We start from the raw sequence: 57671 nt of genomic DNA on the forward strand, positions 1-57671 counted from the left end.
GGGGTCTTTGGCGACCTTCCAGGCCCGGTGGATCCAGAGCAGGCCGGGGACGTAGGTGACGCGCTCGGCGACCGCGTCGGCGATCTCGACGCCGGTGCCCTCGGGGAGGAAGAGCGCGATGACCCCGTGGCGCTGCCGCACGTCGACCTTGACGCCGATGTCCTTCAGGGCGGCCTTGAGGTTGGCCTGCAGTCTCTGCTCGAAGAGCTCTCGATTGTTTCCCTTGAGGACGACCTCGCCCAGTTTGAGCAGAACGCAGGGCTCGCCCAGGGCGGACATGGTCATGGTGCAACCTCCGGTGGAACTTCGAGGGGAAAGCGGAACCATCGTCAAGTGTCTCGTGGGACCACCTAAAGACAACGTCTCGACCTCGTTACTTTAGTAGGCCCCGTGACCACCGGAGCCCTGCTCGACGACGGACCGGAGGGATTCCGGGCGCCCGTGCCCCCCGGGACGCGCCCGGACCCGGCGTCGTGCGACCCCCTCGAACGCCGTCCGCGGCCGGGCCCCGTGACCCGGCGGACGCGGGTCCGCGCGGTCATCGGGCCCGGTGGACGCGAGTTCCCGGACAGGTCACGCGGACCGGTGAACGGGGTCGCGCGACGGCCTCGCGTCCGGCTCGGCGGACCCGCGAAAAACGCGATCCGGTGACGCACAGCGAAGCTCCGCCGACGAACGGTCGTTCGTCGGCGGAGCTGAAGATCATGCACTTTCCGGGGTCGCGGTACGCGTGGCGAGCCCGCGTTCACCCCGGGGTCGGCCGGGTTCGCGCGGCCCGTCCTCCGCCGGGCCCACGAGGTCGATCTGCTTCGACGGCCGCGTGCGGCACCGGGTTCGATTCCGCCGCCTCTCGCGGGCGGCTCCCGTTCGGCGGAGACGACGGCGGAGGTCTCAGCCCGGTCGATTCCGTCGGGCATCCCGGCGACGGCGACGCGATCGACCACACGTGAGGATCATCGATGTCCTCGCGGGCCGATCTCACAACCGTTTTCCCGCGAGCGCTCCGGCGGCATCGCCGTGAACGGCGCCGGTCCTCTGCCCGATTTCCGGTCCGGCCCTTCCCGGGCCGGCCGGAAAGATGTTCGAATTAACTGGCGAATTTCTAGTTGTTATTGTTGTTGTTATTGTTGTTCCCGCCACCGCCATTGTTGTTATTGTTATTGTTGTTGTTCCCCCCTCCATTGTTGTTATTGTTGTTGTTATTATTGTTCCCGCGTCCACCGTTGTTGTTATTGTTGTTATTGTTGTTGTTTGCACGTCCTCCGTTGTTGTTATTGTTGTTGTTATTGTTGTTGTTCCTTCTTTCCCTGCACCTGTCGGGGTTCCTGGCGTTACGGCAGGGTCTCTGGACGAGAGCGGTGCTCGTGCTGCTGGAAGCCTGCGCCGGGGTGCCGGCGACGGCGGCCTGAGCCGGCATCGTCACCGGAACGACGAGGGCCGAAGCCACCATCGCACCGGCCGCGAGAGCGTTTCTGATCTTGGACATGCGAATCACTCCACGTCATGTCGATTGGAGCATGGGCGACGACCGACGACACGACGTCGAATCGGTATCGCAAGAACGCCCGGCATAAAGCCGGACATGAATTCCACGCTAGTTGCAGAGCACCTGGGGAGTCGTATCACGGAGGCAAAGCTCCCCGTTCGGGGGGATTACTCTTCACTTCCAGCCAAAAACGGAGAGCTATCACATAATTACCCTGGGTTATACATATTCCCGTGTACCCTCTTTTTCAGAGGCTCCTCGACCCCAACGTTGAATATCCCGCAAGTCACCACCGCGTGACCGGTATCCCGCCGGGAGCGGCGTCCGATGAACGTTTGGACTTCTCCATGTGTTTTCTTGCACTCCGGCGGGACGAAAAGCCGCCGCGCGGCTCACTCCGTCCGGAACACATGACGGTCAGCAGAAGGTGGCCATCGGTGGCGCGGTCCCGCCGGGCGACCTGACGACGGTCCCGCCGTCCCTGTCGCGACGACCACCGCGACCCGGGACGGCGACGCCGGTTCAGGCGGGATCCCGGCGCCGGCGCGCCCCGGTGGGGCCGGCGAACGGCAGCGACCGCCTCGGTGGGGCCTACGGTTCGTCGAGGCCCTGCTCGATGGCGTAACGGACGAGTTCCACCCGGTTGTGAAGCTGCAGTTTGTTCAGCGTGTTCTGGACGTGGTTCTGCACGGTCCGATGGGACAGGACGAGCCGTTCGGCGATCTGCTTGTAGGACAGGCCCTTGGCGACCAGGCGGAGCACCTCGGTCTCCCTGTCGGTCAGGCGGGGCGCCACCTCGGGAGCGGGCTGGGCGGCCAGTCTCCGGTACTCCCCCAGGACGAGCCCCGCCAGCCCGGGGGTGAACACCGCGTCGCCCTCGGCGGTGCGCCTGACCGCCTCAAGAAACTCCTCCTTGCTCGCGGATTTCAGCAGATACCCTGACGCGCCCGCCTTGACCGCCGCCAGCACGTCGTCCTGCTCGCCGCTGGCCGACAGCACGAGCACCCGGGGCGGCGCCTCCGACGCCGCCAGCCCTCTGGCCACCTCCACCCCTGACAGGTCCGGCAGCTGCAGGTCCAGCACGACCAGCTCGGGCCGGACCGCCGCCGCCACCCGGACCGCCTGCCGTCCCTCCCCGACCGCGGCCACGACCTCGTAGCCGGCCTCGGTCAGATCCCTGGCCAGCCCGTCCCGCCACATCGGATGGTCGTCCACCACCATCACTCGCATCCGAACTCCCTGATCAAAAGTCAGCCGGCACCGACATCTCGACCTCGGTGCCCCCACCGGGGCCGGATACCACGGTGACCGTACCGCCGATATCGGCGATACGTCCCCTGATGGACTGGGCGACGCCGAGCCGGCCGTCAGCCTCGGCGGCCTCCAGACGGCCCGGGGAGATGCCCGGCCCCTCGTCCCTGACGGTCACGGTGATCACGCCGCCGTCACTCTCGGCGAAGATCCAGGCCGGGGCCTGCGCCCCGCAGTGCCGGACGACGTTGTCCAGAGCCGCGCCGACGGCCGCGGCCATCTCCCCCGCGACGGCCGCGGGCAGGGTCAGCGGGGTCGCCGGAGCCGAGACGGTGACGGAGGCCGAGCCGTACCTCTGGAGCAGGGCGCGCAGGTCGGCGGTGCCGGCGACGGGCGCCTCGGGGCGGATCCTGACCAGCTCGCGCAGCGCGGCCTCCTGCTCACCCGCGAGCCTGCCCAGCTCGGCCGCCTCTCCGCCCAGCTCCTGGCCGCGCCGCTGGACCAGGGCGAGCACCTGGAGCACCGAGTCGTGGATGCCCCGGGCGAGCCGCTCCCGCTCGCGCCCCGCGACCTCCAGCTCGATCGCCTGCTGCATGCGCTCCTCCGCCTGCTTGGTCAGCCGGGCGGCGTGCCCGACCACCACGCCGGCGAGGAAGAGCAGCACGGTCCCGTTGACCGGCAGCTTCTCGAAGTCCAGCCCACCGGCTCCGCGCAGCCACAGGTCGGCCAGTGAGACGATCAGGGCCGCCGCGGCTCCCGCCCGCCGACCGCCGTACACGCCCCACGCCAGCACCGCACCGCCCATCCAGGTCGCGGTGATCGGCAGGCTGTCCTGCTGGTAGGCGCCCTGCACGAGCGGGGTGGTGAGCAGGCAGCCCAGGGTCACGAGCATGTCGGCGGCGAGCAGCGGCCGGCCGCGGAACTCCTCGACGGAGTAGACGAAGATCGTCGCCATGGTCCACAGCGCCATGACGCCGATCACCAGCCAGCCGATCACCGGGCGCGCGTATCCTCCGGCGCCGACGAGCAGGGCCGCCGCGTACGCGAGGGACGCGACGCGGAAGACCGCGATCGCCCGCCAGAACGATCCGTCGATCCCCATCGCCAGCCGCCCCTGTCCTCCGGCACGCCGACGCGGCCCTCACCGTTTCATGATGTACGGCCCGCGCCGCCCGCGAGCGGCTTCGCCGGGGCGCAGATCATACCGGTGAGGATCCGCCCGCGATCGGGAGGCGGGGGCCGGGCGCCCGCGACGCGCTCGCGGCCGTGAGGGGACCTCCCCCCACGGCCGGGACCTCATCTTCCGGGCCTGTCAGCCGAAGAAGACCTCGGCCTCCTCGTAGCGGCCGGGCGGAACGGTCTTGAGCTCCTTGGTGGCCTCGGCGAGGCCGACCCTCACGATGTCGGTGCCCTGCAGCGCGACCATGACGCCGAAGTCGCCGTCGTGGACCGCGTCGATGGCCTGCAGACCGAACCGGGTGGCCAGCACCCGGTCGAAGGCCGTGGGCGTGCCGCCGCGCTGGATGTGGCCGAGCACGGTGGTGCGGGCCTCCTTGCCGGTCCGCTTCTCGATCTCCTTGGCGAGCATCTCGCCGATCCCGCCCAGGCGCACGTGCCCGAAGGAGTCGAGCTCGCCCGCCTGCAGCGCCATCTGCCCCTCCACCGGGTGGGCGCCCTCGGCGACCACGATGATCGGCGCGTACCGGGTCTTGAAGCGGGACTCGACGTAGGCGCAGACCCGGTCGATGTCGAAGGGCTTCTCCGGGATGAGGATGACGTTGGCGCCGCCGGCCATGCCCGCGTGCAGGGCGATCCAGCCCGCGTGGCGGCCCATGACCTCGCAGATCAGCGCGCGGTGGTGGGACTCGGCGGTGGTGTGCAGCCGGTCGATCGCCTCGACGGCGATGTTGACGGCCGTGTCGAAGCCGAAGGTGTAGTCGGTGGCGTTGAGGTCGTTGTCGATCGTCTTGGGCACGCCGACGACCTTCACGCCCTTGTCGAAGAGCTGCTTGGCGACTCCGAGGGTGTCTTCACCGCCGATCGCGATCAGCGCGTCTACCCCTCCCGCCGCCAGGTTCTCCTTGATCTTCTCAACGCCGCCGTCAATCTTGATGGGGTTGGTCCGCGACGAGCCGAGGATCGTGCCGCCGCGCGGCAGGATGCCCCGCACCGCCTGGACGTCCAGCGGCATGGTGTCGCCCTCGAGCGGGCCTCGCCAGCCGTCACGAAACCCGACGAACTCATGTCCGTGGACGGTCACGCCTTTGCGCACGACGGCGCGGATAACGGCGTTCAGGCCGGGGCAGTCGCCGCCCCCGGTTAGCACTCCGATACGCATGGCATCCTCCGGTGTGATGGTTCCGAGACAAGACGGCAAGACTAAGCGTCATGATGTGTCCGGCGGGCGATTTCTGCCGCCGCCGCAACGCATTCTGCCTTCAGAGCGGGCCAATGGTCTAGACCAAATCGAGTGCGTCCTCACATGTCCGTTCCGGTGATCGGCACCGGACGGACGCGGGCGCCTCGCTCGCCGTGACCGCGAACCCGGCCTACCTGTGACCTAACGCTTCCATGGGCCGTCCGGTTCCGAACCGCTTCCCATTCAACGATCCCACGCGTCGTCCAGCCCCAGGGGCCCGAGGTTGTCCCGGGCCGGATGGAGACGCCCGGCGGGGCCCGCGGCGAAGGTTCTCAGGAGGTTCGTGGTGGCTCTGCGGACGAAGGCCGCCGCCCGGCCGGTGACGCCGTGGCCGCAGCGGGCGCCACGCAGCGCGCACACCCAGCGCATGGTGCCCGAGGTGAACACCGCGGCACCGCTCGGCACGGTGTAGTAGGCGCTGTGCGCGAGCGTGGACCGGCCGCCGCAGTTGACGGGAGAGATCGCCAGGACCTCCATCGGACGGGGTGCGCCGGGAAAGACCTTGTCCGTCTCCACCCCCGCCATGCCGGGGAAGGCGGTGCCGCGCCTGACCCCGGTCCCCTTGAAGATCCAGTGGCGGGGGCTGTGGACCACGTAGGCGGCCTCGGCGGGGAAGCAGTCGTACATCGGGCCGGTCAGCGAGCTCTCCGGCTCGCTCTCACGCCACAGGCGGGTTCCGGGGTCCCCGTCGCCCTTGTCGCAGACGACCAGGCGGCCCCGGCCCAGCGGCGTCCCGGCGAAGCGGACCCGCCAGTAGACGGCGTTGGCGCCGAGGAAGGCGAGGTTGGTGCCGCGATCGCGGGCGGCCTCGACGGTACGCCGCATGCGCGCCGACCAGTACTCGTCGTGGCCCAGCGAGACCAGTCCCCTGGCGCCGTCGAGAATGTGCGGATCCTCATCGAGCTCCAGGTTCGTGACGTAGGCGAGCGGAACGCCGCTGCGTTCGGCGACCTCGATGGCGTCGCGCTCCATGTCCAGGAAGAGCCGGGCTCCGGAGGTGTCGTAGGGGCGGTCGAAGCTGACCGCCCGGGATCTGTCCTCGAAACCGCCGGGCCCCGTGTAGAGGCTGCGGCCGCCCCAGTCGTTGTAGGCCTGCCAGGTGGTGACCGCGTTGACGACGACCAGGCGGCCCCGGGTGGAGGCGGACCTGACGGTGAGGGGGACGTAGCGCCCGGCTCCGGCGCCGGTGTCCAGCCGCAGGAGGTAGGAGCCCTCGGGCCAGCCGTCGGTGTCCACCTCCGGCCCCGGCCTCCAGTGGGCGGCGGTCACCGTGCGGGTGGCGGCGATCGTCTCGGGCGGGGCCTGCCTCCTGCCCCGCAGGGACGGCGACTGCCACACCTTCCTGGCCCCGGCCCCGCCGTACCAGCCCACCCGGAAGGCCCGCACGGTGTAGCGGGCGGCCGTGGTCGAGACGTAGAGCCGGAAACTCTCCCCCGGCAGCACGCTCACCCGGTCGGCGAAGCCCTCGATCTCGTGCTCCGCGCCGCGTTCGCGCACCCGCCAGCGCGGGTCACCCCTTCGGGCGTTCTCCGCCGAGGTGGCGGAACCGTCCACCGTGGACGGCGCCGCGGGCCGTGCCGCGGACGGTGCCGCGGACGGTGCCGCGGGCGGGCGGGGAGGCCCGCCCGCGGGACGGACGGCGGTGCATCCGGCGACCAGCAGCGTCACCGTCAGGGCGGCCGGCCAGGTGGACATTCGGTGCATGGGCACCAGCATGTCCGCGCGGGAAACCTCCCACAGGGGAGGCCACGGGCCTTTGGGCGGATCTTGGCGTCAGGACGGCGGAACGGGGCCTTCGGGCGGATCTCGCGATCAGGACAGCGGCAGCACACACGAGGGCGTGCCGACCGCGAACACCTCTCCGCCGACCCGCGGGATCCCGTCCTTCATCGTCAGTACGGCGACGCCGTCCGAACGCTGGTTGGCCACGTACATCCTGCCGTCCGCGAGGGCGAAGTGCCGCGGCCAGTCACCGCCGCAGGGAACCTCGGAGACCCGCTCCAGATCGGGCCCGGAGAAGACCGAGATGGTGTTGGGGCCCCGGTTGGCGACGTAGACGAACCTCCCCGACACCTCCAGGTGCGAGGGATGGTTCTTCTCCTCGGCGTCACTGGCCGCGACGGACCGGATCTCGCGCCATCCGGCGTCGTACACGCGAACCGTGCCGTCCAGCTCGCCCGCCACGTACCAGTGGTCTCCGTTCCTGGCCAGGTGCCGGGGGCCCATGCCGGCCGCGAGCCGTACCGGCCCCTCGGGATGCGGCACCACCCGGTCCGTGACCAGGTATCGGCGCACCTCGTCGGCGCCCAGATCGCTCACGTACATCACGCCGTCGGGGCCGAAGACCGTCTGGTGGGCGTGGGTGGGCTCCCCGTGGGGGAAGGTCCGCACGTCGGTGAGGAGGCCGGACCCGTCGATGCCGTGCACGCTGACCGTGCCGTCGCCGTAGTTGGCCACGGCGAGCAGCGTGCCGGTCGGGTCGACGGCCACGTGGCAGGGCAGCGACCCCCCGCTGGGCCGCTGGGCGAGCGGGGTCAGCGCGCCGTCGGCGGCCCGCGAGAAAACGCCGACCGTGCCCTGCTCGCTCTCCCCCACGGCGTATACGACCGGGAGGTGGGGGTGCGCGGCGAGGAACGACGGGCCCGAGGCAGCCGTCTCTCCGAGCCGCTCGAGACTTCCCAGCTCGACCAGGGTGATCCCCGTCCCGGACCCACCGGTGTCCGGGGTGTATCCACCGATGTACGCGACTTCGGCCATCATGCTCCCATCATCCTGGAGACCGACATTTCATCGTCCTCAGATCATTTTCATCAGGCTGCGAAGTTAGCGCAGCCGGACAACGGCCGGGCGCATGCTTCCCCGGTGGGACCTCCGGAAACGGGGGCTCTCGCCGGGCGGGACGCCGCGGCGGATATTTCATTGACCAAGTCAACGAAATCATTGATCCTGTCAACCATGGAAAACCACGTGGCGGAGGTCCGTGCCTTCAATCGCTTCTACACCGGCGTCATCGGAGTGCTCCATCAGAGCGTCCTGGACGCCCCCTACTCGCTGACCGAGGTGAGGGTGCTGTTCGAACTGGACCGGCAGGATCGGATGGAGGCCGGCGAGCTGCGGCGGCTGCTCGGGCTCGACGCCGGATACCTCAGCCGGATGCTCGGCCGCTTCGAGACGGACGGGCTGGTCGTGCGCGAGCGGTCCGCCTCCGACGCGCGGCGCCAGGTGATCGCCCTGACCGAGGCGGGCAGGGCGACGTTCGCCGCCCTCGACGAGCACGCGGCCGAACAGGTGCGAGGGCTGCTGGACGGGGTGACCGAGGAGGACCGGCGGCGGCTGATCGCGAGCATGGGGACGATCCAGGAGGTCCTCGGCGAGAGCCGGGGGGCACGGCCGTACGTCATCCGCCCGCCGCGCCCGGGCGATCTCGGCTGGGTGGTGTACCGCCACGGCCTGCTCTACAGCCAGGAGTACGGCTGGGGCATGGAGTTCGAGGCTCTGGTGGCCGGGATCGTGGCCGACTACGTGGACGGGCACGACCCCCTGCGCGAGGCCGGGTGGATCGTGGAGGTCGACGGCGAGCGGGCCGGGTGCGTCTTCTGCGTGCGCAAGGACGACGAGACGGCCCAGCTCCGGATGCTCCTGGTCGAGCCGTCCACCCGGGGCATGGGGATCGGCGGGCGGCTCGTGGAGGAGTGCCTGCGCTTCGCCGGGGCCGCGGGCTACCGGCGGATCGTGCTGTGGACCAGGGACGTGCTGCTGGGCGCCAGGCGCATCTACCGGACGGCGGGCTTCGAGCTGATCGAGAAGAAGGAGGGCGAGGGCTTCACCGAGGAGGTCTGGGCCCGCGATCTCTGACCCCGCTCAGTGGCGGAAAGGGCCGGTGATCTCGTAGGTGACGCCGTCGGTGCCGGCCGCGTCGCCGCGGGCGCCGCGCTGGGACGAGAAGTAGAGGCGGCTGCCGTCCGGGGAGAAGGCCGGGCCGGTGATCTCCGACCTGGCGTGCCCGGTCACCCGGAGGAACGGCGTGACGACCCGGTCGGCGGTGATCAGGTTGATCTCCATGTTCCCGCCGTCCTCGGCGATGTAGAGGTCGCCGGAAGGAGTGCCGGTGATGTTGTCCACACCGGTCAGCGGGGAGTCGGCGTCGTAGACGACCTCCAGGCTCTCGTTCTCCGCGTCGTAGGCCCACACCCGGTTGTCGCCCTTGGTGGTGAAGAAGCAGACCCCCTCGGCGTAGTGGCAGCCCTCTCCCCCGGCGAAGTGCCTGGCGTCGCCGACCTGGTGGCGGGTCGCCTCCGGCGACGCGCCCGGGTCGGGCACCCGCCGCCAGGTCACCGCGCCGGTGCCGGACGAGGCGCAGAGCACTTCCAGGCGGCCGGCCGTCAGGTCGCCCCAGTGGGACGGCACGAACCGGTAGAAGCAGCCGTCCGGCTCGTCCTCGGTGAGGTAGACGACCTGCCGGTCGGGGTCGCAGGCCGCGGCCTCGTGCCTGAACCTGCCCATGGCCAGACGCGGCATCGCGGCGCGCGAACCGTAGGGATCGCACTCGAAGACCCGGCCGCGGAGGATCTCCTCACACGACAGCCAGGTGTTCCAGGGAGTGCGGCCACCGGCGCAGTTGAGGTTGGTGCCCGAAAGGATCCGGTAACCGCCGCGGACGGTCCCGCCGGGCCCGAACCTGATGGCCGACGCGCCGCCGAACAGCGGGATCTCCGAGTTGGACACGTAGATCCAGCCGTCGCCGTCGGGAAAGCACGCGCCGCCGTCCGGCGCGGGGTGCCACAGCACCCCGCCGACCCTGCGGCCGGTGCGCGCGACGATCCTGCCGGTGAACCCCGGCGGCAACGCGACGCCGTCGGCGCCGGGCGGGCCGAGCGAGCCGTAGGGGCCGGCGCCGCGCGGCGCGGTGGCACGCGCGGCCTCCTGCCAGAGTGATCCGGCGAAGGCCGCCGCGGTGACCAGGGTCCCGGTGCGCACGAACGTGCGGCGAAGCATGGCGCCTCCTCGTTGCCCTCACGGTACGCCGTCAGTCGATCGAACTCATGTGAACGCCGGGACGCCCCCGGCCCAAACTTTGCGGAAACCGAGGAACAAGCGTTCGTCAAAACAAGTCGCCCTATGGCCAAGATCGCGGCTCACCGGGCCGCGGGCGTTCAGAGTGGACTCACAATCCACGTCGTCAGACCGGGGGAACCGTTGAGTGAAGGACTCGCGTTCGCAATTCCGATCTCCAAGACCGCCCCCCGGGTGGGCACCCACCGGGCCCTGATCTTCCTTGACGCGTCCACGGCCTCGGTCTCCGCTCTGACCTCCGTTCCTGTCTCGCCCTCGGAGCCGTCACCGGGCCCGCTCTCCGTCCCGGCCCCGGCCACGCCCCCGGACCTGACGTCGCTCCCGGCCTCGCCCCCGCAACCGGCCTCGCCCGCGACCTCCTCCCCGCTGCCGGCCTGGTCCTTCGAGGCCGTGCCCGGCACTCCCTTCGCCGCCCGGCCGGACGTGCTCCTGGCGAGCGCGCTCCGCGCCGAGGGCTTCACCGTCGACTCCGAGTGCAGCGGGGGCGCGGGCGCCGACGGCGAGCGGGTGTGGGACTTCCTGCGGTCGGCCGAGGAAGGGGACCTGCTGGTGATCCGGCTGCCCGCCGACAACGGCTGGACCTCCGGGCAGCTGGGAGCGATGATCAGCGCGTTCGGGCAGCAGGTCGGCGAGTCGCTGGCGGCGGCCGTGCTACTGATCATGGATTTCGGCTGGAGCGCCCTGGACGACTCCGCCACGCCGGTCCGGCAGCTGGCCGTGGCCGGGGAGCCGCAGGTGGCGGCGGCGGCCCTGACGCTGACGCTGAGGTTCGACGAGACGCTTCGCGGTCCCGTACGCACCCTGACCGACGTCCTCGCGGAGGGGCTGGCCACCCGGGCCGCCGATCTCGACGGGGACGGGACGATCACCGTCGGCGATCTGCACGCCTACGCGCTCCACCACTACGCGGCGGCCTCGGCCGCCCGCACTCCCATACTGATCACCTACGGCGCCGTCGCCGGCGTCGCCCTGACCCAGGTCTGCGACCCGTCCGCCGCCTCCCACGCCGCCTTCGCCCCCGCTCTGGCCAGGCTCGGCGACTCCACTCCCCGCACCTCCAACACCGAGATCGTCCGGCGGGTCTACGAGCTCCACCTGAGCGAACCGGCCAGGGAACTGCTGCGCAAGGCCTCTCTGCTCGACGAGGACGAGTCGGTCGACGAGGTCCTCGGCGACGCCGCCGAGCTCAGGCAGTGGGGGCTGCTCGGCGAGACGACGACGTTCGCCCACCCGGACGTGCGGGCCTTCGGCTACTCGCGGCTGTCGGCGGCCGAGAGGGCCCAGACCTCAGCGGTGCTCCGCCGCCGGCGGGCCGGGCTGCGCACGGTACGGCCACGGGCCAGGCTCACCGCCGATCGGTGGACCACCGAGGACCAGCTCGGGCACCGGGTCTACGCCGAGGCCATCGCCGCATTCGTCCGCCATCACGAGACCCGGCCTCCGCTCACGATCGGCGTCAAGGGACCGTGGGGCGCGGGCAAGACCTCCCTGATGCGGATGATCCAGGACCTGCTGGATCCCGGGGCCGCCGGCGACCGGCCCGCCCCGATCCATCTTCCGGGTTCCCGCGCGGACAGGGCCCTGACCAACGCCGAGGTGCTGGCCAGGGCCGGGCAGGGGCCGCGGGAGAGCAGCGGGCGGGCGGAACCCGGCGCCCTGGCCCTGCGACGGTCGGACTGGCGGCCGACGGTCTGGTTCAACCCGTGGATGTACCAGAGCGGCGAGCAGGTCTGGGCCGGGCTCGCCCACGAGATCATCAGTCAGGTCACCGAACGGCTGCCCCGCGCGGAGCGGGAACGGTTCTGGCTGGAGCTCAACCTGGCCAGGATCGACAGGGAGGCGGTCCGCAGGCGCGCCTACCACCTGGCGATGACCCGCCTGATCCCGGTCGCGCTGAGCCTGGTCGCGGCCCTGGTCCTCACCGGCGCCCTCCTCGCCGGCGCCGCGCTGCTCCCCGCGTTCGGCACCCTCCTCGACGGCGCCGCCGCCGTCATCGGCGCCGCCGGGTCGGTGGCCGTGGTGGGAGCGGGCGCCGTACGCCTGGCGAGATTCTTCGGCGAGTCGGCGGACAACGCGTTCCACGGGCTGGTCAGCCAGCCGGACCTGCTCACCCCCGGCGGGGCGGACGGATTCGCCGCCGAGGTCGCCGCCAACCCCGGCTACCGGTCCAGGACCGGCTTCCTGCACCTGGTGCAGACCGACATGCGGCAGGTGCTCGATCTGGTCGCCACCGAGGAGCGGCCGCTGGTGGTGTTCGTGGACGACCTGGACCGGTGCTCGCCCGGCACGGTGGCCCAGGTCATCGAGGCGATCAACCTGTTCCTCGCCGGCGAGTTCCCGAACTGCGTGTTCGTACTGGCCATGGAACCTGAGGTGGTCGTCGCGCACGTGGAGGCCGCCTATCCGGAGCTGATGGAGACGCTACGGGCCGACGGGCGGTCAGGACTGGGCTGGCGGTTCCTGGAGAAGATCGTGCAGTTGCCGCTGAGCGTGCCGCTGCTGGACGACGCCGACCGGCTGCCCGGCTTCGTGCGTGCGCTGCTGGGCATGCCCGAGGCCTTCGGCGCCGGAGAGGCCGCGACGCCCCGCGCCGCGGGAAGGGACGTGCCGGGCGGGCGGGGCCAGCCGGCGGGTGCGACCGCGCCTGCGGCGTACCGGGGTGTTCCGTCCTCGCGCGGGGCCGGGTCGCCGCCGCACGAGGACGGGTCGCCGCCGCCGGTGGCCGCACGGCGGTCGCACGGGACCGCACGATGGTGGCGCGGGGCCGTACGGCGGCCGTCACGGGCGGCGGCCGACGCATCGCCCGCCGCGGGCGGGCCGCACGCGGCGGGGCAGCCGGACCCCGAGCAGGTGAGCCGCCTGGAGGACGCGATCTGGGCGCTGCAGCCGACGGCGTCGAACCTCGACGAGGTGGCCCGGCGGGCGCAGGAGGCCCTGGGCATCGAGTGTTCCGACGCGATCAGCGGGCTGTGCTCGGCGACGCGCGAGGCGGCCGACCGGGTCTTCGACGACCTCTACAGCGACGAGAACGCCTACCGGGCGATCGAGTTCGTGCTCCCGGCCCTGACGTTCTTCAATCCCCGCGAGATCAAGCGCTACGTGAACGTCTTCCGCTTCTACTCGTTCCTGACCTACCGCCGCACGCTCGCCGGAGCGGCGCCCGCCTCGGACGGCGAGGTCGCCAAGCTCGCGGCGCTGACCATCCACTGGCCCCACCTGCTGTCACTGCTGGTCAAGGAGGTGGGGGAGGCGACCGTGCTGGAGGAGCTCGAACGCGCCGCGAGCACGGCCGGCGACCGGACCTGGGAGCGGACCGTCCACGAGACGGGCCTGGCCGATCTGGACGTTCCGGGCGGCGCCCACCTGGACGGCCTGCGTGACCTGCTCTCCACCCCCTACCCGGTGGCCGGCCTGGCCCGCCACCTCCTCTGAGCGCCGGCAGGGGCGAAGGACCCGCGCGAAGAGGCGCCCCGGTCCGTGGGGACCGGGGCGCCTCGCCACTGCCGGAGGTCCTAGCGCTGGGCTTCCATCATCCAGTGATACATCTCCATGCTCTGCGTGATCGAGATGAGGAGATCCTGGGTCACCGGGTCGGGCTCATCGGTGTCGAGGACGCGCTCGCGCATCCGGCCGACGATGAACCCGAGGATGTCGGTCATGGCGGCGACGACCTTGCCGTCGTTGATGTACCCCGTTTCCAGCTGCGACAGCTCCGTCGCCTTGGCAAGCGTGACCGACCTGCCGTCGGGGTTGATCCCGAGGGCCACCGCGCGCTCGGCGACAGAGTCCGCATGCTCCCTGGCCGCCGCGACGATCTCGTCGAGCTGCAGGTGCAGCGAGCGGAAGTTGTGGCCGATCACGTTCCAGTGGGCCTGCTTGCTCAGGAGCGACAGGTCGAGCATGTCGACGAGCGTTCCCTGGAGAGCGGTGGCGACGACCTTCTTTGCGTCCGGCTTGAGCGGGCTGGTGATTGCGGACATGAGGTGTACTCCCCCCTGTTTCGACCTCAAGGTATTCCGTTGAGCTCTAACGCCCCTACCCCCAAGACGGCCTTCTTATGTTGACACTGTCACGATAACAGTGTCACCATGAGTCCATGGAATGGACCATCGGCGAACTGGTGGAGCGAGCCTCCGCGGCGCTGGCCTCCGGCGCCCGGCTCAACGGGCGGGTCAGAGACGTGCCCAACGAGCGCCTGATCCGGTGGTATTCCACGATCGGCCTGCTCGACCCCCCGTCGGCCCGCCGAGGCCGCGTCGCCCTGTACGGCAGACGCCATCTGCTGCAACTCATCGCCGTCAAACGCCGTCAGGCCGACGGCCGGACCATCGCCGAGATACAGGCGGAGCTCGCCGGGGCGGCCGACCAGGTCCTGGAGACCATCGCCCGCCTCCCGGAGACACCGGCCGAGACGGTGGCCGAGACAGTGGCGACCAGGACTCCACGCCCCCGCTTCTGGGCCGAGCCCCCCTCCGCCCCGGCCGCACCGCCTTCCGCCCCGGCCGGACCTCCCCCCGCCGGGACCGCGCCGCTCCCCGTACCTCCTCCCGTCCCCGCCGCACCGGCCGCCGCGTCCGCACCGTCCCCCGCCGCGGCCTCGCCGCTCTCCGCCGTGGCCGGATCGGCCCCCGCCACCTCGACCACCGAAGAACCCCGGCCGTCCGCCCTGCCCGCGATCGTTCACGGCGTACGGCTGGCGACCGGCGTGACGTTGCTCCTCGACGGCGGCGGCCGTACCCCGTCGCCGGACGACCTCGCCGAGATCGCCGCCACGTCCGGAGCGCTCCTGGCGGTCCTGCGTGAACGCGGCCTCATCTCTCCGGAAGGAAGGCAATCATGATTACCTCGATCGCGACGCTACGGCCGGAGGAGTGCGCGCCGGTCCCTGACGCCGGGCTGGGAGCCCTCGTCACCGAGCGCGGCAACCTGCCGCTGGAGAGCGTGGACGTGACCGCCGCCGTGTCCGGGCTGATCGCCGGGGTCGAGGTGGTCCAGGGCTTCCGCAACCCCCACGACGTGGCGCTTGAGGCGACCTACGTCTTCCCGCTGCCCGACCGCGCCGCCGTGACCGCCTTCAGGATGGAGGCGGACGGGCGGGTCATCGAGGGGATCCTCAAGGAACGCGGCCAGGCCAGGGCCGACTACGACCGGGCGATCTCCCAGGGCAGGCGAGCCGCGATCGCCGAGGAGGACCGGCCGGACGTCTTCACCATCAGGGTCGGCAACATCGTGCCGGGCGAGCGCGTCACCGTGCACCTCACGCTCAACCAGCCGCTCCCCTACGAGGACGGCGCGGCCACCTTCCGCTTCCCGCTGGTCGTCGCCCCCCGCTACATCCCCGGCGCCCCGCTCGACGGCGAGCAGGCGGGCGCCGGCTGGGCGCCGGACACCGACGCCGTCCCCGACGCCTCCCGGATCACGCCTCCGGTGCTGCTGCCCGGGTTCCCCAACCCGGTCCGGCTCTCGCTCGCGGTCTCCGTCGAGGAGGCCGGGCTGGAGCTGCGCGAGGTCCGCTCCAGCCTGCACGTGGTCCGGGAGGAGGGAGCCACGGTCCGCCTCCAGCCGGGTGAGCGGCTGGACCGCGACTTCATCCTGCGGCTGTCGTTCGACGCCTCCACCTCCCTGGCCCTGACCCCCGACGGAGACGAGGGGACGTTCGTCCTGACCGTCGTCCCCGAGCCGGCGCGGGCCACGGCCAATCCCAAGGACGTCGTGCTGGTGCTCGACCGCTCGGGCAGCATGACCGGCTGGAAGATGGTCGCCGCCCGGCGCGCCGCCGCCCGCATCGTCGACACGCTCACCTCGGGTGACCGGTTCGCGGTGCTCTCCTTCGACAACGTCGTGGAGTACCCGGACGGGCTCGGCGAGGGACTGTCGGAGGCGTCCGACCGCAACCGCTACCGGGCCGTGGAGCATCTGGCCCGGCTGGAGGCGCGCGGCGGCACCGAGATGCTCACCCCGCTGGAGCGGGCCGTCACACTGCTCGGCGACTCCACCGGGGACCGGGTCCTGGTCCTCGTCACCGACGGGCAGGTCGGCAACGAGGACCAGATCCTGGAGCGGACCGGCGCCCGGCTGTCCGGGGTGCGGGTGCACACGGTCGGCATCGACAGGGCGGTCAACGCCGGGTTCCTGGGCAGGCTGGCCGGGCTCGGAGGGGGTCGGTGCGAGCTGGTGGAGTCCGAGGACCGGCTGGACGAGGCGATGGAGCACATCCACCGCCGGATCGGCGCCCCCCTGGTCACCGATCTGTCCCTCAAGGCCGACGGGCTCCACCTGATCCCGGAGTCGGTCAGCCACCTCGGCTCGATCTACTCCGGCGTCCCGCTCACCGTCCTCGGGCGTTACCGGGGCGAGGCCGGCGGGACGCTGACCGTGCACGGACTGGACGGAGCCGCCCAGCCCTGGGAGCGGCGGGTCGCGGCGACGGCCGTGGACAACCTCGCGGCGCGCGCGATCTGGGCGCGGGCCCGGCTGCGCACGCTGGAGGACCGCTACGCGAGCGGCGACCACTCGCTGGAGGGTGAGATCGTCGAGGTCTCGCTCAAGTACGGCGTGCTCTGCCGGTTCACCGCGTTCGTCGCGGTCGACAGCCAGGTGGTCGCCGAGGGCGGTCCCGGGCACAGGGTGATCCAGCCGGTGGAGGCGCCCAGCGGCTGGGAGAACCCGGTCGCCGCCGCGATGCCGATGACGCTGACCTCGATGGCCCAGGCGAGCCCGCCCGCTCCCGGCGGCCGTCCCGGAGGAGCGCCGGGCGCGGCGCCGAAGTTCGCGGCGAGCGGGATGGGGACCGGCGCACCGCCGGCCGCGACCGCCGGCGGCTTCGCCGGGCACGCCCGGATGATGCCCGCTCCCACGCGGTCGCCCCGGCAGGTCAGGCCGCAGGAGCCGTCCAGGGAGCAGCTCACCGAGGAACTGGAGCGGCTGCGCGCCGCCGCCTCCCTTCCGGCCGCCGACCGGCTGCGCCACCTGGAGGACCTGGGCAGCCGCCTCGCGGCCCTCGCCGTCCACCTGGGCGGCCACCGGGAGCTCGCGGCCCTGGCCGAGGACCTGCAGTCCGGCGGCGACGTGGACACCCTGTGGCGCCGGGCCGTCGAAGGCCTGGAGGCCCTGATCGGATCCGGGAGGCGCGGGCCGTTCTGGAAGAGGTGACCGCCCCGGCCTGGGGAGTGCACGCCACCCTGATAAGGGAGTGACTCCCCAGGTCGCCTCAATTAGGGTGCCGGAATGACTAGCCCGATTTTTGCCCTTTGTGATGAATATGTCTCTCGCTGGACGGCGCTTGATCCGGTCACCGCCGGAGCGGACGGCGTCGACGCCGAGTTCGCTGCGGCCACCGACTTCAGCCCGGACGGCGACGCCGCCCGCGCCTCCCTGATCGTCGAGACGCTGAGCGGGCTCGCCTCGCTGCGACCGGAGAACGAGGCGGACGTGCGGGCCGCGGCGCACCTGCGCGAGCGGCTGGAGGCCGAGCTCGCCTCGTACGAGATCGGCGAGCCGCTTCGCGCGGTGCAGGCGCCGTTCGGGTTGCTCTCCATGCTGCGCGACTCCGTGGACCTGCTGCCGCACGGCACGGACGACGAATGGCGCGACGTGGCGGCCCGGCTCGCGGCCGTCCCCGGCATGCTGGACGGCTGGCGGACGAGTTTGGAGACCGGCCTGGCCCAGGGGCTCAGCGCGGCCCGCCGCCAGGCGGTGGAGCTGGCCGCGCAGGCCGAGCTCTTCGCGAGCGGCTCCACCCACCGGGACTTCGTGGCGGGTTACGGCGACGGACCGGTCAGGGGCGAGCTGGAGGCGGGCGCCGCGTCGGCGCACGCCGCCTACGCCGAGGCCGCCCGCTACCTGCGTGAGGAGTACGCCCCGCGGGCGACGGAGACCGACGGGGTCGGCGCCGAACGCTACGCCGTGGCCGCCCGTATCAGCCTGGGCGACGACATCGACCTGCGGGACGCCTACGAATGGGGCTGGGCCGAGCTGACCCGCATCGAGACGGAGCTGGCCGCCGAGGCGGAGCTGGTACGGCCGGGCGCCTCGGTGGAGGAGGCGACCGCGATCCTCAACGAGACGCACTACGTCGAGGGCCGGGACGCCTATCTGGGCTGGCTGAAGGACCGTCACGACCAGGCGATCGACCAGCTGCACGGCGTTCACTTCGACATCGCCGAACCGCTGCGCACCGTGGACGTCACCCTGGCCCTCGGTTCGGCCTCGGGCGCGGCCTACTACACCTCCCCCAGCGAGGACCTGTCCCGTCCCGGCCGCACCTGGTGGCCGGTGGGCGACGACCGCAAGCGCTTCGAGGTCTGGAGCGAGCTGACCACCGTCTTCCACGAGGGCGTGCCGGGCCACCACCTCCAGCTCGGCACCACCCGGGTGGCCGGGGAGGGCCTGTCGCGCTTCGGCAGGAACTCCTGGGTGAGCGGGCACGGCGAGGGCTGGGCGCTGTACGCCGAGCGGCTGGCCGACGAACTGGGCTGGTTCGGCGAGCCGGGCACCCGGCTGGGCATGCTCGGCGCGTCGGCGCTGCGGGCCGCCCGGGTGGTCATCGACATCGGCGTCCACCTGGACCTGCCCCTTCCCGACGGTTCGCGCTGGAGCTTCGAGAAGGCGTGCGAGGTGCTGCGCGACCGGGGCCGTTGTGAGCCGCACCGCGTCCACGCCGAGGTGGTCCGCTACTTCGGCTGGCCCGCCCAGGCGATCTCCTACAAGCTCGGCGAGCGCGCCTGGCTGGCCGCCAGGGAGGAGGCGGCGCGGCGACCCGGTTTCGACATCAAGCGCTGGCACACCGCGGCCCTGGACCTCGGCCCTGTGGGCCTGTCCGGCCTGACGGAGGCCCTGCGCCGGATCGGCTGACCTTCGCCGGTGAAGGCGGTCACCTCACCGGTGACCGCCTTCACCGTTCCGCGCGCCGGAAGCGGCCGGGACGCGGGAGAACGGGTCAGTGCGTGAGCACACGCCTGTGGATGTCGGTGACGGCCTTACGGGCCGACTCCAGGGCGCCCGACTGCCAGGCGATCATGTAACTGAGCCAGTCACCGGCGAAGTGGACGTGACCGGCCGGCCGGTTGAGCAGCTGATAGGCGCCGGTGCGGGACGGCCAGCCGACCCAGGCGCCCTCGATGTGCGGCTGGAGCTTCCAGGCGACCGACACCGAGGAGGCCAGCTCGTCCCGGTACTTCGCGCCGTGGATCTTCATGCCCTGCTCGATCGCGCGCCTCTCCCTCTGGGCGTGCGGGAGCGCCGCGTAGGCGTCGGCGTTGGCGCCGTTGTGGTAGTAGCCGATGACGAGGCCGCGCCGCGTGCCGTACCCGTAGGAGGGGTACCACATGACGGACAGGTCGAGGTCGGTGTTGGTGATGCCGCCGTAGATGTTCTCGTCGGTCTCCCACCACCGGCGGCGGTATTCCAGGCCGATCTTGCCGGACGAGGTGACGGTCGGCGTGGCCAGGGCGGCCTGCACGTCGGGGCCCAGGTTGTGCGGGGTCCTGGCCAGGATGTGCGGGGGCATCGCGGCCACGCAGAAGTCCGCCTTGATCTTCCGCGTCCTGCCGTTGTGCTCCTGGTACTCGACCTCGACGCCGTCGGCCAGGTCGGTGATCCTCGTGACCTTCGACCTCAGCATGATCCTGTTCTTGCCGACCGCGGCGGCGATCGCCCTGGGGATGGCGTCCATGCCGCCGACCGGCTGAAACATCAGCATCGCCTGGTCATATCCGAACTCGAAGGAGAACCGCTGGCCGACCCCGCTGGCGAGCACTTCGGAGAGCGAGGGAACGGATCCCAGGGCGGTGCCCGGCTGCTCGCCCGCGCCGGGATCGACGCTGTGGCCCCGGCGCTCACCACCGGTGTAGGCGAAGCCGTTCGCCTTGGTACCGATGGCGCCGAAGCTCCTCAGGAAGGAGATGAGCCTCTCCTTGTCCTGCGCGGTCAGCTTGGCGTCGAGCGCGCCGCTGTCCGTGGCCGTGGAGAGCAGCTCGGAGATGTAGCCGTAGACATCCGACTTCGCGGTACGCCAGCGGACCGGCGTGGTCATCCCCGCCGCCTCGTTGAAGATGTACGACTGCGCGTTGGAGTTGGTGAAGACCTCCAGGGGGACGCCCAGCTCGCGGCAGTAGTCCATGGTGACCATCCACTGCGCGAGCCTGGCGGGTCCGGCGTTCATGTAGACGCCGTCAGAGAAGCGGGCGGTCTGGGTCGACCCGTTCAGCTCGGTGACCCTGTCGCCGCCCCTGATGGTCCAGTTACGGCCGCCGACCCGGTCCAGGGCCTCGATCACGGTGCAGTCATAGCCCGCCTTGCCCAGCTCGTAGGCCGTGGCCAGGCCCGCGATGCCCGCGCCGAGCACGACCACCTTCTTCGCGCCCCTGCCGGTGAGGGTGAAATCGGACGGCTGCGGTGGGACGAAGGCCGTACGGGTCGCCGCCTCGGCGGTGGGCGCGAGACCGAGCGCGCCCATCGTGGCGAAGAGTGCGCCGGCACCGCCCGTGGTGCCGACCGCTGTCAGAAAACCACGCCTGCTGTAACTCAAAGAAACCTCCAAGAGTTCTTGGAGGCAAGTGTGTGAGCGATCTATTGCGGAAGATCGACGATCACGTTCCGGCCATATTTCCCAGCAAAAATTCAGCTTTTCAGCTTAAAGCCCCCTTTTCCGGCCTGAATTGCTCAGGTTTGGCGTCGCAGCAAAGGCCGTCGCGGTGAACGCCGGGACCGCCCCCGCGGCCCCCTCCGGCCGCCGTCGGCGCGGGTCGTGACGCGGCGGAGGACCTCCGCCGGGGACGGCGGGCGCGGGCGATCCGTGCCGCCCCCGCCGGGGCGGCCGCATGGGGAAACCGGGTCCTTCGAGCCCTCCCGGTCCGCATAAGGTAGCGGCATGGTGATTCTGGACGGCGGGCTGGCCACTCATGTGGAGGCGCTCGGCGCGGACCTGCGGGACGAGCTCTGGTCGGCGAAGCTCCTGGTGGAGGATCCCGCGATGATCCGGCAGGCGCATCTCGACTACTTCGCCGCGGGGGCGGAGGTGGCGACCACCGCGAGTTACCAGGCGAGCATTCCGGCGTTCGTACGGCGGGGCCTGAGCCCCGGCGAGGCCGAGGACCTGATCCTGCTCTCCGTGCACCTGGCCGTCGAGGCCCGCGACGCCCACGGTTCGGGTACGGTCGCCGCCAGCGTCGGGCCCTACGGGGCCTATCTGGCCAACGGCGCCGAATACACCGGCGACTACGACCTCGACGAGGACGGCCTGACCGACTGGCACCGGGAGCGCTGGCATCTCCTGGCCGGCAGCGAGGCCGACCTGCTGGCGTGCGAGACCATCCCGTCCTACACCGAGGCCAGGGCGCTGAAGCGGCTGCTCGCCGAGACACCGGAGATGCGGGCGTGGGTGAGCTTCTCCTGCCGCGACGGAGAGCACATCAACGACGGCACCCCGCTGAAGGAGGCCGCCGCGCTGTTCGCCGGCGACCCGCAGATGATCGCGGTCGGCGTCAACTGCACGGCCCCGCGTCACATCCCCAGCCTGATCGGCCACATCAAGGGGAAGCCGGCGATGGTCTACCCGAACTCCGGTGAGCTCTGGGACGCCGCGAGCCGCACCTGGCTCGGACTGGCCGACCCGGTGGAGTTCGGTCAGGCCGCCGCCGAGTGGAACGCCGCGGGCGCGGCCTTCGTCGGCGGCTGCTGCCGCACCACCCCCGAGCACATCCGCCAGATCCGCGCCCATCTCACGGGACAGCCCACCGGCTGAGCACGTGACGGGATTCACCCCGGGCAGCGCGACAAGGGCTAGCCGCCTGGTCGAGCTGCAGCGGTGCGTCGCAACCCGCTGCGGATCCAGCTCTTGGAGGAAGACCTGACGCTGACCGATAAACGGGAGAACGCAGTAGTAACACCGAGATCTTGCGGCCCTCGATGATCGCGGGGGCGAGGGGCGTGGTCCGAGCCAAAAGTCGGACTCCAGCCCGAGCCACTCCCGGCTGACTGAACCCCCTACCAGGTGGAAACGAAGATGACAGCCCCCGCCTTCTTCAGAGGGCGGGGTCGAGGGCTATCTCTCGCCACCCAGGGTGACCAGATGCTGCACGCCCGTCACTCTGGGATGGCGTGCAGCCAGCTCGGTGACAAGCTTGCGAATGAAGGGACGCCGGATCTCGCCCGGAGCCTCACGGTGCGCAGCCAGCAATGCCCGAGCGGTCTCTTCCGGTCGGCCTGCCTGCCACCAGGCGCGCGCCATGTCGGTGTGCAGCCGCCCGCGCCGCTCGGCGGTGGGGAACTGCCCTGGGCTCAGCCGTCGGCCGACGTGTAGTGCCGCGCCCGCGTCGCCGAGGGACCAGTGGATCCCCACCCGGTAGAGCCCCACGCCGGCGGGGGTGACCGAGAACGGCTTGCCGGGGCGCACGGGCAGCCGCGCAGCGGCCTTCTCCGCGTCGGTGATCATATCCAGGGCGCGTTCCCTGTCGCCTGCCTGGGCAGTCGTGTATGCGCACGTGCACAGCATCTGCGCATACGCCGCGGCCTGGGCGGGCGTCGCCAGCCCCGTGGCCTCCAACCGGGACGCGGCATCCATCGTCACCCGATTGGCAATGGCGTGCCGGCCCTCGTGGCGCAGCACGATACTGAGCGATCGGGCGGCGGCGGCCGTCGCGATCGGCGATCCAGACAGCGTGGCGTAAGCGGTCGCACGATCCGCGGTGATCCTGCTCGCCGGGAGGCCAAGCTTGTTCAGCGCTTCCGTGGCCAGGCTGTAGCACAACGTCAGCCGTGCGTACCCGGCAGCGTCGTGGACCTCTTCGGCGTTGGCGTGCGCCACACTCATCAGCCGCGGGAGCCGGTCGATGAACGGAGCCAGGTCCCCGGCATCGAATAAGCGCCGCGCACGAGCCAACTGTGCGGCGACCTCATCGGCCGTCGGCGCCACCGGCGGGGGTGGCAGCACGGCCAGAGCGTCGTCGAGTGAGGCCAGCATGTGTGCCGGGATGGCGAACCCTGCAGCAGCCATAAACGTACGACGTCGCACTGGATCCTCCTCGGGCCGGCCTGCCGCCACGGTAACCGACGCCGGGCCGGAAAACCCGAGAGCAGCACCGAGAACGTCAGCAGGTATCTCCGCGGCTTCAGCGACACGCCGCAGCATGGGCAGGTCGTTCGACGCGCGCCGGCAGTTCTCCAGCCGGGAGATGGTCGAGGCCGAGTAGCCGGTGGCACGCCCGAGATCTCCTTGGCGCAATCCCTGGGCAAGGCGCGCAAACCTGATCATGCCGCCGACGTCCTTAGCCGCTATGAGGGCCCGGGCACGAGCCGAGTCCCATAGTGCATCGCGTGCGTTCATGGCGCGCTCCTGTGATCACACAGAGATACCTCAAGGCTACGCCGATGACCGCGATCAGCCAGGGCATTTGCGCAATCTGCACACGATGTGCCGTATCTGAATGCCGCGTATGAGGTGCCCGCCCAAGGGTGTGTCTTGGGACGACACATCAACCCCACCAAGGAGATGCCATGCAGATCGATGCGGCTGACCTCGGGCTGGAGTGCCGCGAATGGACTCCGGTGATCGACCAGCACGCCTCATGGCTGGCAGTGAACCCGATCCAGGGCTGCCCCAAGAAGTGCACCTACTGTTTCTTGAACCAGAGGCGGCAGACCCGGGTCGCTCCGGTCCAGCTCCACACTCCCGCCGAAACCGTTCGGATGCTGCTGGACTCCGACCTGTACAGCCCCGAACGCGCCGTCGCCCTGTTCACCTGGACCGACGTCATGGCCGTGGCATCCAACCGCGCCTACCTCGCCGAGCTGCTACGCGAGTTCGTCCGCGTGAACCTGCCGAACCTGATCGTGCTGATCAGCAAGTGCCGATTTCCCGCCGGCACGATCGAGGCCATCACCACAGCGATGGCGGCCGGGCTACGCGTCATCGCCTACCTCAGCTACTCCGGACTCGACTCGGCGATCGAGGTCGGCGTCCGGCATGAACAGATCCGCGACAACTTCCCGGCGCTGCACGCCGCGGGAATCCCGATCGTGCACTACTGGCGGCCCGCGTTTCCGGCGGTCACCACCGAGGAGATCATGACCCGGGTGCTGGACACCGCCGCCAGATACGCCACCTGCACCATGGCCGCCGGCCTGAAAGTCGAACCCGAGGCCCTCGACCGGCTCGCCCAGCTGTGGCCCGCGCTTGCCACCGCACCGGGGGTGACCGAGGCCGAGGGCGTATACCCCGAGGCGTTCTGGGAGTTCATCCACCACACCGGCGACCGGCACCCCGACCACCCGGTGTTTCACACCAACTCGTGCGCGCTGGCGTACGTGCTGAGGGATACCGACCGGTTCGGCGTGTACGGCGGGCAGGTCTGCACAACCCGTAACCGCTGCCCGCAAGCCCAGCGGGCACGATGCGCCGCTGCGGCGACCGCGACCGTTCCCGGCCACGCCGCGATCTCCGCGGCCCTGTCCCGGCGCGGTCTGGCCGGGGCCGCGTTCGACATCCTGCCGGAGCGGCGCGAGCTGGTCATTCACGCCGCGGTCGCCAACCGTTTGGTGTCCGCCCTCACCCAGGATCTTGGTGTGCGGATCAGCGTGGCGGGCCAAGGGCCGGACGCCTACTGGAGCAGCGGCACCTCAGGCGCCCGTCCTCTGATCATCAAGGAGGACCATTCATGATCGGTAACCATGAGTTGGCGGAAATGATGGAGCAGACCCGGCAACTACGCCGAGGGTTCGCCCCTACCGCGCCCCGAGCCTGGGACGCGGCCACCGCCGGTGCCGAGCTCGCGGTGCAGCTAGGGCACCTGGCGTTGTGCGTCGCCCGCCGCCACGGCATCAACATGTCCGCCTACGACGACCCGGGCAGGCCGATCAACGACATCGGCGACGAGCTCGCCGATGTCACCTTAGCGACCCTCAGCATCGGCGTCCTGGCCGATGAATCACCCACCTCGATCCGCTCCTCCCACTCGGCCGCCTCGGTGATCGAGGCGCTGCTGATGCTTCTGGTCTGCGCGGGACAAGCCGCAGAAGCCGGGCTGATCAGCGCCGGCTACCGGCACCAGCCCACCGGATCCCCGCCGCCCGTCCCCGACGCGTGCGCGACGACCCTGCAGACCGCCGACCGGCTCGCCGAGCTGCTCGGCCTGGACCTGCCGGAGCAGTTCCAGGCGATGTACGCCGACGCCAACCGGTTCCTGCGCTCCCACCAGAGCGGAGACCAGACATGACGTTGCTCCAACGCCTCGGCGACGGCCAGGTCCTCAAGCTCATGAGCGCCTCCCACAGCACTCCGATCCACCGGCTGACCCCCGACGACGTCCAAGCCCTCCACCTCGGCCGCTACATCGAGAAGCTGCGCGCGGTCGGAGTTCGGCTACCCACCGACGTCAGGATCGTGAAGTCCGGGCAGCGGCCCGCGGTTCAGCATCGATGGATTTCCGGAACGCCGCTGCCCGATCTGGCCGCAACTCACCCGGTCGTGTTCACATCAGCCGTACGGCAGATCGCCGCGTGGGCCAAAGCCCTCGATTCCAGCGGGGCCCGCCTGGACACCAATCTGGCGAACTTCGTCATCAACCCTGACGACGGCCTCGTCTGTATCGATGTGCTGCCGCCGCTGCTGACCGATCTGCGGCCCCCCGAGTACGACGACTGGCAGCGCCTGTTTGGCGGATTGTGCTACGACACCGACGTCACGGTGTGCGCGCTGGCCGGCTACGCGGCCCGTGCCCTCCTGGCCGTGCACGGTGCCGGCGCCATCCACGCCGACGCTCTCGCGAACCTGTGCCCCGGTCACGACAACCCGGATCGGTTGCCTGTCCACTGGTTCCACAGCCGGCAAGAGGCCGCGCTGGCCGCGCTACGCGGCGAGATTCCCCCACGGACCGTGTTGGAGGCGTTCACCGCCACGTCGGTCCTGCGGCTGCGCAACACCCCGCCTGCCGCCCGTCAGGCACGCATCGACGCCGGCCTGTCGGCGATGCGCCGCCTCGACCCGAAAGGCGGCCTGTGAACACGCACATCGACCTGACCTGCCACGCCGGTGACGTCCCGCTCACCGTGATGAGCACCCCCGCCGACCATGACGCCCTGGCCCGGCACTTCACCGATTACCTGGCCGATCGCATCGGAGAACTTCAGCTACCCGGCCATCAGATTCATGTGCACACCGACCCCGGCCTGTTTCGCACCGCCATGGCGACCTTCACCGACCTGGCGGTAACCACGGCGCAACCGGTTCCCGGGGTCATCCTCAGTGAGGGCCGCATCGGCACCGCGGGCCGCTGCTACACCGTGGCGTCGGACGTGCTCGAAGGACGGCCCGGAGCGTGGGCCGTACAGATCGAAGGGCCCGTCATTGACCTGTACGTGGCCGAACAGACCGCCGCCCCGAAGTACGCGCTGCGCGTGATCCGCGAGGTGATGTTGCGAACCTACGAGTCCGCCGGCGGAATCGTCTTCCACGCCGCCGGGCTCGACATCGCCGGCCGCACGGTGATGATCTGTGCGAACCGCGGCGCGGGCAAGACCACCACGCTCGCGGCGCTTCTTCATGGGCTCGGCGGCCGAGGATCGCTCCTGTCCAACGACAGGCTGATCATCCACGAGCAGCGGCGAGTTGTCGCCATACCCCTCCCGGTCCCGGTCGCCCGCGGCACCCTGGAGGCGTTTCCCGAACTCTTGGCCGCGGTGCCTGCGGGCGAGGCGGACGCTCTTCCCCGCCGGTTCGGCACGCGAGACAAGACCGCCTTGTCCGCGCGGACATTCGCCACCGCGTTCGGTTCCCGCCTGGTGCCCGGGTCGGCCTTGCAGATCCTTCTCGTCCCTCGCCTCACCGACACCGACCACCCTCCGCAGGCACGTCGTCTCGCCCCGGCCGAGGCCCTCCAGGTCCTGACGGAGGCGTGCTTCACCCCGGCGGATGAGTTCTGGCGGCCCTGGCTGATCCATCGCACCCTCGACGACGCCGAGCTGGCCAAGGCCGCAAGGGCTGCCTGCGCCCGCCTCGCCGTCTCCGTGCCCTGCTTCCAGGTGGAGTACGGAGTGCGCGGCCCGATGAGCCGCTTTCACCATGTCCTGGCCGACCTGATCGGAGATCTCCTGTGACCCGCCTGCCTCAGCGCCCGTCGTGCCCGGCGGTAGTGACCGCCGCCGGGCACGGAACCCGATTCCAGCCTTTCAGCACGTGGGTTCCCAAGGAGATGCTGCCGATCGGCTCCGAACCCGCCCTCGGCCACGTCATCACCGAATGCCTGGCGGCCGGCGCGGACCTGGTCCACGTCGTCACCCGCCCCGGCGACCAGATCATCCCCGCCTACATCGGCGGCCTGCGCCAGGCAGGGCTCCCCGTGAAGGCGACCCCCGAGGACCTGGCCCACGGGTACGGCAACGCCGCCCCGCTGCTGACCCTGGCTGAAGAGTTGGCCGACTGCGACCTGTTCATGGTCGCGTTCGGTGACGATGTCCTCCTCGGCGGCGCCCCCGGCACGGACCTGGCCGCCATGCGCGAGCAAGCCGGGAAGGGAGCGGATTTCGTCATTGCCGCTCAACTCATCGACCGCGCCGACATCAGCTCGTTCGGGATCGTCGACCTGACCGAACCCGGCGGGGACCGGGTCAGCGGGATCCGGCAGCGGCCCGCCCCGGCGACCGTCGACGAACCCCTCGCGCTGGTGTCGCGTCTGGTACTGCGCCCGTTCGTCCTTCACCAGCTCATCGCGCGCCCGGAGGCCCGCGGTGAGGTCGACCTCGGCCTTGCCGTCGGAGAACATGCCCATACCGGTGATGTACGTGTACGGAGACTTTCCGCGGACTGGGTTACCGTCGGAGAGCCCCGCCGTTACGCGGACGCGCTCACCCGTCACTGGCGCGACTACACCCCGCTACCGGCGCACTCGCGGGCAACGCCCTGATCACCCCCGCTGTGCCGTCTGGGAGGACAGCATGCTCGTCGACATCTACACCGACCGCAACAAGCACATCGGCGTCGAGGACAAGAAGGCCGCGCACGAGAGGGGGCTATGGCACCGCACGTTCTCCTGTTTGGTCGTCAGCCCCTCCACTCAGACCGTGCTGCTCCAGAAGAAGCAGCCGGGTCGCTACGTCTTCGACCGGCCTGACCACGCCGATTTCACCGTCGGCGGCCACTACGAAGCCGGTGAGAGCATCGCCGACGGCGTCCGGGAGATCCGGGAAGAACTCGGCCTCGACGTCGACTACAAGGAACTGCAGCCGCTGGGAATCCGCCAGACCGCCGTCGCCTTGGCCCCGAAATGGATCGAGCGTGAGTTCCAGTACTGGCACCTCCTGGCGCTGCCGCTCGGCCTGGAGGAGATCCCACTCGACGACGCCGAGGTTTCCGGGCTCGTACAGATCGGTCTCGATGACGCGATTGCGCTCGCGGCCGGCGACCGTAGCGAGGCCCCGGCCCGCTACCTGATCCGCTCAGGAGATGGCCGCGAATATCGGGACGCGACGCTGACCCGAGAAGACCTCGTGCCCGGTTACCTCGACGAGGACTCCGATCGGCTCTACCTGCGGCTGTTCATCGCCGCGCACCGCTACCTGCAAGGCGAGCGCGACCGCCTGTTCTGGTGACCATGGAAAGGACCGATCGCTGATGTCCTTTAGTACGGGCCGTTCGATCGCCGTTGTTCTCGGCACCCGACCAGAGATGATCAAACTGTCGGTGCTGATCGCTCTGCTCGGGGACCAAGCGCGCGTGATCCACACCGGCCAGCACTACGACCCAACGATGACGGGCGAGGCCGCTTCCAGCGTCCACCGCCCCCACCTGCAAATGAGAGTCGGTGGCCAGCACCGCGGCGTCCAGATCGGCGCCGCTACCGCCCAACTCACCCAGGCGTGGCACGACGACCCGCCCGCGGCGGTCATCGTGCAAGGTGACACCAACGCGGCCCTGGCCGGCGCCCTGGCCGCCAACGCCGTACAGGTCCCGCTCATCCACGTGGAGGCGGGACTGCGCAGCCACGACCGCGCGATGCCCGAAGAGCACAACCGCATCGTCATCGACCACCTCGCCGACCTGTGCTGCGCGGTGACGTCGCAGAATGTCGCGAACCTATGGGCCGAAGGCATCCCCGACAGCCGGATCGTGCTGACCGGCAACCCCATTGTGGAGGCAGTCCATCTGGCGGAGAGAGATCATGCCGCAGCGCTGCGCCTCACCGCTCCGTTGGGCGGCGGACCATACGCGGTGTCCACGCTGCACCGGCCGGAAAACGTTGATGATCCCGACCGGCTCCGCCGCATGCTGGCCAGCCTTGCCGCGCTTGACCTGCCGGTTCTGCTGGTGATTCACCCACGTACCCGGCAGCGAGTGCAGCAGTTCGGCCTCGGCGACCTCTTGGCCCAGTTGCACGTCGTCGATCCACTCAGCTACTCGGCGTTCCTCGCGGTCGCCGAACAAGCCTCCTTGTTGATCTCCGATTCAGGAGGGATCCAGGAGGAAGCCAGCATCCTGGGGGTTCGCCTGCTCGTGTTGCGCCGATCCACCGAACGCCCAGAAGCCCTGAACGCGGACTGCGCGTTGATTCCCCAACCCGAGCAGCTCCCCGTGTTCGCCCGGTCGATGGCCCAACTGGGTAAGCCAGCGATGGGCGTCACCCCGTTCGGGGACGGGCGGGCTTCCGCGCGCATTGCGGATCTCACCGAAATGCTTGCCATGAGCGCGCCCTGACAGACCTGTGCAACCCGGGCTGGGGCTGCGCCGATGACCGAGCCGGCCACCAGAGCGGTACAGAGATCTGCACGCCTCTTCATATCGACCGCCGCCCCGCGAATGCTGTGCTCGACCCCGTCGAATATGGCCGCGGTCATGGCACCGTCAGCCTGTACCGCACCGGCCTCATACCGCCTACCGCGCCGGTCGCGTGAACGCCCGTGCGGCCGGTACCGCGGCGTCCGCCCGAGGCTCGTAGCGCTCCAGCCGCTGGGTGCGGCGGATCAGGGCTCGCAGGTCCGCGAGGGTGCCGGAGATCGCGCCGTCGGCCCTGGCCTGGACGAGGACGTTGCCGATCGAGGTGGCCTCGACCGGCCCCGCGACCACGGGAAGGCCGCAGGCGTCCGCGGTGAGCGCGCAGAGCAGGGCGTTGCGCGACCCTCCGCCGACAATGTGGATCACGTCCACCTCCTGCCCGGTGAGCCGCTGGGCGTCCCGCAGGGCCGCCCGGTGAGCCAGCGCGAGGGAGTCCACCACGCAGCGGACGATCCGGGCCCGGGTCTCCGGGACCGGCTGGCCGGTGCGGCGGCAGAAGTCGGCGAGGCGTCCCGGCATGTCCCCCGGCGGGTGGAAGACCGGATCGTCGGCGTCCACCGTCGACCGGAACGGCGCCTCCTCGGCGGCCTGTGCCAGCAGTGCCTCCAGATCGACGCGCTCGCCCCCGGCCTCCCAGACCCGGATGCACTCCTGCAGGAGCCAGAGGCCGGTGACGTTGCGGAGGTAGCGGACGGTGTCGTCGATGCCGGCCTCGTTGGTGAAGTTGGCCCGCCGCCCCTCCTCGCTGATCATCGGCTGGTCCAGCTCGACGCCGACCAGTGACCACGTGCCGCAGGAGACGTAGGCGAACCGCTCGCCGTCGGCCGGGACCGCGGCCACGGCCGAGGCCGTGTCGTGCGAGCCGACCGCGATGACCGGGGTGCCCACCGGCAGCCCGGTCTCCGCCGCCGCCTCCGCCGTCAGCGGGCCGATCACCTCACCCGGCCGCCGCAGCGGCGCAAGGATCTTCGAGGCGGGACCGAGGCCGCCCGCCAGGACGGCGTCCCACTCGCGGGACGCGGCATTGAGGAGCTGGGTGGTGGAGGCGTTGGTCAGCTCCGCGCCGATCTCGCCGGTCAGCCAGTACGCGATCAGGTCGGGGATGAGCAGCATCGTCGTGGCCGAGGCCAGCCGGGGTTCGGCGGCCAGCTGGTGGATGGTGTTGAACGGCTGGCGCGCGATGCCGGTGCGGGCGTAGAGCTCCTCGAACGGGACCCGGCTGCCCGCCTTCTCGGTGCGGCCGTCCCGGTAGTGCACCGGGTTGCCGAGCAGCGCGCCGCGCTCGTCCAGCAGCCCGTAGTCCACCGCCCAGGAGTCGACCCCGATCCCGTCCACCGGGCCGGCGGCCCGCAGACCGTCCAGCACCCCCCGGTAGATCCGCAGGATGTCCCAGTACAGCGTGCCGCCCGCCCGTACGGGCACGTTCGCGAACCGGTGCACCTCGTGGAGGTCCAGCGTGCCGGGGCCCACCTCGGCGACGACGACCCGCCCGCTGGAGGCGCCCAGGTCGACGGCCGCGTACCGCCTCATCGCAGGAACGCCGCGGCCACACCCGCGTCCACCGGGATGTGCAGGCCCGTGGTCTGGGTGAGCTGGGTGAGCTGGAAGACGGCGGCGGCGATGTGCTCGGGCAGCACCTCGCGCTTGAGCAGGGTCCGCTGGGCGTAGAACTCGCCGAGCTTCTCCTCCTCCACGCCGTAGACGGCCGCCCGGTTGGCGCCCCAGCCGGAGGCGAAGATCCCGGATCCGCGGACCACGCCGTCGGGGTTGATCCCGTTGACCCGGATGCCGTGCCCGCCCAGCTCGGCGGCGAGCAGCCGGACCTGGTGCGCCTGGTCGGCCTTGGCCGCGCCGTAGGCGACGTTGTTCGGACCGGCGAAGACCGCGTTCTTGGACGAGATGTAGACGATCTCCCCGCCCAGCCCCTGCTCGATCATGACGCGGGCGGTCTCGCGGGAGACGAGGAACGACCCGCGGGCCATCACGTCGTGCTGCAGGTCCCAGTCGGCGAGCGTGGTCTCCAGCAGGGAGCGCGACAGCGACAGCCCGGCGTTGTTGACCACGAGGTCCACCCCGCCGAAGGCCAGCACCGCCTGCCGTACGGCCTCCGCGACCTGCTCCTCGGAGGTCACGTCCACCGCCACGGCGAGCGCCGTCTCGCCCAGCTCGGAGGCCACCTTCTCGGCCGCCGCGAAGTCCCGGTCGGCCACGACCACGCACGCGCCCTCGGCGGAGAGCCTGCGCACGGTCGCGGCGCCGATGCCGGATCCGCCGCCGGTCACGAACGCGATCCGGGTCGCCAGCGGCTTGGCCGGGGGCATCCGGCGGAGTTTGGCCTCCTCCAGGTCCCAGTACTCGATGCGGAACTTCTCCGACTCCTCGATCGGCGCGTAGGACGACACCGACTCGGCTCCGCGCATCACGTTGATCGCGTTGACGTAGAACTCGCCCGCGACCCGGGCGGTCTGCTTGTCCTTGCCGAAGGAGAACATGCCCACGCCGGGGACCAGCACGATCGCCGGGTCCGCGCCGCGCATCGCGGGCGAGCCGGGGACGGCGTGCCGGGCGTAGTAGGCCGCGTACTGCTCCCGGTACAGGGCGTGCAGCTCGCGCAGCCGTACGGTCACCTCCTCCAGCGGCGCGTCGCCGGGCAGGTCGAGGACCAGCGGCGCGACCTTGGTGCGCAGGAAGTGGTCGGGGCAGGAGGTGCCGAGCGCGGCCAGGCGGGGGTGCTCGGCGCGCGACAGGAAGTCCAGCACCTCGGCGGTGGCGGTGTAGTGGCCCACCTGCGGCAGGTCCGTCGAGGCCAGGCCGCGGATCAACGGGAACAGCGCGGCCGCCCGCTCCCGCCGTACGGTCTCCGGCAGCGCCTCGTGGATCACCGGGCCGAACGGGTCGGGCCTGCCGTGTTCGGCCAGGTAGGTCTCGGCGGTGCGGATGATGTCCAGGGAGTTGGCGGCGCACTCGGCCGAGGTGTCGCCCCAGGCGGTGATGCCGTGCCCACCGAGAACGCAGCCGATCGCCCGCGGGTTGGCCGCCTTGATCGCGGCGATGTCCAGGCCGAGCTGGAAGCCGGGCCGCCGCCACGGCACCCACACCACCCGGTCGCCGAAGATCCGCACCGTGAGCTCGGGGCCGTCGGCGGCCGTGGCGATCGCGATGCCCGCGTCGGGGTGGAGGTGGTCCACGTGCGCGGCGTCCACCAGGCCGTGCATCGCGGTGTCGATCGACGGGGCCGCACCGCCCCTGCCGTGCAGGCAGAAGTCGAACGCGGCGACCATCTCGTCCTCGCGCTCCACCCCCGGATACACCTCGGCGAGTGCCCGGAGCCGGTCCAGCCGCAGTACGGCCAGCCCGCCCTCGGTGAGCGTCCCGAGGTCTCCGCCCGAGCCCTTCACCCACATCAGCTCGGTGTCCGCCCCGGTCACCGGGTCGGGGGCCGAGCCCTTGGCCGAGGTGTTGCCCCCCGCGTAGTTCGTGTTACGCGGGTCCGAACCGAGAGCGCGCGACCGCTGGAGAAGCTCCTCAACAGCCGAATTCATGACATCTCCCACTCACTAGTTGCTTGCCTTCCACAGGCGCCGAGGAACGGCGCACTCCATCCCGCCGCGACCGGCCCCTACCTGAGACCGGGTGCCGGTGTCGGTGCCGCGTGAAACCCGGGCGCGGGCGGCCCGCACCCGGGACGCCGGATCCGGGCGACCCCGGTCCGGGTGATCCGAGCCCGGATCCACCGGGCCACGGGCGTCAGGCGCCCCAGCCGGCGGGGGCGCCGCCGACCCGCTCATCACGGACCCTCTCGAAATACCCCGACCGGCCATACGCCGCCATCGGATCGGGATCCACCCCCATCTCCTCCCGCACCTGCCCCAGCAACGGCCGCACATCGGTGTTGTACGCATCCATCACCACCGCGTTGGCCCCCAGCACATCCCCCGCCGCCTGCGCCACCGCCAACGCCGCCCGATCCACCAGCAACGCCTTCGCCGTGGCCTCCTGCACATTCATCACCGACCGGATCTGCCCCGCGATCTTCGGCTCGATGTTGTGACACTGATCCAACATGAACGCCACATTCGCCTCGGCGTCATACCCACCCCCGCCGATCACCTCGAACATGATCCGAAACAACTGGAACGGATCCGCCGCCCCCACCATCAGATCGTCATCGGCATAAAACCGCGAGTTGAAATCAAACCCACCCAGCTTGCCCTCCCGCAGCAAGAACGCCACGATGAACTCGATGTTGGTGCCCGGCGCGTGATGGCCGGTATCCACCACCACCTGCGCCTTGTCGCCCAACCGCAGGCAATGCGCGTACGCCGTGCCCCAGTCCGGCACATCACTGACATAAAACGCCGGCTCGAACAACTTGTACTCCAGCAAGAACCGCTGATGCGCCCCCAGCCGGGCATACACCCGCTCCAGCGCCTGCGCCAGCCGATCCTGCCGGGAGCGAATGTCGTCTTGCCCCGGATAGTTGGTGCCGTCGGAAAACCACAGCTTCAACGTCGCTGAGCCGGTGGCATCCATGATGTCCACGCACTCCAGCAGGTGATCGAGCGCCCGCGCCCGCACCTTCGGGTCCGGGTTGGTCACGCTGCCCAGCATGTAGGCGTCGTCTTGGAAGACGTTGGAGTTGATCGCCCCGATGCCCACTCCCAGCTCCGCCGCTCGCGCGGCCAGGTCGGCGTAGTCGGCCACCCGGTCCCACGGGATGTGCAACGCCACGGTGGGGGCCACCCCGGTGAAGCGGTGCACCTGCGCGGCGTCGGCGAGCTTCTCATACGGATCCCGGGGCACTCCGGCCTGGGCGAAGACCTTGAAGCGGGTGCCGGAGTCACCGAACGCCCAGGACGGTGTCTCGATGCGCTGCCGCCGCAGCAAATCCTTGATCATTGAAATCCCCCAACCCAGGCTGCACACGAACTTTGTATAAAACGTTTTAAAGGACCGATGACGAAGCTACGCGGGACACATAGCACTGTCAACGCCTCCCCATGTGGTTACGGGATTGATACGTTTTTATCCGTAACGACCCGTGCGTCGACAGCGACGGCGGCTCCTCCGGAGGCCGCTGGAAACCGTCGCAACGAGGCCAATGACGCCGGCGGCACCACCCGGTACCCTGTTACGACGACCGCACGGGTTATCCGACAGTGACCGGGCACCTCCGCACCACGGGAAGATCGCTCGCCGGACGACCGGTGTCGCCACGCGAATCACAGCCGGACGCCTTGACCCCACCGGAAGGCCACCTGCCGGTCGCGCACCGGCGACCATGATCGCCATCCCGCCCGAGCGCTCCCCGACGATCAAATCGTTTTATACCTAAAAGCGGTGGCTGGACCTGCCGGGCCAAAAGTACCGGCACCTTACTGGCGCCCACGTGGTTGTTACGTTTTAATCTGTGCACATGAGTTCGGTGAGCATCAAGGAAGTCGCGGCACGGGCCGGAGTCTCCCCCGGCACGGTGTCCAACGTGCTCAACCGCCCCGAGAAAGTCGCCGAATCCACACGCCTCCGGGTCGAGGAGGCCGTACGCGCCCTCGGGTTCGTCCGGCACGGCTCGGCCTCCAGCCTGCGGGCCGGCCACAGCCGCACGGTCGGCCTGTCGGTCATCGACATCGGCAACCCGTTCTTCACCGACGTGGCGGCGGGCGTGGAGGAGGTGGCCAGCGAGCTCGGATACGCGGTGATCCTGGGCAACTCCTCGGGAGACCGGCTCAAGGAGGAGCGCAACCTCCTGGTCTTCGCCGAACAGCGCGTCCGCGGGGTGCTCATCACCCCGGCGGGAGCGAACCTCGACAAGCTCAACCAGCTCAAGGACCGCGGCATCAGCGTGGTCCTGGTGGATCACCCGGCGGAGCGGGCCGACCAGTGCTCGGTCGCGGTCAACGACGTCACCGGTGGCTCCCTGGCCGTCTCCCACCTGCTGGCCTCCGGGGCCGACCGCATCACCTACGTCACCGGCCCCCTCACGATCCGCCAGTGCGCCGACCGGCTGATCGGCGCCGAACGGGCGCTGGCCGCGGCGGGTCACGACCCCGGGGAGACGTTGGAAGAGCTCCCGATGAGCGCGATGAACGCCAGGTCCGGGCAGCAGGCGGCCGAGAAGCTGATCGCCGAGGGACGGCTGCCGGACGCCGTGTTCTGCGCCAACGACTTACTGGCCCTCGGCATGCTGCGCGGGCTGCTCCAGGCGGGCGTCCGGGTCCCCCAGGACATCGCCCTCATCGGCTACGACGACATCGACTTCGCCTCGGCCTCGGCGGTCTCGCTCAGCTCGATCCGGCAGCCGACCCATCGGCTCGGCCGGGTCGCCACCGAGCTGCTGCTCGACGAGTGCGACAACCCGGAGTCCCACGCCCACCAGCAGATCATGTTCCAGCCAGAGCTGATCATCCGCGAGTCGACCCGCTGACCTCCTGCGCGGCGGCGTCCGGAGCACCCGGCCGAGGTCCGCTCCGGTGAATCCCGCGACGAGGCGGGCGTCCGGGCCGAACTAGGCTTAAGACAGTGACCGAACCCGTCGACCCCGATGTCGATCTCACCGATACGCGCCAGCGCCGCGAGCTGCGCCGCTCGCACTACGGCGTACTCGCGGTGATCGCCGCCGGCGGCGCGATCGGCACGGGCGCCCGCTACGGCGCCGGCCTGATGTGGCCGACCGCGGGCGGCTCCTTCCCGTGGACCACGCTGGGCGTCAACGCCTCCGGGTGCCTGGTGATCGGGATCTTCCTGGTGGTTCTGACCGAGGCCAGGACGGCGCCGGCCTGGGTCCGGCCGTTCTTCGCCACCGGCGTGCTGGGCGGCTACACCACCTTCTCCACCTACTGCGTGGACATCGAGCGCCTGGTCTCCGGCGGCCAGGCGGGTCTGGCCCTGAGCTACCTGGCGGCGACGGTCGCCGCGGCCCTGGTTGCGGTGACGGCCGGCGCACGGATCACCCGCCGGCTCCTGGCGCCGAAGACCACGAGGAGAGCATGATGACCCTGTCCGGACGAACCTTGCGGTTGACGATCCTCGTCGACGACACCGACACCTGGCATCACCGCCCCATGTACACCGAGATCGTGCACCGCGCCCACGTCGCCGGGCTGGCGGGGGCATCGGTCTTCCGCGGCGTCGAGGGCTTCGGCGCCACCCAGATCGTGCACACCACCCGGCTGCTGTCGATGACCGACGACCTGCCGGTGTCCATCACGATCATCGACACCGAACAGAGGATCCGCGCCTTCCTGCCCCAGCTGGACGACCTCCACATCGAGGGGCTGGCCGTCCTGGACGAGGTCGAGGTCGTTCACCACCACCGCGGCGGGCAGGCGACATGAACTGGCTGCTGGTGCTGGTCGGCGGCGCCGTCGGAGCGCCGCTGCGCTATCTGACCGACCGGACCGTGCAGGCCCGCCACGACACGGTCTTCCCCTGGGGCACCTTCGCCGTCAACGTGGTCGGCTCGCTGATCCTGGGCGCCCTGACCGGTGCGGTGCTGTCCGGGGCCGCGGGCACCGGCGTGCAACTGCTCCTGGGCACCGGCTTCTGCGGGGCGCTGACCACCTATTCGACGTTCTCCTACGAGACGCTGCGGCTGGCCGAGACCGGCGCGATGTTCTTCGCCGTCGCCAACGTCGTCGCCTCGGTCGTCGCCGGCCTGGGGGCGGTGTTCATCGGTCTCACCCTCGCCCAGGCGATCTTCGGGTGAGCCTCTCTCGGCGGGCCGGCCTAGGGATGGGGACGCTTGACGGCCTTCTTGGCGGCGCGGGCCGCATCGACCTTGGCACTCGCGGCGTACTTGTCGACGTACTCCTGGCCGGAGAGCTCCATCAGCGCGTACATGATCTCGTCGGTGACGGCGCGCAACACGAGCCGGTCCTCCTCCATCCCGTAGTAGCGGGAGAAGTCCAGAGGCTTGCCGAACTTCACCCCGGGACGGATGCCCAGCTTGGGGAGGGCGTGGCCGGGAGGCATCATCTCGAAGGTGTTGACCATCGCCCACGGGATCACCGGCACGCGGGACTCCAGCGCCAGCCGGGCCACACCGGTCTTGCCCTTGTAGAGGCGGCCGTCGGGGGAACGGGTGCCCTCGGGGTAGATGCCGAGCACCTGGTTCTCGTTCAGGATCCGCTTGCCCGTACGGAGTGCCGCCTCGCTGGCCTTGCCACCGGATCTGTCGATGGGGACGGTGCCGACGCCGCTGAAGAAGGCCTTGCTGAGCAGACCCTTGACGCCTCGGCCCGTGAAGTAGTCGGACTTGCCGAGAGAGATCACCTTGCGCCGGAGGAAGAGCGCCCCGAAGAAATGGTCGGCGAACGACAGGTGGTTGCCGGCCAGGATTACCGGCCCGTCCTTCGGGACATTCTCCACACCCTCCGCCCACGGGCGGAAAATGAGATGGAGTAGGGGCCCGAGGATGGCCTTCACCACCCAGTAGAACACTCGATGCTCCTTCGATTGACAGGTGAGGACCTGGAATTATCCTCCCACCTCACGTCCCGACCACCTACACCCTCAAACCACACAAATCGACCTCTCGCAAAATACCGCCCAGTCGTGCGACGATCGGGCGAACCAAAGGAGCCGCGATGCCAGTGATGCCCGGTGCGGAGCCGTACCACCATGCGGGAGGACCGATCGGGGTTCTGCTCTGCCATGGATTCACCGGGTCGCCGCAGTCGATGCGTCCGTGGGGTGAATACCTGGCGCAGGCGGGCATGACGGTGGCGCTGCCCCGGCTGCCCGGCCACGGCACCACCTGGCAGGAGATGAACCGCACCCGCTGGGAAGACTGGTACGCCGAACTGGACAAGACCTTGGCGGATCTGCGTGGCCGCTGCGCCGAGGTCTTCATCATGGGCCTGTCACTGGGCGGCTGCATGGCGCTGCGGCTGGCCGAGGTCAACGGCGACGGGATCAAGGGGTTGGTGATCGTCAATCCGTCCGTGACCAACGACGTGCCGCTGCTCAGGCTGGCGCCCCTGCTCGGGCTCGCGATCCCGTCCGTACCGGGCGTGATCGGGGACATCAAGAAGGAGGGGGTGACCGAGCTCGGCTACACGCGCACGCCGGTCAAGGCCGCCGCCACCCTCCCTCGGCTGTGGGCGCTGACACGGTCCGAACTCGGGAAGATAACCCAACCCGTTTTGGTTTTCCATAGTCCACAGGATCATGTGGTGAAACCAGCCAGTTTGCGTATTCTGCGTGAGAAGCTGACCGGGGGGAATCTGAATGTGGTGGAGCTCACCGACAGCTACCATGTCGCAACGCTTGACAACGAAGCGGAGCGGATCTTCGTGGGGAGCCTGGAGTTCATCAGGACGAACGCCTCGGTACCCTTGCAGAGAGACTGAGCGTGAGCGGGGGATGCGCGGTCTCCGGGAGAAAGTGACCGGCCGATGGATAACGGGCCCAGCTAAGTGACACCTCAAAGCGATGAGGACGAGGTCTGGCGTCAGATCGTCGCGTCCTTCAACGACACGGCCGAGCGCGACTCGGCCGATCAGCCGTGGCCGGACAGCGAGAATCTGCCCTCCGAACCTCCACGACGAGTGATCAAACAGTCGGACGAGGAGGAGCGCCTCCTGATGGAGGACGACTTCGCCGACCCCGAAACCGACGCGGAGTCAGACTCGGAACAGACCGAGGACGACGAGGGCCACTACGTCCCCCCGCAGCCGCCTCCGCTGCCCAAGACCGACGCCACCGCCAAGATCGCGTGGACGGCCCTGTTCGGCGGTCCCGCCTACCTGCTGCTCAGCGCCGCGTTGAACTGGCATCTGCAGGGCTGGATGCTGTTCACCGCCGTCGCCGCGTTCATCGGCGGTTTCGTGGCGCTGGTGGTCAGGATGGGTGACGGCCCGCCCAGCGACTCCGGCTGGGACGACGGCGCGGTCATCTGACGAGCACGGCCGCCTGACGAGCGGGGCGTCTGACGAGCGGGACCGTCCGGCGGACACGGCCGGCTGTCTGACGGACGAGACCGTCCGAGGGCCGTCCGGCCTGCCGTGATCGTGCGGCGGGCGTGGTCGTGCGGCGGGCGTGGTCGCGAACGCGGCCACGGGTGTCCGGCCTCCGTGGTTCTCCGGCGGCTAGGGCTTGGCCCGCTCCGGCGTGCCGAACCGCTCGATCACCTCGGTGTAGCGGCCGTCCGCGTCCACCACGTGACCCACGGTCCACACGGTGCCGGTGCCCGGCAGGTAGGCCAGGGACTGGAGCCTGATGGTCCGGGAGGCGTCCGTTTCGGGACCGCGCAGCGTCTCGACCTTGTGGCCGTCGTAGCTGAGCACGAACGCCTCCTCCGGCTGCTCCAGATCCACTCCCGAGATCCAGAAGTGCCCCTTGCGGTCGCCGGTCACGCCGTACAGGCGCACGTCGCCACCGGGAGGAGCCACCCGGGACCACTTCTTGCCGTTCCAGGACAGGATCAGCGGGACGATCTTATCGGACCCCTGCGAGACACCGCCGACCGCCAGCGCACGTTTCGGCCCGTCGAAGTAGACGTCACGCAGATAACCGCCGGGGATGTCCGGGATATGAAAGATCTTCCAGCGTCCAGCGGACTGTCTCATGATCAATGGTTTACCGAGAGAGTCACCGACCGCCCACCCGTCGCTCTTGCCGGACAGCGCCACGCCGTACAGCGTGCCCCTGTCCGGCAGTTGGGTGAACTTCCACTTTCCGTCGGCCCCGGTCATGATCAGTGGCTGCTTGTTGCGACTGCCGACGGCGGCCATCCGGCCCGAGACCGCCGCCACCCCGCCCAGCCAGTCACCCACGTGCAACCTGTCGATGGTGATCCTGTCGAAGGACTGCCCGTCGCCTCTGGCCAGGTACGGCAGGCCGTCATGACCCTCGCCGACGGCCCACAGGTCGGTCGGCGAGGCCGCCGCGATCGAACGCAGGAGACCGGCGCCGGTGGGATCGTTGCGAATGCCGACCTCGGTCCAGGCGGTGCCGTCCCAGTGGGTGATCGCGCTGCGGCTCTGCCAGATGTCCCAGACGCTCTGCTGGCCCACCGCCCAGACGCTGGTGGCCGAGACGCCCGCCACGTCGGACAGCGACCCGTCCTTGCTCAGCCCCGCGCTGACCGGAGCCTGCCAGGCTTCCAGCGCTGACGGGCTGACAGGATCGGCGTGAGCAGTGGACGGGTGCGAGGACAACAGGAGCAGGCCTCCCGCGCACAGTGCCAGCGCACGCCGCGGAAGGCGACGGGTCATGCCACAAATGGTACGGGGCGCACTCGCCCCCATGTACCGGCTCCCCTCAGTTGACCCTTCGCCGGCCACTGTGATCCGGCGCGACGGCCTACCGGCTGCCGTAAAATCCACGGTCTTCCCGGCCCACCCGGCCCCCGGCCCACCTGGTCCACCGGGACCGCCGCACGGTCTCCGGATGGACCCGCTCCAGGCGATCGCCGATTCCGGAATGCGGGTGGCTCAGCTCGGCGACCACCGGAAGGTGGTCGGTGGCCGCCACCAGGTCGGCGGGGTCGGCGTCTCCGCCGCCGCAGGAGACCACCGAGAGGCCCGCCACCGCGAAGATCGCATCGATGCGCTTGTGCGGACCCCTGGCGGGGAAGGTGAAGCCGTCGCCGCACGGCGAGACCGGATAGCAGTCGGTCAGCCGCTCGGCGAGATGCCGCCAGGTCGGCTGATCGGACTGTTCGTTGATGTCTCCGGCGAGCACGGGCAGCGCGTCGAACCGATCGGCGACGGCCTGCAGCAGCGTCACCGCCTCACGCGCGTGGTGCAGCCGGGCCGTCTCGTCGAGGTCCAGGTGGATGGAGCCGACGGCCATCCGCTGTCCATCGGCCTCCACCACGGCGATCGCGATCGCGCGCCGTTCCAGGCCGAAGAAGCACCTCAGCAGGCGGCCCTCGCCGTGCAGGAGCCGCACCCCCGGGCCGACCAGCACGGCGACTCCGCCACCGCGCCGCCCCGCCGCCACGGCCAGCCCCCCGGAGGAGGCCAGCAGCCCGCGTTTACGGCGCCAGCACAAGAACCGGGGGGCCTCCTGCACGCAGAGCACGTCGGCGCGGAGCCCGGTGATCACCCGCCCCAGCGCGGCGGTGTCGTCACGCATGGAACGCACGTTGTAGCTGGCGACTCTGATCACCACGGCTACCTCACTTCGCGAAGCGTGACGCGAGCGTAACCGCACAGCGCCCCGCACGCCATCATCCGCACATAAATCGCATATGAGCACATCGGACGCGGCAAACTTCGGGGTGCCCGAAGCAAAAAAGCTTTTGATCAGCCCCTGGGGTCAGACCCGAGATCAACGTCTTCGGGATGGGGATTCGAGGTCAGCGTCTCCTCGCGAGGTCGGCGGCGCCGACCACACCCGCCGACGCGCCGAGCTCGGCCAGACGGATCTCGGCCAGTGGCCGATGCCCCCTGCCCGTCAGGTAGCCGGCGAAGAACTCGCGGGTCTGATCGAGCCAGAGATCCGCGGCACGGGAGACGCCGCCGCCGAGGATGAAACAGCCCGGATCGAGGATCGCGGCGAGGTCGGCCATGCCCCGGCCGAGCCACTGGGCGAGCAAGGAGAACGCCTCCAGCGCCGCCGGGTCACCCTGTCGGGCGGCCTCGGTGACCTCCTGTCCCTCGATGAGCTCGGGCGCACCGCCGGCGATCTTCAGCAGCTTGTCGGCCCGTTCCGGGGTGGCCTGGGCGATCTCCCTGGCGTCGATCACCAGGGCGCTGCCGCTGGCGTACTGCTCCCAGCAGCCCAGGTTGCCGCACCCGCACTGACGCCCCTGCGGGACCACCTGCATGTGGCCGAGTTCGGCGCCCATGCCCCAGCGCCCCCGGTAGAGGGAGCCGTCAAGCACGATGCCGCCGCCGATGCCGGTGCCGACGGTCACGCACACCACGTGGGTCTCGCCGCGCCCGGCGCCGAACCTGGCCTCGCCCCACGCCATCGCGTTGGCGTCGTTCTCCACCACGACGGGCAGCCCGACGAGGTCGGACACCTTCTTCTGCAGCGGTTCCTCGCGCCAGGCGAGGTTGGGGGCGAAGCGCACGACGGAGCGGGTCTCGTCGACGAACCCGGCGGCGCCCAGGCCCACGGCCTCGATCTCCCGGTCCTTCGCGAGCTCCAGGACCACGTCACCGATCGTGTTGGCGACCTGCTCCGGGTTCTCCGCCGGGGTGGGCCGTAGAAGGTGCTCGACGATATTGCCGTCCTCGTCCACGACTCCCGCCGCGACCTTGGTACCGCCGATGTCAACGCCGATGGTCAGCGCCATTGTGTATCCGCCCTCTCCCCCTGGGCTCACCCCAGGTCGATGTGCTCCACGGGGGTTTCTTCCTGCCCGCGCTCCCGCGCCCGCTGTGTGGGCGAGGGCTTGTTCAACCCGTCGACGGCCGACTTGAACGCGGCGAACAGCTCGGTACCGGCCTGCATGAGGTGATCGGTGACCGCGCCCCCCGACTCGCGCTGCGCGGCCATCGCGCGGCAGACGGGGCAGGCCCGGCAGATGTACTCCTCATGCTCGGAGACCGCTTCCTCCCACACGTCCTGGCTTTTGCCGCGTCCGCCGCCGCCGGAGAACGCTCCGCCGAATCCGCTCATCGTTCCCTTGATCAGATTCTTGCGCAGCTCCCTGGCGGCTTTCTGCTGGAACGTCTCGAAAAGCTTGAACGCCTCTTCGGTCGCGGCACTCAGCGGATCCCTGTCGTTCCTGTCCCGCTCGGACCGCTCGTCCCGCCCGGACCGCTCGGACCGTTCGGACCGCTCGTCTCGCCCGGACCGTTCGGACCGCTCGGTCCGTTCGTCTCTTCCGGGCCGTTCAACACGCTCGGACCGCTCAGACCGCTCAACGCGCTCGGACCGCTCAGGCCGTTCAACGCGCTCGGACCGCTCAACGGGCTCAGGCCGCTCAACGGGCTCGGACCGCTCGTCCCGCCGCGTCGGCCGCGCCTCGCCGGCGGCCTCGGCGGCCTTCGCCTTCCGCGCCGGTCCGGCCTTCTTGGCCTTCTGGTTCTGCTGGGCGTCATTCGTGTTCTCTGTCATCAGGCCCTCCCGACTCGAACCGTACCCGGAGAAACCCGTCTCGGAGCGCGGCTTCCCGCACGGACCTGCGAGCCAGGGCCGCGGGCAGGGCCAGGACCCGGCGGTAGGAACCCACGTTGACGATCAGTTCGTCGCCCTTGCGGGACAGATCCACCTCGCCCTTCCCGGCGAGCGGCAGGGCCAGGATCAGCTCCCCCTCGGGAGTGATCCGCAGCGGCGGGTCCACCGTCGGCGGGGCGAAGGGGTCCGTCTCCCCGTACATGACCTCGGCGACGCCGGCGAGGGCGTCGGGGCCGACGGGCTCGGCGTCCAGGTAGGGCACGACGTGGATGGGCAGCGGGGCGAAGGACTGCTCCACCTCGGCCAGATGCCTGGACTGGGCCTCCACCCATCTCTGCCGCCACGGGTCGGCGCCCCCGGCCGGGAAGACCCGGTTGGCGATCACCGCGTCGACGCGGTAGCCGTACAGGCTGAGAGAGGTGAGCGTACGGCGGGCCTCGGCCAGCACGACGGCCTCGGGGGTGAGCACCAGCCGGACGCTCGCGCCGGGCCCGGTGAGGAGCTCCCGCACCTCCATCAGGCTCCGATGGAGCCGCTCCCCCGCACCGACCACGTGTTCCTGCGGCATGCTGACCTGCGCGAACCGGCGGACCAGCGGGGAGACGGCGCGAAGGAGCCGCCTGCCGACCGGCAGCAGCCGGTTCATGTGCCAGTCGAGGGCCTCGGGCAGGGCGAGCAGGCGGAGCGTCTCGGCGGTGGGCGCGCAGTCGATGACGATCACCTCCCAGCGCCCGGTACGGGCCTGCTCGCGCAACTCCAGCAGGGCGATGATCTCCTCGGCGCCGGGCAGCACCGTGATCTCCTCGGCGGTGACCTCGTCCAGGCCCAGCTCCGCGAGGACGCCCCTGGCGTAGTCGCGCAGTTCACCCCACTGGCGCTCCAGCGCCTTCTGGGTGTCCACCTGGTAGAGGGAGAGACCGGGCGCGACCTCGGTGGGCTCGTCGGCGACGCTCACACCGAGCGCGTCGGCCAGCGAGTGCGCGGTGTCGGTGGAGACCACCAGTGTCTTGAGCCCGGACCTGGCCGCGAGGGTGGCCGTCGCCGCCGCGGCGGTCGTCTTGCCGACGCCGCCCTTACCGGTGAACAACAGGACCCTGCTCACGCGACCTCCTCCGGAGACGGCCGGGGGCCTGCCCCCGCGGGGGCTCCGGCCGGCTCTCCCTGCCCTCTCATGCCGTCTCGACGCGCTTCTTCAGTCCCTTCAGGGCGGTGTCGATGATGACCTTCTCCGCCTTCCGCTTGATCATGCCGATCATGGGAACCTTGAGATCGACGGCGAGTTCGTACGTCACCTCGGTACCGCTGCCCACGTCGGCCAGGCGGTAACTTCCGGTGAGCTGCGAGACCATCTTCCCCGGCTCGACGACGCTCCAGTCGACGGCGTCCTCGTCTCGCCAGGTGTAGCCGAGGGTGTACTCGTCACTGATCACGCCCGCGTCCAGGACGAACCTGACCGTCGCCGGGCGGCCGTCCTCCCCGGTGGAGAGGACGCGCGCGGACTTCACCTGGCCCGCCCACTCGGGGTAGGAGCCGAAGTCGGCGATCACCGTCATGATGGTCGATCGGCCCGCGCCGATCGTGATGCTGGAGGTCGTGCGATCAGCCATGGGCTTACCGTACTGGTTCGCCGTTTCCCCGCGAACCTCTGACGCACCGGTCGATCCTCCGTCTCACCACTCGAGCGCGAAGGGAACTCCCTTGCTGCGGAAATGGCCCACGTTGAGACATTCGGTCCTGCCGATGCGGGTACGGCTCGCGAGCGGCTGGTGCACGTGACCGAACAGGGCGTAGCGCGGCTGGGTCCGCCTGATCAACTCCAGCGTGGCCTCGCTCCCCCGCTCGAAGCGCCGGGCGACCACGTCGTAGAGCAGTTCGGGGACGGCGGGCGGGATGTGGCAGCAGAGCACGTCCACCTCGCCCACGGCCTCGACCTTGCGGGCGAACTCCTCGTCGTCGATCTCGTTCGGCGTCCGGTACTGCGTGCGCAGCCCGCCGCCGACGAAACCGAACCGGAGGCCGCCGATCTCCGCGGTCTCCCCGTCGAGCACGTGATGGCCCCGCCTGACGTATTCGGGCCAGTAGCGGGGGACGTCCACGTTGCCGTGGGTGATGTAGGCGGGGGTGGGCATCGCGGCGAAGATCTCACCGTACTGCCGCCGGACGGAACGCTCGATGTGGTCGCGCGGATCGCCGTCCAGCGACGCCCAGAGCGCGGCGGACATCGCCCGCGCCTCGTCGAACCGCTTGGCCGTGCGCAGCGCGATGAACTCCGCCGTCCTCTCCACCCCGAACAGCTCGGGGAAGATGCCCTGGGAGTAGTCGTGGTAGTCGACGAACAGGATCAGGTCGCCCAGGCAGATCAGTGCGTCCGCGCCGTCACCCGCACGAGCCAGGGCGTCGGCCCTTCCGTGCACATCGCTTACGACATGAACCCGCATGCCGGACATCCTAACTATTCACCCATCAGCGTACGGAGAGCAGGCCGAACGCGGTGACGAGCGATGGGTGCGTCGCCCCGCGAGGCCCCCACCGGCTTGGTACGGTGGAATTTGCCCTCGTAACGCCTGGATGACGGATCTGCTCGCACGTCACGTATCGCGGTAGCTTCCAGGCAGCCCATTGATCCGTGCGTCTTCAGGAGTGACCGTGCGCGAGTACAGCGTCCCCGTACTGGTGGATGTCCCCCCCTCCGCCAACCTGACCGACACGGTGTTCCAGCGCGCCGATGAGGAGCCGGGCGTCGTCGCCCTGCGCCGTAAGACCGGCGAAGACTGGACCGCCGTCACCGCGAAGGAGTTTCGCGACCAGGTCGCCGCAGTGGCCAAGGGGTTGATCGCGGCGGGCGTCGAGCCCGGCGACCGGGTGGCCCTGATGTCACGCACCCGCTACGAGTGGACCGTGATCGACTACGCGATCTGGTCCGCCGGCGCGGTCGGCGTGCCGATCTACGAGACCTCCTCCGCCGACCAGGTCAAGTGGATCATCTCCGACAGCGGCGCGAAGGCCGTCTTCGTCGAACTGGAGTCGCACGAGGAGACCGTGCGCGAGAGCGCGTCCGAGCTTCCCGAGCTCAAGAACGTCTGGCGCGTCGAGGGCGGCGCCCTGGACGAGCTGACCGCGAGCGGCTCCGGGGTGCCCGACGAGACGCTGGCCGAGCGCAGGACCGCTCGCGGCGGCCCGGACCTGGCCACCATCGTCTACACCTCCGGCACCACCGGCAGGCCCAAGGGTTGCCGCCTGACCCACGACAACCTGCTGTTCACCGCCAGGAACGTGGCGACGGGCCCGCTGGAGCCCCTCTTCGTCGTGGAGAACAGGGCGGCGCTGCTGTTCCTCCCGCTCGCGCACTCCTTCGCCCGCATCATCGAGGTCGTGCTGATCGAGACCGGCACGATCCTCGCGCACACGCCGAACATGAAGAACGTGGGCCCCGACCTGCAGGGGTTCAAGCCCACGTTCCTGCTGGGCGTGCCCCGGGTGTTCGAGAAGGTCTACAACTCCGCCGAGCAGAAGGCCACCGCCGACGGCAAGGGCAAGATCTTCCACGCCGCCGCCGACACCGCCGTCGCCTGGAGCCGGGCGCAGTCGGCGGGCGGCGCCGGGCTGGGCCTGCGGCTCAAGCACACCCTGTTCGACAAGCTCGTGTACGGCAAGCTCCGCGCCGCCACCGGCGGCAGCCTCTGGGGCGCGGTGTCCGGCGGCTCCGCCCTGGGCGAGCGGCTCGGCCACTTCTTCCGCGGCGTGGGCATCGAGGTCTTCGAGGGCTGGGGCCTGACCGAGACCTCGGCGCCGTCCACGGTCAACCTGCCGGGGGCCAACAAGATCGGCACGGTCGGCAAGCCGTTCCCCGGCGTCACGATCGGCATCGGCGAGGACGGCGAGGTGCTGGTCAAGGGCCGCCACCTCTTCGACGGCTACTGGAACAACGCCGAGGCCACCGCCGAGGCGATCGACACCGGCGGCTGGTTCCACACCGGCGACGTCGGCGAGCTCGACCAGGACGGCTACCTGCGCATCACCGGCCGCAAGAAGGAGCTCATCGTCACCGGCGCGGGCAAGAACGTCGCCCCGGGTCCGATGGAGGACCACATCCGCGCCCACCCGCTGGTCAGCCAGGCGCTGGTGGTCGGCGACGACAGACCGTTCATCGCGGCGCTCGTCACGCTCGACCCCGAGGCCCTGGAGCAGTGGAAGGCGGCCAACGGCAGGGCGGGGGCCACCCTCGCCGAGCTCAGCACCGACCCGGCCGTCCTCGCCGAGGTGCAAAAGGCGGTGGACAACGCCAACCGGTTCGTCTCCAAGGCCGAGCAGATCAAGAAGTTCTCGGTGCTCGACATCGACATCACCGAGGAGAGCGGGCACCTGACCCCGACCCTCAAGGTCAAGCGCAACATCGTGATGCGCGACTTCGCCAAGCAGGTCGACGCCCTGTACGGCTGACGCCACCCGGATGGGCCGCGGAGACCCCGGTGGTCGCCGCGGCCTTTCGCGTTCCCGGCCACGCCGGTGAGGCGACGTCGTGCGGGCGTTCTCCGGCCTTTGCGCAAAGCATCATAAATCAACAGTGATGCGAAAGTTCATTGACAAGTCCGCATATTCGATCTTCTATGTGATGAAACATGAGGGTTTTCGGGGGAACATGAGCACTTCGGTCAGGAGAAGCCATGACCCACCCACTGTCGATGTCTCGCCGGACCATGCTTCAGAACGCACTGCTCGGAGCCGCCGCGTTCGGCGTTCCGGCCATCCTGGCCGGCTGTTCCAACCCCGCTGACCAGGGTGCCCCCGGCGCAGGCGGAACCGCGGCCCGGGGCACGGTGTCCATCGGCTCGAACGCCTCCGACGAGGTTCCCAAGAAGTCGCTGCAGACCGTCCTGCAGGCGTTCACCCAGGCGGACGTGAAGATCAACACGGTTGACCACAACACGTTCCAGGAGAACATCAACCGCTACCTCCAGGGCGCGCCGGACGACGTGTTCACCTGGTTCGCCGGTTACCGGATGCGGTTCTTCGCCGAGCAGGGGCTCGCGACGGACATCTCCGACGTCTGGCAGGAGATCGGCGCCGACTACACCCCCGCCTTCAAACAGGCCGCGACGGGGTCGGACGGCAAGCAGTACTTCGTGCCGTTCACCTACTACCCCTGGGCCGTCTTCTATCGCAAGAGCGTGTGGGAGGAGAAGGGCTACGAGGTGCCCGAGACCCTCGACGAGTTCACCGCCCTGGCCGGGAGGATGAAGTCCGACGGGCTGATCCCGATCGCCTTCGCCGACAAGGACGGCTGGCCGGCGATGGGCACCTTCGACATCGTCAACCTGCGGGTCAACGGCTACGACTTCCACATCTCGCTCATGGCGGGCAAGGAGTCGTGGACCGACCCCAGGGTCAGACAGGTCTTCGACACCTGGCGCGGGCTCCTGGAGCACCACCAGCCGGGCGCCAACGGGCGCACCTGGCAGGAGGCCGCCCAGTCGCTGCAGCAGAAGAAGACGGGGATGTACCTGCTGGGCATGTTCGTCGCCCAGCAGTTCCCCGGGAGCGACCTCGACGACCTCGACTTCTTCGCCTTCCCCTCGATCAACCCGCAGTTCGGCCAGGAATCGGTGGAGGCGCCGATCGACGGTTACATGATCTCGGCGAAGGCCAAGAACGTGGACGGGGCCAAACAGCTCCTCAAGCACCTCGCCTCCGCCGCGTCGCAGGACGTGGCGACCAAGCTCGACCCCGGCACGCTCGCCGCCAGTTCCAAGGCCGACACGAGCGGCTACAGCGCGCTGCAGAAGCGCGGCGCCGAGCTCGTCTCCCAGGCCACGCACATCTCCCAGTTCCTCGACCGCGACACCCGTCCCGACTTCGCCTCGACCGTCATGATCCCCGCCCTGCAGCGGTTCATCGGCGAGCCGGACGACATCGACGCCCTGCTGAAGGACATCGAGGCGCAGAAAGCCAACATCTTCCGGTGACGCGCCTGCGAGCCCGTCGCCACTCCACACGCGACGTGATCGTCCTGACCGTCGGGCTGGGCATCGCGATCACCGTCAACGTGGCCTTCATCTGGGGACCCACGCTGGCCTCGGTCGCGCTGTCCGGCACCGACTGGAACGGCATCTCCGAGCTCCGCTGGGTCGGCGGCGAGAACTACCACGACCTCGCCACCTCCTACCCGCCGTTCTGGACCGCCGTCCGCAACAACGTGCTCTGGCTGGCCTTCCTCGGCCTGGTCGCCACGCCGTTCGGACTGTTCTGCGCGGTGCTGCTCGACCGGCGCATCCGGTTCTCCCGGATCTACCAGGGCGCGCTCTACATGCCGGTGGTGCTCTCGCTGGCGGTGGTCGGCTTCATCGCGCAGCTCGTCTACTCCCAGGACTACGGCGTGCTCAACGCGGTGACCGGGATGGGCACCGACTGGCTGGGCGATCCGTCGGTCAACATCTGGGTCGTCATGGTCGCGGCGGCCTGGCGGCACGTCGGCTACGTGATGATCATCTATCTCGCGGGCCTCAAGGCGGTAGACCCCGCGCTGAAGGAGGCCGCCGCGATCGACGGCGCCAGCGAGACGCAGGCGTTCTTCCGGGTGGTGTTCCCCACGCTCCGCCCGATCAACGTCATCGTCCTCGTCATCACGGTCATCGAGGCGTTGCGCGCGTTCGACATCGTCTACGCCATCAACAAGGGCAGGAACGGCCTGGAGCTGCTGTCGGTGCTCGTCACCGAGAACATCGTCGGCGAGGCCAGCCGGATCGGCTTCGGCTCGGCGATCGCGGTCGTCCTGCTGGTGATCTCCATGGGGTTCATCGTCGTCTACCTGACGCAGCTCTTCAGGGAGGAGCGTTGACACCGGCCACCGGCGCCCCCGCCCCGGCCCTCCCGGCCCGCCGGGTCAGGCCGCTGCGGATCCTGCTCCACGTCTTCCTGGGACTGGTGGCGCTGGGCTGGTTCGTCCCGCTGGCGCTCGCCCTCTACGCCTCGCTCCGGCCCTACCAGGAGACGGCCAGGCTCGGCTACCTCTCCCTGCCGGAGACGCTCACGCTCGACTACTACAGCGAGGCGTGGACCCAGGCCGAACTGCCCAAGTACTACCTCAACACGCTCGTCATCGTGGTCCCGGGCGTGATCCTGACCCTGCTGCTCGCCTCGTTCACCGCGTTCGTCATCGCCCGGCTGCGCATCCCCGGCCGCCGTGTCCTGCTGATCGTCTTCACCGCGGGCAACCTGCTTCCGCCCCAGGTGCTGATCACTCCGCTCTACACGCTCTACACGATGATCCCGCTGCCCTGGTGGCTGTCGGACTCGCTGTCCCTCTACGACTCCTATCTCGGGCTGATCCTCATCCACGTGGCGTTCCAGTTCGGCTTCTGCGTGTTCGTGCTCGCCAACTTCATGCGCACGATCCCCGAGTCGATCACCGAGGCCGCCCTGGTGGACGGGGCCGGCGTGTGGCGGCGCTACTGGCAGCTCACCCTGCCGCTGTGCCGTCCGGCCCTGGCCGCGCTGGGCACGCTCCAGTTCACCTGGATGTACAACGACTTCCTCTGGGCGCTGGTGCTGATGTCCTCCGGCGACAAGCTCCCCGTGACCAGCGCGCTGAACAACCTCCGCGGCCAGTTCTTCACCGACTACAACCTGCTCGCCGCCGGGTCGGTGCTCGTCGCGCTCCCCACGCTCATCGTCTTCCAGCTCCTCCACAAGCACTTCATCGCCGGTCTCACCCTGGGCTCCACCAAGTGACCAGCGCCTACCCGGCCTCCGGTCGCCGCCTGATCACGGCGACGCCGCCCGCGGGCACCGTACCGGGGAAGTCCCTCCCGGTGAGCAGGTCGGTGCCCGACTCGGCCAGGTCGACGTCCTTCTCGTCGTCGTGGTTGATCGCGAACAGGTAGGTGGAGCCGTCGGCGTGACTCCGCCGGACGAGCTCCAGGCCGGGAGCCGGTACGGCGACGCCCGTCTCGGCGGCGATCCGGGCGAGCAGGCGCCCCAGGGAGGCGTCGTCCAGCCGGGTGGAGACGTACCAGGCCGCACCGGAGCCGTGCGCGTTGCGGGTGATGGCGGGTGCCCCCGCGAGGTGGCGGGCCCAGGGGTCGTGCGCGGCCGGGGCGAAGCGCCCGCCCGGGGCGGCGTTCCCGTCGGGGAGGCCGCCTTCCTCCCCGGCGAGGGGACCTCCGAGGCCCACGCCTCCGGGTGAACCGTCACCGGGGCCGTCGGTGTAGGAGGCGATCACCTCGGCGGTGGTGGCGCGGCCGAGCTCGCGCCAGATCCCGCCGGTGGAGCCGTCGGACAGCGTCACCGTCCCGCCCTCGCCCAGAGGCACGAACTCCTCCATGCGGACCCCGAGAAGGTCGCGCAGGGCGCCGGGGTATCCGCCGGTCCAGACGGCGTCGTTCTCGTCGACGACCCCGGAGTAGGCGCCGACGACCAGCGTGCCGCCGCCTTCGACGTAGAAGTCCAGGGCCGCCCGGTCGGTCTCGCGCAGCACGTACAGCGAGGGCAGCAGGAGCAGCGGGTAGGAGCTGAAGTCGCCGTGGGCCGGGAGGAAGTCCACGGTGACGCCGAGCCGCCACAGGGCCCGGTGCCAGGCGGCGAGTTCGTCGCGCACGGTCATGTCGGTGCTCGGATGGCTGGGCTGTTCCTGCGCCCACACGCTCTGCCAGTCGAACACGATCGCCACGTCGGCGCCGACCCTGGAGCCCTCGACCTCCTCCAGCCTGCGCAGGTCGGCGCCGAGCTCGCAGACCTCCCGCCAGACGCGTGAGTCCACGCCCGCGTGCGGGAGCAGCGCGGAGTGGTACTTCTCCGCCCCCGCGCGGGAGGCCCGCCACTGGAAGAACAGCGCGCCGTCGGATCCCCTGGCCACGTGGGCCAGGGAGTTGCGGCGCATCTGGCCGGGGGTCTTGGGGATGTTGCGCGGCTGCCAGTTGACCGCGCTGGTGGAGTGCTCCATCAGCAGCCACGGCGCCCCGCCCGCGAGGCCCCGGGTGATGTCGGCGGCGAAGGCCAGGTCGATGTGGGCCTCGGGGTCGTGGGCGCGGAGGTAGTGGTCGGTGGAGACCACGTCCACGTGCGGCGCCCACTCCCAGTAGTCGACGTCCCAGTGAAGTCCGGCCATGAAGTTGGTGGTCACCGGGACTCCGGGACTCACCTCGCGCAGCACCTCCAGCTCGGCCAGGTAGCAGGCGAGCAGTTCGGCGGAGCTGAACCGGAAGAAGTCGAGCGTCTGGGCGGGGTTCGGGATCGCCGGGGTCCTGCGCGGCGGCAGGACCTCCTCGAACGAGGTGTACTCCTGCGACCAGAACCGCGTGCCCCAGGCCTCGTTCAGCCGGGGCAGGTCGTAGCGGTCGCGGAGCCAGTCACGGAACGCCGCCGCGGAGACGTCGCAGTAGCAGCGCGCCACGTGGCAGCCGTACTCGTTGCCGACGTGCCACATGCGCAGCGCGGGGTGGTCGCGGTATCGCTCGGCCAGGGCCCGCGCCAGCCGTACGGCGGCGGTCCGGTAGTGCGGCGAGGAGGGACAGTAGGCCTGGCGGCTCCCCGGCCACAGGACGTGCCCGCCGGCGTCCATCGGGAGCGAGTCCGGGTGGGCGGCGGAGAACCACGGCGGAGGGCTCGCGGTGGCCGTCGCCAGGTCGACGCCGATCCCGTTCGCGTCCAGCAGGTCGAGCACCCGGTCCAGCCACCCGAACTCGTAGGCGCCCTCCCGCACCTCCAGCTGGGCCCAGGAGAAGACGCCGACCGTCACCAGGTTGACCCCGGCCTCACGCATGCGCACCACGTCGTCGTGCCACACCTGTTCCGGCCACTGCTCGGGGTTGTAGTCACCGCCGAAGTACATAAGCCCTCCCGTTCGCAGCCCGGATCACCTTAGAACACGGCGCCGGGCACGGCCTAGGAGGTTTGCGTACATTCGATCAGTTGAGCGAACCGGGAGGCGACGAGGTCCCAGCCCCACTCGCGCGTGACCCACTCCCGCCCGCGTTCTCCCATCGCCCGCGCCCCGGCCGGGTCCTTCAGCAGGCCGGCCACCGCCGCCGCGACCTCGCGCGGGGAGGTCCCGTCCACCACCAGCCCCGTCTCCCCGTGCAGCACCGCGTCCGGAGCGCCGCCCGACGAGCCCGCCACCACGGGCAGCCCGCTGGCGGAGGCCTCCAGGTAGACGATGCCGAGCCCCTCCACGTCGATGCCGCCCAGGCGGGTACGGCACGGCATGGCGAACACGTCGGCCGCGGCGAGGTAGCCGGACAGCGACGCCTCCGGCACCGGTCCGGTGATCACGACCGAGTCGCCCAGCGTCCGGGCCAGCCGCTCCAGGGTCTTCCTGTACGGCCCGCCGCCGACGAGCAGCAGCACCCCGCCGGGAACGGCGCGCAGCACGTGGGGCCAGGCGCGCAGGAGGACGTCCTGGCCCTTGCGCGGCACCAGCCGGGACAGGCAGACCACCACCGGCCGATCCCCCAGGCCGAGCTCCGCGCGCACCCGCCCGCCGTCCGCGTCCGGCCGGAACACGCCGGCGTCGACGCCGGGGGCGAGCCGTACCAGCTTTCGGGACGGGATCACCGTCGCCAGCCTCCGCCGGGTGTACTCCCCCAGGTAGGTCACCACGTCGGCGTGACCGCCGATCCTCGCGAGCAGCGGGCGGGCGATCGGGACCCCGGCCCAGGCCGCCTCGTGGCCGTGGGTGACCATGATGACGCGCCGGGCCCCGGCCGCGCGCATCCTGGGCGCGAGCAGGCCGAGCGGCGCCGCCGCCCCGAACACCACCGTGTCGCACTTGAACTCGGCGATCAGTCCGGCCGCCCGGCGGGCGACCACGGGCGTGGGCAGCATCAGCGAGGTGTGATGCCGCACGACCGGATAGGGCTGCCTGAGGTCGAAGCTCTCGCAGCCGGGCCATTCGGGGGCGTAGACGACCACCGAGTCCGGTGGGCGGCAGGCGGCGAGGCCGTACACGAACGACTGGATCCCACCGGCCCGCGGCGGGAAGTCGTTGGTGACGATGAGGACGCGGCTCATGGCACCGGGAGGCCGTTCAGCTGGGCCCAGGAGCGGGCCAGGGCGATGCGCTGCGGGGTCGTGGGATGGGAGGAGTAGAGAAAGTATTCGAAGGCGTCGGGCGACAGGTCCGAGATATTGGCGATCGCCAACCGTTTCTGCATGGATATGAACGTCGCCGGGTCCCTGGTCAGGTTCAGCGCGTGCACATCGGCCCTGGCTTCGATGTGCCTGCTGATCAGGTTCTGGGCGGGGCCGGACAGGACCGTGGCCAGGCTCAGCAGGCCCATGAGCAACCCCACCGCCCTCGGATCGCCGAGCGAGGAGATCCCGGCGCGCCGCCGTACGGGCCCCGCCGAGGCCACCAGGTAGAGCAGGCACGCCCCGCACGCCGCGGCCAGGCCTCCGATGAGCGTGCCGTACAGCACGTCGCCCGCCTTGGCGTGGCCCAGCTCGTGCGCGACCACCAGCTCGACCTGGTCGGCGGGGGCCTGGAGCAGCGTGTCGTAGACCACGATCCTGCGGGTCGCGCCGAATCCGGAGACGTAGGCGTTGAGCGCCGTGGTCCGCCGGGAGGCGTCGGCGACGAGCACGTCCTCGACCGGAACGCCGTCCTTGGAGGCCATGGCGAGCAGGTCGTCGCGGAGCTGCCCTGCGGCCATCGGCCGGAAGTCGTTGAAGATCGGCTCGATCACCACCGGGTAGGCGAACGAGGCGAGCAGGGTCAGCACGAACGCGCCGATCGCCGCGGGGATCCACCAGCGGCGGAAGCGCCGTGCCAGCGCGACCACGGCGAGCACCATGATCGCGGTCAGCCCGGTGCCGACCCCGAGGTTCTTGATCCGGTCTGCCGTCCAGGACGCCCAGGTCTGGGTGGACAGCCCGAAGTCGCGCAGGTGGGTCTCCGACCACATCCCCAGCGGCCAGCGCAGGACCGCCACCGCCACCGACAGCCCCAGGACGCCGAGCAGCACCCGCAGCCACCACGGTCCTCTCAGGCGGCCGAGCAGCCACGCGCCCAGCGGGGTGCCCACCAGCACCCCCGCGACGATCAGGGTCAGGCCGAGCGACAGGTAGGAGGGCACGCTGACCAGCGCGTCGAAGGTCTCCGCACGGGCGATCTGCTCGCCGGAGAAGTCGCGGACCGGATCCGGCACGACCACCGGCGCCCCCGCCGGCAGCTCCCGCCAGGGGGTGGTGAACGCCACGACCGCCAGCGTGACCGCTCCGAGAGCGGCCAGCGCCCACCCCGCCGCCCGGAGACCCGCGGGCGTGTCCGTCTTGCTCAGCGTCATCCGAGTTCCCTCCGGAGATGGTCGCGCCAGTCCTCGACGAGCGCCGCCTCGGTCAGGCCCAGGGTGCTCCCGATATCGCTACCGTAGAGCCTCACCAGTGACTTCTCGCCGAAGCGCTCGGCGATGAGGCGGCAGGCGAGCCACGCCTCCTCGTAGGCCTGCGCCAGCCGCGGGTTGCCGGGAGCGAAGTCGGCGGGCCCGGGGAGCCGGGTGGGCAGGACGCCCGCGCGCACCTCCCCCGCCAGTTCGGCCGCGACCGTGCGGACCGCGATCCCGGCGTCGCGGTAGCCCACGTAGTCGGCGAAGCCCTCCGACAGCCACATCGGCACCCGGCCGCCCCTGGTCGCGCCGGTGGCCACGTGGGTGAGCTCATGCGTGATGACCACGTCACGGCCGACCTCGCTGAGCCTCGCGTATCCCGACGGCAGGACGATCACCCGGTCCGAGGTCGCCAGGGCGGCCAGGCCACCGGTGCCGCCGGCTCCGGCGAGCGCCGCGGCCTCGGCGTCCGTGGCGGGGAACAGGATCACCGCCCGGACCGGACCCCAGATCCCCTCGACGGCGCGGCGGGCGCGGTCGGCCCTCGACGCCAGATCGCGGAGGCTCGCGTACGGGACGCCGTGGCCGATCACGAGGGAGTGCTCACCTCGCACGACGGTGGCCGCACCGGGCCAGAGGCCACTCGTGTCCTGCGGGATCGGCCCGCCTCCGGCGAGCGGAGCGACGCTCATCAGCGCCAGCATCCCGGTGAGCACGGCGCGGCGCCCCTTCGGGACGGACATATGCATTGATGCTACTCGACGGACATGGAGCGGCCCCGTCCGTCCACGCGGACGAACGGGGCCGTATCCCTGGGTCAGCCTCCGGGGCGGACCGCTCCGGTGAAGGAGGACTTGTAGTACCCCTCCAACTTCACGATCCGGACCGTCTTGCCGCTGCTCGGCGAGTGGACCATCCTGCCCTTGCCGACGTACATGCCGACGTGGCCCTTCCCGCTGAAGAACATCAGGTCACCGGGGCGCAAGTTGCTCCACGAGACCTTCTTCCTGACAGCCCTGTACTGGCTGTACGTGATGCGGGGGAGCTTGACGCCTGCTTTGCGCCATGAGTACTGGACGAGCCCTGAGCAGTCGAACGCGCCCGGACCGGTGGCTCCCCACCGATACGGATCGCCGATCTGCTTCCTTGCCGTGGAGACGGCCTTCTCGGCCTTCACCTTCTGCAGTGCGACTTTGCTCAACCTGATCTTCGCCGTGCTTTTGACCTGTTGTGAGGTTTTCGCCGTGCTCTTGACCTGGAGGGCGGTCGCACTGTTCGTCGTCGCCT

Annotated in this window: 50 protein-coding genes (2 of these 50 cut by a window edge); 23 read left to right on the top strand and 27 right to left on the bottom strand. The window is 70.3% G+C overall.

Going from position 1 to position 57671, the window contains the following annotated elements; translation table 11 throughout:
- From thiI to J2853_RS21510, 7 genes are all read right to left on the bottom strand, one after another.
- Positions 1-285: the 5' portion of a tRNA uracil 4-sulfurtransferase ThiI gene (thiI, locus tag J2853_RS21480; protein ID WP_307560639.1), read on the bottom strand. The gene continues 918 nt to the left of window position 1, outside the view; the window shows 285 of its 1203 coding nt (coding positions 1-285); it begins with the start codon at positions 283-285; the stop codon falls past the left edge of the window.
- An 817-nt stretch (positions 286-1102) separates the two neighbouring features.
- Complete coding sequence (locus J2853_RS21485) at positions 1103-1486, bottom strand: hypothetical protein (RefSeq protein ID WP_307560641.1); 384 nt, start codon at positions 1484-1486, stop codon at positions 1103-1105.
- Positions 1487-2077: 591 nt separating this feature from the next.
- On the bottom strand, positions 2078-2707 hold the full coding sequence (locus J2853_RS21490; protein WP_307568764.1) for a response regulator: 630 nt from the start codon (positions 2705-2707) through the stop codon (positions 2078-2080).
- A gap of 22 nt (positions 2708-2729) precedes the next feature.
- Positions 2730-3839: a MacS family sensor histidine kinase gene (gene macS / locus J2853_RS21495; RefSeq protein ID WP_307560644.1), complete on the bottom strand. Its 1110-nt coding sequence runs from the start codon at positions 3837-3839 to the stop codon at positions 2730-2732.
- A gap of 210 nt (positions 3840-4049) precedes the next feature.
- Positions 4050-5075: a 6-phosphofructokinase gene (locus J2853_RS21500; protein WP_307560645.1), complete on the bottom strand. Its 1026-nt coding sequence runs from the start codon at positions 5073-5075 to the stop codon at positions 4050-4052.
- A gap of 264 nt (positions 5076-5339) precedes the next feature.
- Positions 5340-6860 carry a N,N-dimethylformamidase beta subunit family domain-containing protein gene (locus tag J2853_RS21505; protein WP_307560647.1) on the bottom strand — a complete coding sequence of 507 codons (1521 nt, stop codon included), beginning with the start codon at positions 6858-6860 and terminating at the stop codon, positions 5340-5342.
- A gap of 108 nt (positions 6861-6968) precedes the next feature.
- A complete protein-coding gene (locus J2853_RS21510) occupies positions 6969-7916 on the bottom strand; it encodes a lactonase family protein (RefSeq protein WP_307560649.1) in 948 nt (315 codons plus the stop codon).
- A 195-nt stretch (positions 7917-8111) separates the two neighbouring features.
- Here J2853_RS21510 and J2853_RS21515 point away from each other — a divergent pair, with 195 nt between their 5' ends.
- Positions 8112-9011, top strand: a complete 900-nt coding sequence (locus J2853_RS21515; RefSeq protein ID WP_307560651.1) for a bifunctional helix-turn-helix transcriptional regulator/GNAT family N-acetyltransferase — start codon at positions 8112-8114, stop codon at positions 9009-9011.
- Positions 9012-9017: 6 nt separating this feature from the next.
- Here the strand turns inward: J2853_RS21515 and J2853_RS21520 are convergent, their stop codons facing one another.
- A complete protein-coding gene (locus tag J2853_RS21520) occupies positions 9018-10151 on the bottom strand; it encodes an alkaline phosphatase PhoX (RefSeq protein ID WP_307560653.1) in 1134 nt (377 codons plus the stop codon).
- Between the two features lie 201 nt (positions 10152-10352).
- Here J2853_RS21520 and J2853_RS21525 point away from each other — a divergent pair, with 201 nt between their 5' ends.
- Entirely contained in the window at positions 10353-13661 is a 3309-nt protein-coding gene (locus tag J2853_RS21525; protein WP_307560655.1) for a P-loop NTPase fold protein, read from the top strand.
- An 80-nt stretch (positions 13662-13741) separates the two neighbouring features.
- Here the strand turns inward: J2853_RS21525 and J2853_RS21530 are convergent, their stop codons facing one another.
- Positions 13742-14209, bottom strand: coding sequence for a Dps family protein (locus J2853_RS21530; RefSeq protein ID WP_307560657.1), 468 nt, complete (start codon positions 14207-14209; stop codon positions 13742-13744).
- A gap of 116 nt (positions 14210-14325) precedes the next feature.
- On the opposite strand from J2853_RS21530, the gene J2853_RS21535 reads away from it, so the two are divergent.
- The 3 genes from J2853_RS21535 to J2853_RS21545 all read left to right on the top strand — a co-directional run bounded on the left by J2853_RS21535 (position 14326) and on the right by J2853_RS21545 (position 19082).
- On the top strand, positions 14326-15069 hold the full coding sequence (locus J2853_RS21535) for a helix-turn-helix domain-containing protein (protein WP_307560659.1): 744 nt from the start codon (positions 14326-14328) through the stop codon (positions 15067-15069).
- A complete protein-coding gene (locus tag J2853_RS21540) occupies positions 15066-17381 on the top strand; it encodes a VIT domain-containing protein (protein ID WP_307560660.1) in 2316 nt (771 codons plus the stop codon). Before J2853_RS21535 ends, J2853_RS21540 begins: the two co-directional genes overlap by 4 nt.
- Positions 17382-17456: 75 nt before the next feature.
- A complete protein-coding gene (locus J2853_RS21545; protein WP_307560662.1) occupies positions 17457-19082 on the top strand; it encodes a DUF885 domain-containing protein in 1626 nt (541 codons plus the stop codon).
- An 85-nt stretch (positions 19083-19167) separates the two neighbouring features.
- Here J2853_RS21545 and J2853_RS21550 read toward each other — a convergent pair whose 3' ends face one another.
- Entirely contained in the window at positions 19168-20757 is a 1590-nt protein-coding gene (locus J2853_RS21550) for a flavin monoamine oxidase family protein (RefSeq protein ID WP_307560664.1), read from the bottom strand.
- A gap of 342 nt (positions 20758-21099) precedes the next feature.
- Between J2853_RS21550 and mmuM the strand changes: the two genes are divergently transcribed.
- Positions 21100-21972 carry a homocysteine S-methyltransferase gene (mmuM, locus tag J2853_RS21555; protein WP_307560666.1) on the top strand — a complete coding sequence of 291 codons (873 nt, stop codon included), beginning with the start codon at positions 21100-21102 and terminating at the stop codon, positions 21970-21972.
- Positions 21973-22272: 300 nt separating this feature from the next.
- On the opposite strand, the gene J2853_RS21560 is transcribed toward mmuM, so the two are convergent.
- Positions 22273-23553: a helix-turn-helix domain-containing protein gene (locus J2853_RS21560; protein ID WP_307560668.1), complete on the bottom strand. Its 1281-nt coding sequence runs from the start codon at positions 23551-23553 to the stop codon at positions 22273-22275.
- 170 nt (positions 23554-23723) lie between these two features.
- Between J2853_RS21560 and J2853_RS21565 the strand changes: the two genes are divergently transcribed.
- From J2853_RS21565 to wecB, 7 genes are read left to right on the top strand one after another with little or no spacing between them, the layout of a single operon-like run.
- Positions 23724-24887, top strand: coding sequence for a radical SAM protein (locus J2853_RS21565; protein WP_307560670.1), 1164 nt, complete (start codon positions 23724-23726; stop codon positions 24885-24887).
- Positions 24884-25441 carry a hypothetical protein gene (locus J2853_RS21570; RefSeq protein WP_307560672.1) on the top strand — a complete coding sequence of 186 codons (558 nt, stop codon included), beginning with the start codon at positions 24884-24886 and terminating at the stop codon, positions 25439-25441. The genes J2853_RS21565 and J2853_RS21570 overlap by 4 nt, the downstream gene beginning before the upstream one ends.
- The gene (locus J2853_RS21575; protein ID WP_307560674.1) at positions 25438-26226 is read left to right on the top strand and encodes a hypothetical protein; all 789 of its coding nucleotides are present in this window, start codon (positions 25438-25440) and stop codon (positions 26224-26226) included. Before J2853_RS21570 ends, J2853_RS21575 begins: the two co-directional genes overlap by 4 nt.
- Complete coding sequence (locus J2853_RS21580) at positions 26223-27320, top strand: hypothetical protein (RefSeq protein ID WP_307560675.1); 1098 nt, start codon at positions 26223-26225, stop codon at positions 27318-27320. The genes J2853_RS21575 and J2853_RS21580 overlap by 4 nt, the downstream gene beginning before the upstream one ends.
- Positions 27317-28126 (top strand): sugar phosphate nucleotidyltransferase, encoded by an 810-nt coding sequence (locus tag J2853_RS21585; RefSeq protein WP_307560677.1) that lies wholly within the window; start codon positions 27317-27319, stop codon positions 28124-28126. Before J2853_RS21580 ends, J2853_RS21585 begins: the two co-directional genes overlap by 4 nt.
- A 31-nt stretch (positions 28127-28157) precedes the next feature.
- Positions 28158-28811, top strand: coding sequence for an NUDIX hydrolase (locus tag J2853_RS21590; RefSeq protein ID WP_307560679.1), 654 nt, complete (start codon positions 28158-28160; stop codon positions 28809-28811).
- A 22-nt stretch (positions 28812-28833) separates the two neighbouring features.
- Complete coding sequence (gene wecB / locus J2853_RS21595) at positions 28834-29913, top strand: non-hydrolyzing UDP-N-acetylglucosamine 2-epimerase (protein WP_307560681.1); 1080 nt, start codon at positions 28834-28836, stop codon at positions 29911-29913.
- Between the two features lie 177 nt (positions 29914-30090).
- On the opposite strand, the gene J2853_RS21600 is transcribed toward wecB, so the two are convergent.
- From J2853_RS21600 to rhaI, 3 genes are all read right to left on the bottom strand, one after another.
- Entirely contained in the window at positions 30091-31521 is a 1431-nt protein-coding gene (locus tag J2853_RS21600) for a rhamnulokinase (RefSeq protein ID WP_307560683.1), read from the bottom strand.
- Complete coding sequence (locus J2853_RS21605; RefSeq protein WP_307560685.1) at positions 31518-33533, bottom strand: bifunctional aldolase/short-chain dehydrogenase; 2016 nt, start codon at positions 33531-33533, stop codon at positions 31518-31520. The genes J2853_RS21600 and J2853_RS21605 overlap by 4 nt, the downstream gene beginning before the upstream one ends.
- Before the next feature lie 205 nt (positions 33534-33738).
- A complete protein-coding gene (gene rhaI / locus J2853_RS21610; RefSeq protein WP_307560687.1) occupies positions 33739-34890 on the bottom strand; it encodes an L-rhamnose isomerase in 1152 nt (383 codons plus the stop codon).
- Positions 34891-35407: 517 nt separating this feature from the next.
- Here rhaI and J2853_RS21615 point away from each other — a divergent pair.
- The 4 genes from J2853_RS21615 (at position 35408) to crcB (ending at position 37696) form a co-directional block, all read left to right on the top strand.
- Positions 35408-36415 (top strand): LacI family DNA-binding transcriptional regulator, encoded by a 1008-nt coding sequence (locus J2853_RS21615; protein WP_307560689.1) that lies wholly within the window; start codon positions 35408-35410, stop codon positions 36413-36415.
- A gap of 95 nt (positions 36416-36510) precedes the next feature.
- The gene (locus J2853_RS21620; protein ID WP_307560691.1) at positions 36511-36981 is read left to right on the top strand and encodes a fluoride efflux transporter FluC; all 471 of its coding nucleotides are present in this window, start codon (positions 36511-36513) and stop codon (positions 36979-36981) included.
- Positions 36978-37325 (top strand): DUF190 domain-containing protein, encoded by a 348-nt coding sequence (locus tag J2853_RS21625; RefSeq protein ID WP_307560693.1) that lies wholly within the window; start codon positions 36978-36980, stop codon positions 37323-37325. Before J2853_RS21620 ends, J2853_RS21625 begins: the two co-directional genes overlap by 4 nt.
- Positions 37322-37696: a fluoride efflux transporter CrcB gene (crcB, locus tag J2853_RS21630; protein ID WP_307560695.1), complete on the top strand. Its 375-nt coding sequence runs from the start codon at positions 37322-37324 to the stop codon at positions 37694-37696. Before J2853_RS21625 ends, crcB begins: the two co-directional genes overlap by 4 nt.
- A 20-nt stretch (positions 37697-37716) precedes the next feature.
- On the opposite strand, the gene J2853_RS21635 is transcribed toward crcB, so the two are convergent.
- Positions 37717-38430, bottom strand: a complete 714-nt coding sequence (locus tag J2853_RS21635) for a lysophospholipid acyltransferase family protein (protein ID WP_307560697.1) — start codon at positions 38428-38430, stop codon at positions 37717-37719.
- A gap of 146 nt (positions 38431-38576) precedes the next feature.
- Between J2853_RS21635 and J2853_RS21640 the strand changes: the two genes are divergently transcribed.
- Positions 38577-39341 (top strand): alpha/beta hydrolase, encoded by a 765-nt coding sequence (locus tag J2853_RS21640; protein ID WP_307560699.1) that lies wholly within the window; start codon positions 38577-38579, stop codon positions 39339-39341.
- A 66-nt stretch (positions 39342-39407) separates the two neighbouring features.
- Complete coding sequence (locus tag J2853_RS21645) at positions 39408-39890, top strand: DMT family transporter (protein WP_307560701.1); 483 nt, start codon at positions 39408-39410, stop codon at positions 39888-39890.
- Positions 39891-40079: 189 nt separating this feature from the next.
- Here the strand turns inward: J2853_RS21645 and J2853_RS21650 are convergent, their stop codons facing one another.
- From J2853_RS21650 to J2853_RS21680, 7 genes are all read right to left on the bottom strand, one after another.
- Positions 40080-41207, bottom strand: coding sequence for a hypothetical protein (locus J2853_RS21650; RefSeq protein WP_307560703.1), 1128 nt, complete (start codon positions 41205-41207; stop codon positions 40080-40082).
- A gap of 88 nt (positions 41208-41295) precedes the next feature.
- Positions 41296-42108, bottom strand: a complete 813-nt coding sequence (locus J2853_RS21655) for an endonuclease/exonuclease/phosphatase family protein (RefSeq protein WP_307560705.1) — start codon at positions 42106-42108, stop codon at positions 41296-41298.
- A 187-nt stretch (positions 42109-42295) separates the two neighbouring features.
- Positions 42296-43240, bottom strand: coding sequence for an ROK family glucokinase (locus tag J2853_RS21660; RefSeq protein WP_307560706.1), 945 nt, complete (start codon positions 43238-43240; stop codon positions 42296-42298).
- 26 nt (positions 43241-43266) lie between these two features.
- Positions 43267-44007, bottom strand: coding sequence for a hypothetical protein (locus tag J2853_RS21665; protein ID WP_307560708.1), 741 nt, complete (start codon positions 44005-44007; stop codon positions 43267-43269).
- Positions 43988-45169 carry an ArsA family ATPase gene (locus J2853_RS21670; RefSeq protein WP_307560710.1) on the bottom strand — a complete coding sequence of 394 codons (1182 nt, stop codon included), beginning with the start codon at positions 45167-45169 and terminating at the stop codon, positions 43988-43990. Before J2853_RS21670 ends, J2853_RS21665 begins: the two co-directional genes overlap by 20 nt.
- A gap of 67 nt (positions 45170-45236) precedes the next feature.
- The gene (locus tag J2853_RS21675) at positions 45237-45674 is read right to left on the bottom strand and encodes an SRPBCC family protein (RefSeq protein ID WP_307560712.1); all 438 of its coding nucleotides are present in this window, start codon (positions 45672-45674) and stop codon (positions 45237-45239) included.
- A gap of 63 nt (positions 45675-45737) precedes the next feature.
- Positions 45738-46505 (bottom strand): metallophosphoesterase family protein, encoded by a 768-nt coding sequence (locus tag J2853_RS21680; RefSeq protein WP_307560714.1) that lies wholly within the window; start codon positions 46503-46505, stop codon positions 45738-45740.
- A gap of 208 nt (positions 46506-46713) precedes the next feature.
- On the opposite strand from J2853_RS21680, the gene J2853_RS21685 reads away from it, so the two are divergent.
- The 4 genes from J2853_RS21685 (at position 46714) to J2853_RS21700 (ending at position 51795) form a co-directional block, all read left to right on the top strand.
- Complete coding sequence (locus J2853_RS21685; protein ID WP_307560716.1) at positions 46714-48507, top strand: AMP-dependent synthetase/ligase; 1794 nt, start codon at positions 46714-46716, stop codon at positions 48505-48507.
- Positions 48508-48731: 224 nt separating this feature from the next.
- Positions 48732-50030 (top strand): ABC transporter substrate-binding protein, encoded by a 1299-nt coding sequence (locus J2853_RS21690; RefSeq protein ID WP_307560718.1) that lies wholly within the window; start codon positions 48732-48734, stop codon positions 50028-50030.
- Positions 50027-50902 carry a carbohydrate ABC transporter permease gene (locus tag J2853_RS21695; RefSeq protein WP_307560719.1) on the top strand — a complete coding sequence of 292 codons (876 nt, stop codon included), beginning with the start codon at positions 50027-50029 and terminating at the stop codon, positions 50900-50902. The genes J2853_RS21690 and J2853_RS21695 overlap by 4 nt, the downstream gene beginning before the upstream one ends.
- A complete protein-coding gene (locus J2853_RS21700) occupies positions 50899-51795 on the top strand; it encodes a carbohydrate ABC transporter permease (RefSeq protein ID WP_307560721.1) in 897 nt (298 codons plus the stop codon). The genes J2853_RS21695 and J2853_RS21700 overlap by 4 nt, the downstream gene beginning before the upstream one ends.
- A 7-nt stretch (positions 51796-51802) precedes the next feature.
- Here the strand turns inward: J2853_RS21700 and J2853_RS21705 are convergent, their stop codons facing one another.
- The 5 genes from J2853_RS21705 to J2853_RS21725 form a co-directional block, all read right to left on the bottom strand.
- On the bottom strand, positions 51803-53893 hold the full coding sequence (locus J2853_RS21705) for a beta-galactosidase (RefSeq protein WP_307560723.1): 2091 nt from the start codon (positions 53891-53893) through the stop codon (positions 51803-51805).
- A 53-nt stretch (positions 53894-53946) separates the two neighbouring features.
- A complete protein-coding gene (locus J2853_RS21710) occupies positions 53947-55071 on the bottom strand; it encodes a glycosyltransferase family 4 protein (protein WP_307560725.1) in 1125 nt (374 codons plus the stop codon).
- Entirely contained in the window at positions 55068-56345 is a 1278-nt protein-coding gene (locus J2853_RS21715) for a M48 family metallopeptidase (protein ID WP_307560727.1), read from the bottom strand. The genes J2853_RS21710 and J2853_RS21715 overlap by 4 nt, the downstream gene beginning before the upstream one ends.
- On the bottom strand, positions 56342-57127 hold the full coding sequence (locus tag J2853_RS21720) for a hypothetical protein (protein ID WP_307560729.1): 786 nt from the start codon (positions 57125-57127) through the stop codon (positions 56342-56344). The genes J2853_RS21715 and J2853_RS21720 overlap by 4 nt, the downstream gene beginning before the upstream one ends.
- Before the next feature lie 74 nt (positions 57128-57201).
- Positions 57202-57671 carry the 3' portion of a C40 family peptidase gene (locus tag J2853_RS21725; protein WP_307560731.1) on the bottom strand. Its footprint extends 46 nt past the window's final position, so 470 of the gene's 516 nt are visible here — the last part of the coding sequence; the start codon falls outside the window, past its right edge; its stop codon occupies positions 57202-57204.

This window comes from Streptosporangium lutulentum (assembly GCF_030811455.1).
GTDB lineage: Bacteria > Actinomycetota > Actinomycetes > Streptosporangiales > Streptosporangiaceae > Streptosporangium > Streptosporangium lutulentum.

Coding starts and splice junctions, on each gene's coding strand:
- J2853_RS21665 (WP_307560708.1), bottom strand. CDS start 44,007: ATGACAGAGAACACGAATGACGCCCAGCAGAACCAGAAGGCCAAGAAG.
- J2853_RS21530 (WP_307560657.1), bottom strand. CDS start 14,209: ATGTCCGCAATCACCAGCCCGCTCAAGCCGGACGCAAAGAAGGTCGTC.
- J2853_RS21640 (WP_307560699.1), top strand. CDS start 38,577: ATGCCAGTGATGCCCGGTGCGGAGCCGTACCACCATGCGGGAGGACCG.
- J2853_RS21545 (WP_307560662.1), top strand. CDS start 17,457: ATGACTAGCCCGATTTTTGCCCTTTGTGATGAATATGTCTCTCGCTGG.
- J2853_RS21605 (WP_307560685.1), bottom strand. CDS start 33,533: ATGAATTCGGCTGTTGAGGAGCTTCTCCAGCGGTCGCGCGCTCTCGGT.
- J2853_RS21650 (WP_307560703.1), bottom strand. CDS start 41,207: ATGACCCGTCGCCTTCCGCGGCGTGCGCTGGCACTGTGCGCGGGAGGC.
- wecB (WP_307560681.1), top strand. CDS start 28,834: ATGTCCTTTAGTACGGGCCGTTCGATCGCCGTTGTTCTCGGCACCCGA.
- J2853_RS21485 (WP_307560641.1), bottom strand. CDS start 1,486: ATGTCCAAGATCAGAAACGCTCTCGCGGCCGGTGCGATGGTGGCTTCG.
- J2853_RS21690 (WP_307560718.1), top strand. CDS start 48,732: ATGACCCACCCACTGTCGATGTCTCGCCGGACCATGCTTCAGAACGCA.
- J2853_RS21500 (WP_307560645.1), bottom strand. CDS start 5,075: ATGCGTATCGGAGTGCTAACCGGGGGCGGCGACTGCCCCGGCCTGAAC.
- J2853_RS21570 (WP_307560672.1), top strand. CDS start 24,884: ATGATCGGTAACCATGAGTTGGCGGAAATGATGGAGCAGACCCGGCAA.
- J2853_RS21705 (WP_307560723.1), bottom strand. CDS start 53,893: ATGTACTTCGGCGGTGACTACAACCCCGAGCAGTGGCCGGAACAGGTG.
- J2853_RS21520 (WP_307560653.1), bottom strand. CDS start 10,151: ATGCTTCGCCGCACGTTCGTGCGCACCGGGACCCTGGTCACCGCGGCG.
- rhaI (WP_307560687.1), bottom strand. CDS start 34,890: ATGATCAAGGATTTGCTGCGGCGGCAGCGCATCGAGACACCGTCCTGG.
- crcB (WP_307560695.1), top strand. CDS start 37,322: ATGAACTGGCTGCTGGTGCTGGTCGGCGGCGCCGTCGGAGCGCCGCTG.
- J2853_RS21565 (WP_307560670.1), top strand. CDS start 23,724: ATGCAGATCGATGCGGCTGACCTCGGGCTGGAGTGCCGCGAATGGACT.
- J2853_RS21625 (WP_307560693.1), top strand. CDS start 36,978: ATGATGACCCTGTCCGGACGAACCTTGCGGTTGACGATCCTCGTCGAC.
- J2853_RS21510 (WP_307560649.1), bottom strand. CDS start 7,916: ATGATGGCCGAAGTCGCGTACATCGGTGGATACACCCCGGACACCGGT.
- J2853_RS21575 (WP_307560674.1), top strand. CDS start 25,438: ATGACGTTGCTCCAACGCCTCGGCGACGGCCAGGTCCTCAAGCTCATG.
- J2853_RS21560 (WP_307560668.1), bottom strand. CDS start 23,553: ATGAACGCACGCGATGCACTATGGGACTCGGCTCGTGCCCGGGCCCTC.
- J2853_RS21590 (WP_307560679.1), top strand. CDS start 28,158: ATGCTCGTCGACATCTACACCGACCGCAACAAGCACATCGGCGTCGAG.
- J2853_RS21535 (WP_307560659.1), top strand. CDS start 14,326: ATGGAATGGACCATCGGCGAACTGGTGGAGCGAGCCTCCGCGGCGCTG.
- J2853_RS21490 (WP_307568764.1), bottom strand. CDS start 2,707: ATGGTGGTGGACGACCATCCGATGTGGCGGGACGGGCTGGCCAGGGAT.
- J2853_RS21715 (WP_307560727.1), bottom strand. CDS start 56,345: ATGACGCTGAGCAAGACGGACACGCCCGCGGGTCTCCGGGCGGCGGGG.
- J2853_RS21710 (WP_307560725.1), bottom strand. CDS start 55,071: ATGAGCCGCGTCCTCATCGTCACCAACGACTTCCCGCCGCGGGCCGGT.
- J2853_RS21540 (WP_307560660.1), top strand. CDS start 15,066: ATGATTACCTCGATCGCGACGCTACGGCCGGAGGAGTGCGCGCCGGTC.
- J2853_RS21720 (WP_307560729.1), bottom strand. CDS start 57,127: ATGTCCGTCCCGAAGGGGCGCCGCGCCGTGCTCACCGGGATGCTGGCG.
- J2853_RS21675 (WP_307560712.1), bottom strand. CDS start 45,674: ATGGCTGATCGCACGACCTCCAGCATCACGATCGGCGCGGGCCGATCG.
- J2853_RS21660 (WP_307560706.1), bottom strand. CDS start 43,240: ATGGCGCTGACCATCGGCGTTGACATCGGCGGTACCAAGGTCGCGGCG.
- J2853_RS21515 (WP_307560651.1), top strand. CDS start 8,112: ATGGAAAACCACGTGGCGGAGGTCCGTGCCTTCAATCGCTTCTACACC.
- macS (WP_307560644.1), bottom strand. CDS start 3,839: ATGGGGATCGACGGATCGTTCTGGCGGGCGATCGCGGTCTTCCGCGTC.
- J2853_RS21505 (WP_307560647.1), bottom strand. CDS start 6,860: ATGCACCGAATGTCCACCTGGCCGGCCGCCCTGACGGTGACGCTGCTG.
- mmuM (WP_307560666.1), top strand. CDS start 21,100: ATGGTGATTCTGGACGGCGGGCTGGCCACTCATGTGGAGGCGCTCGGC.
- J2853_RS21680 (WP_307560714.1), bottom strand. CDS start 46,505: ATGCGGGTTCATGTCGTAAGCGATGTGCACGGAAGGGCCGACGCCCTG.
- J2853_RS21600 (WP_307560683.1), bottom strand. CDS start 31,521: ATGAGGCGGTACGCGGCCGTCGACCTGGGCGCCTCCAGCGGGCGGGTC.
- J2853_RS21615 (WP_307560689.1), top strand. CDS start 35,408: ATGAGTTCGGTGAGCATCAAGGAAGTCGCGGCACGGGCCGGAGTCTCC.